The 48,057-nt window shown below is 69.4% G+C and carries 46 protein-coding genes; 23 read left to right on the plus strand and 23 right to left on the minus strand.

Translation table 11 applies throughout. The annotated features are described in order from the left end of the window. Nucleotides 1-246 precede the first annotated feature (246 nt). The 9 genes from BKD26_RS35945 to BKD26_RS35980 form a co-directional block, all read right to left on the minus strand. A complete protein-coding gene (locus BKD26_RS35945) occupies nucleotides 247-519 on the minus strand; it encodes a hypothetical protein (protein ID WP_084906990.1) in 273 nt (90 codons plus the stop codon). 21 nt (nucleotides 520-540) lie between these two features. Beyond that, on the minus strand, nucleotides 541-978 hold the full coding sequence (locus BKD26_RS35950) for a hypothetical protein (RefSeq protein ID WP_084906992.1): 438 nt from the start codon (nucleotides 976-978) through the stop codon (nucleotides 541-543). An 85-nt stretch (nucleotides 979-1,063) separates the two neighbouring features. Next, on the minus strand, nucleotides 1,064-1,465 hold the full coding sequence (locus BKD26_RS35955; RefSeq protein ID WP_084906994.1) for a DUF3846 domain-containing protein: 402 nt from the start codon (nucleotides 1,463-1,465) through the stop codon (nucleotides 1,064-1,066). Between the two features lie 672 nt (nucleotides 1,466-2,137). Beyond that, the gene (locus BKD26_RS35960; protein ID WP_084906996.1) at nucleotides 2,138-3,145 is read right to left on the minus strand and encodes a DUF6292 family protein; all 1,008 of its coding nucleotides are present in this window, start codon (nucleotides 3,143-3,145) and stop codon (nucleotides 2,138-2,140) included. Nucleotides 3,146-3,405: 260 nt separating this feature from the next. Then, nucleotides 3,406-3,999 carry a helix-turn-helix domain-containing protein gene (locus BKD26_RS35965; protein ID WP_143662769.1) on the minus strand — a complete coding sequence of 198 codons (594 nt, stop codon included), beginning with the start codon at nucleotides 3,997-3,999 and terminating at the stop codon, nucleotides 3,406-3,408. Between the two features lie 2 nt (nucleotides 4,000-4,001). Further along, complete coding sequence (locus tag BKD26_RS42160; protein ID WP_084907000.1) at nucleotides 4,002-9,080, minus strand: DUF927 domain-containing protein; 5,079 nt, start codon at nucleotides 9,078-9,080, stop codon at nucleotides 4,002-4,004. 224 nt (nucleotides 9,081-9,304) lie between these two features. Next, nucleotides 9,305-9,646, minus strand: coding sequence for a hypothetical protein (locus BKD26_RS39985; RefSeq protein ID WP_143662770.1), 342 nt, complete (start codon nucleotides 9,644-9,646; stop codon nucleotides 9,305-9,307). 318 nt (nucleotides 9,647-9,964) lie between these two features. Beyond that, entirely contained in the window at nucleotides 9,965-10,672 is a 708-nt protein-coding gene (locus BKD26_RS35975) for a hypothetical protein (protein WP_084907002.1), read from the minus strand. 25 nt (nucleotides 10,673-10,697) lie between these two features. Beyond that, nucleotides 10,698-10,880, minus strand: a complete 183-nt coding sequence (locus tag BKD26_RS35980) for a hypothetical protein (protein WP_084907075.1) — start codon at nucleotides 10,878-10,880, stop codon at nucleotides 10,698-10,700. A 203-nt stretch (nucleotides 10,881-11,083) separates the two neighbouring features. Here BKD26_RS35980 and BKD26_RS35985 point away from each other — a divergent pair, with 203 nt between their 5' ends. Next, complete coding sequence (locus BKD26_RS35985; protein ID WP_084907004.1) at nucleotides 11,084-12,388, plus strand: DUF2637 domain-containing protein; 1,305 nt, start codon at nucleotides 11,084-11,086, stop codon at nucleotides 12,386-12,388. Between the two features lie 133 nt (nucleotides 12,389-12,521). Here BKD26_RS35985 and BKD26_RS35990 read toward each other — a convergent pair whose 3' ends face one another. From BKD26_RS35990 to BKD26_RS36000, 3 genes are all read right to left on the minus strand, one after another. Beyond that, entirely contained in the window at nucleotides 12,522-14,528 is a 2,007-nt protein-coding gene (locus BKD26_RS35990) for an FtsK/SpoIIIE domain-containing protein (RefSeq protein ID WP_084907006.1), read from the minus strand. Between the two features lie 152 nt (nucleotides 14,529-14,680). Then, the gene (locus tag BKD26_RS35995; protein ID WP_084907008.1) at nucleotides 14,681-15,289 is read right to left on the minus strand and encodes a hypothetical protein; all 609 of its coding nucleotides are present in this window, start codon (nucleotides 15,287-15,289) and stop codon (nucleotides 14,681-14,683) included. Nucleotides 15,290-15,441: 152 nt separating this feature from the next. Continuing rightward, nucleotides 15,442-16,230: a ParA family protein gene (locus BKD26_RS36000; protein WP_179166832.1), complete on the minus strand. Its 789-nt coding sequence runs from the start codon at nucleotides 16,228-16,230 to the stop codon at nucleotides 15,442-15,444. Between the two features lie 232 nt (nucleotides 16,231-16,462). Between BKD26_RS36000 and BKD26_RS36005 the strand changes: the two genes are divergently transcribed. The 6 genes from BKD26_RS36005 to BKD26_RS42165 are packed head-to-tail and all read left to right on the plus strand — an operon-like array spanning nucleotide 16,463 to nucleotide 24,104. Then, on the plus strand, nucleotides 16,463-16,870 hold the full coding sequence (locus BKD26_RS36005) for a hypothetical protein (RefSeq protein ID WP_084907012.1): 408 nt from the start codon (nucleotides 16,463-16,465) through the stop codon (nucleotides 16,868-16,870). Between the two features lie 10 nt (nucleotides 16,871-16,880). Beyond that, nucleotides 16,881-17,234: a hypothetical protein gene (locus BKD26_RS36010; protein WP_084907014.1), complete on the plus strand. Its 354-nt coding sequence runs from the start codon at nucleotides 16,881-16,883 to the stop codon at nucleotides 17,232-17,234. Between the two features lie 48 nt (nucleotides 17,235-17,282). Beyond that, on the plus strand, nucleotides 17,283-19,952 hold the full coding sequence (locus BKD26_RS36015) for an ATP-binding protein (protein WP_084907016.1): 2,670 nt from the start codon (nucleotides 17,283-17,285) through the stop codon (nucleotides 19,950-19,952). After that, on the plus strand, nucleotides 19,952-22,522 hold the full coding sequence (locus BKD26_RS36020) for a hypothetical protein (protein ID WP_084907018.1): 2,571 nt from the start codon (nucleotides 19,952-19,954) through the stop codon (nucleotides 22,520-22,522). Before BKD26_RS36015 ends, BKD26_RS36020 begins: the two co-directional genes overlap by 1 nt. Then, nucleotides 22,519-23,070 carry a hypothetical protein gene (locus BKD26_RS36025; protein WP_084907020.1) on the plus strand — a complete coding sequence of 184 codons (552 nt, stop codon included), beginning with the start codon at nucleotides 22,519-22,521 and terminating at the stop codon, nucleotides 23,068-23,070. The genes BKD26_RS36020 and BKD26_RS36025 overlap by 4 nt, the downstream gene beginning before the upstream one ends. Next, nucleotides 23,070-24,104 (plus strand): C40 family peptidase, encoded by a 1,035-nt coding sequence (locus tag BKD26_RS42165; protein WP_084907022.1) that lies wholly within the window; start codon nucleotides 23,070-23,072, stop codon nucleotides 24,102-24,104. Before BKD26_RS36025 ends, BKD26_RS42165 begins: the two co-directional genes overlap by 1 nt. Nucleotides 24,105-24,171: 67 nt before the next feature. Here BKD26_RS42165 and BKD26_RS36035 read toward each other — a convergent pair whose 3' ends face one another. Together BKD26_RS36035 and BKD26_RS36040 are read right to left on the minus strand one after the other, a co-directional pair. After that, nucleotides 24,172-25,080, minus strand: coding sequence for a hypothetical protein (locus tag BKD26_RS36035; RefSeq protein ID WP_084907024.1), 909 nt, complete (start codon nucleotides 25,078-25,080; stop codon nucleotides 24,172-24,174). Then, nucleotides 25,077-25,760 carry a plasmid partition protein gene (locus BKD26_RS36040; RefSeq protein ID WP_107418117.1) on the minus strand — a complete coding sequence of 228 codons (684 nt, stop codon included), beginning with the start codon at nucleotides 25,758-25,760 and terminating at the stop codon, nucleotides 25,077-25,079. The genes BKD26_RS36035 and BKD26_RS36040 overlap by 4 nt, the downstream gene beginning before the upstream one ends. Nucleotides 25,761-25,972: 212 nt before the next feature. Between BKD26_RS36040 and BKD26_RS36045 the strand changes: the two genes are divergently transcribed. The 4 genes from BKD26_RS36045 to BKD26_RS36060 all read left to right on the plus strand — a co-directional run bounded on the left by BKD26_RS36045 (nucleotide 25,973) and on the right by BKD26_RS36060 (nucleotide 28,489). After that, nucleotides 25,973-26,203 (plus strand): hypothetical protein, encoded by a 231-nt coding sequence (locus BKD26_RS36045; protein WP_084907028.1) that lies wholly within the window; start codon nucleotides 25,973-25,975, stop codon nucleotides 26,201-26,203. A gap of 3 nt (nucleotides 26,204-26,206) precedes the next feature. Next, nucleotides 26,207-26,611 carry a hypothetical protein gene (locus tag BKD26_RS36050; RefSeq protein WP_084907030.1) on the plus strand — a complete coding sequence of 135 codons (405 nt, stop codon included), beginning with the start codon at nucleotides 26,207-26,209 and terminating at the stop codon, nucleotides 26,609-26,611. A 120-nt stretch (nucleotides 26,612-26,731) separates the two neighbouring features. Beyond that, nucleotides 26,732-27,379 (plus strand): hypothetical protein, encoded by a 648-nt coding sequence (locus BKD26_RS36055; RefSeq protein WP_084907033.1) that lies wholly within the window; start codon nucleotides 26,732-26,734, stop codon nucleotides 27,377-27,379. Between the two features lie 336 nt (nucleotides 27,380-27,715). Further along, nucleotides 27,716-28,489 (plus strand): Ku protein, encoded by a 774-nt coding sequence (locus tag BKD26_RS36060; RefSeq protein WP_179166833.1) that lies wholly within the window; start codon nucleotides 27,716-27,718, stop codon nucleotides 28,487-28,489. A 14-nt stretch (nucleotides 28,490-28,503) separates the two neighbouring features. Here BKD26_RS36060 and BKD26_RS36065 read toward each other — a convergent pair whose 3' ends face one another. Continuing rightward, nucleotides 28,504-29,763, minus strand: a complete 1,260-nt coding sequence (locus BKD26_RS36065; RefSeq protein ID WP_241519007.1) for a helix-turn-helix domain-containing protein — start codon at nucleotides 29,761-29,763, stop codon at nucleotides 28,504-28,506. Nucleotides 29,764-29,983: 220 nt separating this feature from the next. Here BKD26_RS36065 and BKD26_RS36070 point away from each other — a divergent pair, with 220 nt between their 5' ends. The 3 genes from BKD26_RS36070 to BKD26_RS36080 are packed head-to-tail and all read left to right on the plus strand — an operon-like array spanning nucleotide 29,984 to nucleotide 33,170. Continuing rightward, nucleotides 29,984-31,162: a hypothetical protein gene (locus tag BKD26_RS36070; protein ID WP_084907036.1), complete on the plus strand. Its 1,179-nt coding sequence runs from the start codon at nucleotides 29,984-29,986 to the stop codon at nucleotides 31,160-31,162. After that, a complete protein-coding gene (locus BKD26_RS36075) occupies nucleotides 31,159-32,055 on the plus strand; it encodes a lactate dehydrogenase (protein ID WP_084907079.1) in 897 nt (298 codons plus the stop codon). The genes BKD26_RS36070 and BKD26_RS36075 overlap by 4 nt, the downstream gene beginning before the upstream one ends. Further along, nucleotides 32,052-33,170 carry a hypothetical protein gene (locus BKD26_RS36080; RefSeq protein ID WP_084907038.1) on the plus strand — a complete coding sequence of 373 codons (1,119 nt, stop codon included), beginning with the start codon at nucleotides 32,052-32,054 and terminating at the stop codon, nucleotides 33,168-33,170. Before BKD26_RS36075 ends, BKD26_RS36080 begins: the two co-directional genes overlap by 4 nt. A 130-nt stretch (nucleotides 33,171-33,300) precedes the next feature. On the opposite strand, the gene BKD26_RS36085 is transcribed toward BKD26_RS36080, so the two are convergent. From BKD26_RS36085 to BKD26_RS36095, 3 genes are read right to left on the minus strand one after another with little or no spacing between them, the layout of a single operon-like run. After that, a complete protein-coding gene (locus BKD26_RS36085) occupies nucleotides 33,301-33,507 on the minus strand; it encodes a hypothetical protein (protein WP_084907040.1) in 207 nt (68 codons plus the stop codon). A gap of 47 nt (nucleotides 33,508-33,554) precedes the next feature. Continuing rightward, the gene (locus BKD26_RS36090) at nucleotides 33,555-33,767 is read right to left on the minus strand and encodes a DUF397 domain-containing protein (RefSeq protein ID WP_084907042.1); all 213 of its coding nucleotides are present in this window, start codon (nucleotides 33,765-33,767) and stop codon (nucleotides 33,555-33,557) included. After that, nucleotides 33,764-34,606 carry a helix-turn-helix transcriptional regulator gene (locus tag BKD26_RS36095; protein WP_084907044.1) on the minus strand — a complete coding sequence of 281 codons (843 nt, stop codon included), beginning with the start codon at nucleotides 34,604-34,606 and terminating at the stop codon, nucleotides 33,764-33,766. The genes BKD26_RS36090 and BKD26_RS36095 overlap by 4 nt, the downstream gene beginning before the upstream one ends. Before the next feature lie 497 nt (nucleotides 34,607-35,103). Here BKD26_RS36095 and BKD26_RS36100 point away from each other — a divergent pair, with 497 nt between their 5' ends. From BKD26_RS36100 to BKD26_RS36115, 4 genes are all read left to right on the plus strand, one after another. Beyond that, nucleotides 35,104-35,571 (plus strand): hypothetical protein, encoded by a 468-nt coding sequence (locus BKD26_RS36100; RefSeq protein WP_084907047.1) that lies wholly within the window; start codon nucleotides 35,104-35,106, stop codon nucleotides 35,569-35,571. Then, a complete protein-coding gene (locus BKD26_RS36105; RefSeq protein WP_084907049.1) occupies nucleotides 35,568-36,047 on the plus strand; it encodes a hypothetical protein in 480 nt (159 codons plus the stop codon). Before BKD26_RS36100 ends, BKD26_RS36105 begins: the two co-directional genes overlap by 4 nt. A gap of 279 nt (nucleotides 36,048-36,326) precedes the next feature. Further along, the gene (locus BKD26_RS36110; RefSeq protein ID WP_241519008.1) at nucleotides 36,327-37,124 is read left to right on the plus strand and encodes a hypothetical protein; all 798 of its coding nucleotides are present in this window, start codon (nucleotides 36,327-36,329) and stop codon (nucleotides 37,122-37,124) included. A gap of 150 nt (nucleotides 37,125-37,274) precedes the next feature. Further along, nucleotides 37,275-37,856 (plus strand): Uma2 family endonuclease, encoded by a 582-nt coding sequence (locus BKD26_RS36115; RefSeq protein ID WP_084907053.1) that lies wholly within the window; start codon nucleotides 37,275-37,277, stop codon nucleotides 37,854-37,856. A 55-nt stretch (nucleotides 37,857-37,911) separates the two neighbouring features. On the opposite strand, the gene BKD26_RS36120 is transcribed toward BKD26_RS36115, so the two are convergent. Next, nucleotides 37,912-39,090 carry a TniQ family protein gene (locus tag BKD26_RS36120; protein WP_084907055.1) on the minus strand — a complete coding sequence of 393 codons (1,179 nt, stop codon included), beginning with the start codon at nucleotides 39,088-39,090 and terminating at the stop codon, nucleotides 37,912-37,914. A 176-nt stretch (nucleotides 39,091-39,266) separates the two neighbouring features. Between BKD26_RS36120 and BKD26_RS36125 the strand changes: the two genes are divergently transcribed. Both BKD26_RS36125 and BKD26_RS36130 read left to right on the plus strand, forming a co-directional pair. Further along, the gene (locus tag BKD26_RS36125; protein ID WP_084907057.1) at nucleotides 39,267-39,866 is read left to right on the plus strand and encodes a zinc ribbon domain-containing protein; all 600 of its coding nucleotides are present in this window, start codon (nucleotides 39,267-39,269) and stop codon (nucleotides 39,864-39,866) included. 35 nt (nucleotides 39,867-39,901) lie between these two features. Next, complete coding sequence (locus BKD26_RS36130; protein ID WP_084907059.1) at nucleotides 39,902-40,114, plus strand: hypothetical protein; 213 nt, start codon at nucleotides 39,902-39,904, stop codon at nucleotides 40,112-40,114. 343 nt (nucleotides 40,115-40,457) lie between these two features. On the opposite strand, the gene BKD26_RS36140 is transcribed toward BKD26_RS36130, so the two are convergent. Further along, nucleotides 40,458-40,835, minus strand: coding sequence for a GNAT family N-acetyltransferase (locus BKD26_RS36140; RefSeq protein WP_241519009.1), 378 nt, complete (start codon nucleotides 40,833-40,835; stop codon nucleotides 40,458-40,460). 806 nt (nucleotides 40,836-41,641) lie between these two features. On the opposite strand from BKD26_RS36140, the gene BKD26_RS36145 reads away from it, so the two are divergent. Both BKD26_RS36145 and BKD26_RS36150 read left to right on the plus strand, forming a co-directional pair. Next, entirely contained in the window at nucleotides 41,642-42,547 is a 906-nt protein-coding gene (locus BKD26_RS36145) for a hypothetical protein (RefSeq protein ID WP_084907063.1), read from the plus strand. Between the two features lie 219 nt (nucleotides 42,548-42,766). Then, nucleotides 42,767-43,357 (plus strand): hypothetical protein, encoded by a 591-nt coding sequence (locus BKD26_RS36150; protein ID WP_084907065.1) that lies wholly within the window; start codon nucleotides 42,767-42,769, stop codon nucleotides 43,355-43,357. Between the two features lie 79 nt (nucleotides 43,358-43,436). Here the strand turns inward: BKD26_RS36150 and BKD26_RS36155 are convergent, their stop codons facing one another. From BKD26_RS36155 to BKD26_RS36165, 3 genes are all read right to left on the minus strand, one after another. Next, complete coding sequence (locus tag BKD26_RS36155) at nucleotides 43,437-43,883, minus strand: hypothetical protein (RefSeq protein WP_084907067.1); 447 nt, start codon at nucleotides 43,881-43,883, stop codon at nucleotides 43,437-43,439. Between the two features lie 5 nt (nucleotides 43,884-43,888). Next, on the minus strand, nucleotides 43,889-45,127 hold the full coding sequence (locus BKD26_RS36160; protein ID WP_084907069.1) for a hypothetical protein: 1,239 nt from the start codon (nucleotides 45,125-45,127) through the stop codon (nucleotides 43,889-43,891). Between the two features lie 115 nt (nucleotides 45,128-45,242). Next, complete coding sequence (locus BKD26_RS36165) at nucleotides 45,243-45,893, minus strand: hypothetical protein (RefSeq protein WP_084907071.1); 651 nt, start codon at nucleotides 45,891-45,893, stop codon at nucleotides 45,243-45,245. A 614-nt stretch (nucleotides 45,894-46,507) separates the two neighbouring features. Here BKD26_RS36165 and BKD26_RS36170 point away from each other — a divergent pair. Beyond that, entirely contained in the window at nucleotides 46,508-47,776 is a 1,269-nt protein-coding gene (locus BKD26_RS36170; RefSeq protein WP_084907073.1) for a DNA polymerase III subunit beta, read from the plus strand. Nucleotides 47,777-48,057 lie beyond the last annotated feature (281 nt).

Genomic DNA, 48,057 nt, shown 5'->3' on the forward strand with positions numbered 1-48,057 from the left:
GCTTCGGCCTGGACCCGCGGAGCGGGTTGGGCGGCGCGCTGCGCCGACCCAGCGAGGGCGGGCCGCGCTGCGGCCCGCCCGTGGCTGATCTACGTTGCAAACTAGGAAGCTCCCGGCTGGCTGGGGTTCAAACAGACGCAGCGACGCGGGGAGGGGGTTGTTCGCCCGAGCACGAATTCCGGCTTTCTGAATTCGTTTCAATTCCCTTTGACGGAAATTGAATTCGGCCGGTCGCTCCCTTTGATTTCACGACCGAATGATGTCGTAGCAGTCGCGGTCAACGAGGTCTCCGGAGGTGTCACCGTAGAACTCGGCGACTCGAACGGCCCCCCGGTCCCCGCCCCAGAACGTCTTAACCGACTCGAATTCTGCGACGTCGGGGTAGTAGTCGAGGGCGGCGCGGGCGGCCTTTTCCTCGGCCTTCCGGTAGTCCTCCGCCTCTACGACGATTACAAACCGGTTGTCGATGAGGCTGGTCATGTAGTCGGCCCAGTCACAGACGAATGTGTATTTCTGCACGACGGTTCTCCTGACTCAGTCTCAGAGGTGGATTACGGGGGCGTCCTTGTACTCGACTCCGGGTTCCGGCGGCTGGATTTCGCCGGTTTCCGGGTCGTGGCAGTAGGCGTCGAATACCTCGGCGCGGTTGAGCGGGTGCGGGTCTCCGTCTGCGAACTTCCAGCCGCACACGCGGGACGTGTCTTCCTCGCTCTGGCTGCGCATCACGAGTCCACCGGTGTGCGCACCGGAGACGGCGACGGCGAGCAACTCCAGGAAGTCGAGGGCCTGAACCTCACTGGCGACGAACGTTTCGTCGTGCTGGAGCCAGCGGAAGAGCTGGACCATGGACCCGCCGATAGCGTGGACGGAAAGCAGGAGACGGTGAGCGCCGTTTCCGGCGTGCTCAAGAATCCTTTCAAAGATGTCCATGGCCTTTTCCCCGTCGGCGGGGCTGGGCACGCGGTACAGGACGTCCACGGTTGGTCTCGCTTTCTGTGTATGTGGTCTTGGGCGCGGCGGGGGGTGCCACTCCCCCCGCCGCTGAATTGGGGGTGTGCGGTCGCTAGTTGGTGCGCTGGGCGGGGATGGGGATGTCGAGGGTCATCAGGTGGTGCTCGACGAGTTCGAGGACCTGGTCCCGGGTGAGGCCGAGCGTGTTGCCGTGGCGGTCGGTGCCGCCGGTGATGACGGCGTGGCCGTAGTAGAGCTGGTGCGGGGGCTGGTGCGCGGCGTAGAGGAGGGTGGCGGGCCGGTTGACGACGGAGCCGTTGTACAGGCCTTCGTCGTCGAGCCACATGGTGAGCTTGTCGGTGATGTCGACGGCGGCGACGTTCTGGCAACCGATGGCCTTGTAGAGGGTGTTGAGGTGGACGTGGGTGCCGTTCGGCCAGTCCAGCAGCTCGAAGGTGCCGTCCGTGCGGAGGAGCAGGGCGTAGGACTCCGTCGTGGTGGTGGTCTTGGGCATGCGTGTCTCCCTGAGTAGGGGTTGGTGCCTTGGGTTTGCCGGTGGCTGCCACTGCCGACCGACAAGAAAACTGTACCGCATTTCCCTACTCATCGCGACGCTTTTCGAGGAGTTTTTGCAGGTCAACCCATACGGGGGGTGGCCGGGGCCGGGGCCGTGCCGCCGCTGCCTCTGGCGCGCAGAGCCAGAGGCGTCGTCCGGCAGCGCGCAGCGCTCGGGGCAAGCGCGCAGCGCTTCCCCGCGTGCCGGACGACAGCGGTCGGGGAGCGCAGCGGACCGACCGCCCGGGGGCCGGGGAGCGCAGCGGAGCGGCCCCCGGGAGGGTGTGCGGGCGAGCGCTTGCGCTCGGTCGGGGGAGCGCAGCGGACCCGACGTACCCGCACACCCTCGGGCGTGAGAGCGCTTGCGCTCGGTCGGGGGAGCGCAGCGGACCCGACACGCCCCGGCGGCGGGGCGGTCCCGGCCCCGGCCACCCCCCGGAGAGAGATGGGCGCGCCCCGCGCCGCTGCGCCCTGTGCCGCTCGCTGCGCCCCTGTGGGCCCTTCTGCCGGTACGTCACTGGCTGCGTACCGGAGCGCCCCTTGGGGGCCGCCCCTGGGGCTGCTTTGGGCACGCGGAAGCCCCAGGGACCGTCCGGGTCTCCTGGGGCTTTCTGCGGGCGTGTGGGGGCTGCTACGGGGTGAGTTCGGCGACGAGGGTGTCGGGGTCCGGGGTAGTGCCGGATGCCAGGTAGCGGACGCCGTCTCCGGCCGGGGGCTTGGCTGCGCCCCGTCCAAGGGGGTGACGGCGGCTGGGAGCGGTACGCCATCCGTACCGTTCGTCCCACACGAGCGCGGGGGCCGGCGCCTGTGGTGTGTCGAGAACGAGCGTGGCCACGCAGAGATCGTCCGTGGGGTGCTGGAGCGCGGGGACCGTGTCCGCGGTGGTCCAGCCTGCCTGATGGACGGCCTCTGCGACGTCGGCGAGGTAGGGCGCGATGCGCCGGCCGCGGAGTACGGCCTGGGCGAGCACCAGGGCGCGGCGCACCTGGGAGGCCGGGTAGCCGAGCGCCGTGGCGGCCTGTTCCGGCGTCAGGGTGGAGTCGTCCTGCATGAGGTCGGCGATCCGGCCGGCGCGCAGCTGGGTGAGGGCGTCCTGCGCGGTGTCGCGGTGGACACCGAGCGCGTCGACGACTCCGGCCGCGCTGATCGCCGGGTCTTCGTCCAGCAATGGGGCGGTGCGTGCCAGCAGCTGCTCGCGGGGGACCTGGTCCCCGGAGCGCTTCGGCCGGCCGGTGGTGGCGGCCCTGCCCTGCCTGCTGGCCTTGAACTGGTCGACGACGTGACGAGGCCAGTGCTCCACCCCGCCGACTTCCACCATGTTGGCCGTGAGCTGCTCATCGGCCTTGTAGCTGTCCCAGGTACGCGGGGAGACGCCCAGGACCTCGGCGCACTCGCGGCGGTCGAGGAGGTCCTGGTCGTCGTTCTCGTCGGGGAGCGGGGGGACGGGCGCGCCTGCCAGGTAGGCGTCGACCTGTTCGGCGTCGTATAGCTTGGTGCGGGCGCCCTTCGAGCTGATCGGCGCGGGGAATCCTTCGGCGGCGTGGCGCTTGGCGTTGAGGTAGGTCTGGAGCTGAACGCCTTGCTGTTGGGCCAGGTCTGCGAGGGTGCGCACCAGGTGCTTGCGAGCTGCTCGGATCATGGGGATTCTCCTCAACTGGCCCGTACGGGCGGGCGGTTCCCTCGAAAAAACGGTACCGAACTTTCTTAAGTGTCCGGTAGTGGATACACTCACCCTCACGAGCACGCGGTCCCGTGAGGGGTTGTGTGTCTTGGGTTCGGCCGGCGCCCGTGCCACCCGCTTCGGCGGACTGAGGGCGCCGGCCACTTCTCTTCCCCACCACCTACGCGACGCGGGGAGGAGGGGCGGCCCCGGGGAGGCTTCCGAGGGGCCGCGCGCTATCAGGCGATGTCGACGTCGATGTAGTCCACGTCTTTCATCCGAACTTCGGTGTAGGCGTTGTTTCCTCCGCCTTCCCGGATGTATTCGTTCTGGTAGAACTCCGCGATGACTTCCTTTGCCTTTTCCTCGTCCTCGTCGTGCAGGGCGTCCCACAGGCGTTCCGCGTACTCGGGGGGCATTTCCTTTGCGATGGTCCGCATTTTGCTGTCGGGTGTCTTTCGTCCTGAGCGGGTGTTCGTGTATCCGAGTTCGGCGCGCATCTGGACTCGTACCGGCGACCGTTTCGCTTGCTTGACGATGTTCTTCTGCACCCGTGGCTTATGGACTTTGCGGACCTCGTTGTCGATGCGATCGGCGATCTTCTTGGGCGGGTTCTTCCGCTGTCCTTTGAGGTAGCGGTAGACCGCCTCTGGGGTCACTTCCAGCTTTGCGGCAAGCCGCTTCACCGCCCCGGCTTCCCCGCCGGTCTTCTTTTCGTGCCGCAGCAGCGCTGAGACCTTGCCCTTCACGGTTTTCGGCATGTCCTTCTGCTGGACATCCGACATCTTCCGGTGAACGGCCCCGACGAGGGCGTTAATTACCTTTTTGATCATGGTCACTCACCCTCGTCCACGTACTCGCCTTCGCGGAGCGCGATGTGCGTTGCCGGGTTGTCTCCACCGGTGTGGGTTTCGGTGTACCAGGCCAGGGAGCGGGCGCCTTCGAGCTTTACCCAGCCCGGGGCGACGCCCAGGCGGAACGCCCCTCGGACCGGCTGACCGCTGGCGTCGCGCGGGATGATCTCCAGCGGGGAGCGGGTCTCGGTCGGGTAGACGACGCAGTCGCTGTAGCAGGCCAGCGGGGCGCGGCCGGTGAGCTCGTACGTCTTCACGATCTTCTTGTGCTGGACGATGCGGGCGGTGGCGATCACGGCGTAGCGGATGTCGGGGCGCCACCAGATGCGGTCCAGGTCGGGCCAGGGCTGACCGGGCTGGTAGCCGATGTAGCGGCTGGGGCTTGTGCGCAGCTTCCCGATGCCGTTCTTCACGGTCTGCTTGATGGCCTGCAACACCGCTCGTTCCACGGGGTCGCCTTCGCCCGCTTCCATCCGGGCCATGGCCTCCAGGAATGCCTCCGGGTCCATGCCCTCGGTGACGCCGAGCTTGGCCATGGTCGTCTTGTAGGCGACGGCGAGGCGCTCGTTCCAGGGGTCGAGCCAGCCGGCAGCGAGCGGCTCGCGCAGCCACCCCTCCATCGGTTCGACTGTCACGCCGAGCTTGCGCGCGTGGTCGAGCGTCTGGGTGGTGTACCAGCCGGGGCGGGTGGGCGGCTGGCCGGTGCGGGTGAAGGGCGAGGGGAACAGCTCCGGGTCGAGCGGGTTGACGGCACCGGGGCCCAGGCGGCGCGCGAGCTCGACGTGGGCGCGGGAGAGGTCTGCCCTCCAGGCTCCGGGGATCTTGGGGTTGAAGCTGGGGCGGAGAACATGCTCGGGGTCGGAATCGCCCACCAAGAGGCGGGAGGAGCCGGAGAGGAACGAGGTGTTGGTGTCGATGCCGGTGCAGTGGGCGAAGTGCTCTTCGTCGCTGCGGACGTCGCGGTGCCAGTCCCACGCCTCCTCGTGCATCGCCTCGTCCTCCGGCCGGAACTTGCCGAACACCTCATGCACGACGGGGTGTTCGTCCGGGGCCTCGCACGGGGCCGGCTTGCGCGGCTGGGTCAGCGAGCCTTCCACCGGGCCGGAGGCGTACTTCTCCGTGACCTCTCCCGTGGTCTCGTCCCTCTCCTCCACCTTGACCGGGCGGGTGGCGGGGCGCAGCTGCATCATCAACTCAATGCCGGAAGAAGCCATGGTCCCGCGCGGAGCGATGACCCGCTGGGCGTAGGTGCCCAGCGTGCGCGCGATCCGAGCGGGGTCGGTGTCCTCGTCCATGTACCAGCCGGAGGCCTTGTTGAGCGCGCCCCACGGAATGATGCCGAGCTGGACGGACTGGCGGACTCCGTTCTCGATCGGCTTGTGAATCCGGGCCCAGGGGCCGAAGCCTCGCTTGGTCAGTTTCCAGCCCGCCTTAACCAGGTCCTTGACCACCTTGTGGGTCTCCGGCAGGCGGAGGGTACGGCGGTCCTCCAGTTCGTCGGGCAGGCCGTACCGCTTGGCCGCAGCCGCAGTGAGCACCAGTACCGGGTCGGCGTCGGTGCCCCACTTGTGCAGGCGCTTTTGGCCCAGCCCGGCCTCAAGCGCCCACGGGACCAACGTCTTGAGGCTGCGGGCGGGGACGTCGAGGGTGCAGCCGTCGGCGAGGTGCGCGAGGACCTGGCCGTCGTCGGTGACGTCCAGGACAGCCACCGGGCCGTTGGGGAACTCCGAGTCCGACTCCGCGGCGGGGATCTGGGCGCGGCGGCGCGGCGCGGCCGGACCATCCGCCGTGACAGGACGCGGGGAGGGAGTCGGGGCGCTGGCGGGCTCGGGCGCGGCGGCCGGTGCCGGGACCGGCGCGGTGGGCTGCGGTGCGGCGCTGGGGGCCAGGGCGGGGTCGAGGTAGCCGACGTCGCACCGGAACAGCCCCGGCATCTCCTGGTGCATCGGCTGGCCGTTCTCGAAGTGCGTGGTGGGGTTCCCACACCGCACACAAGGCGCGGTCGGCAGCTGGTTGACGTGGCCGGCCATCTCATCCTCCTGGTCTGTGGCGGGTGCGGTCGTACTGACGTCCTGGGCCTGTGTGGTGGGCTCGTCGGGCTGGGAGGGTTCGGCCTCATGCAGGTCTTCGGCCGAGAGCTCTTCCTGGGCGGGCCCTGGGGGTGGTGTGCCGTCGGTGCCCTCGCTGCCGCCGGGGCCCGAGCCATTGTCGTCACCGGATCCGGAGTCGCCTTCGCCCGTCTGCTTCGTCTGCTCCTCCTCGGGCGGAAGGACGAAGGTGTAGGTGTCGGCAGTCGTGCGGCCGGTGCGGACCTTGTTGCGCAGCTGGTTGTTCGTGACAAGGCGCTCCTCGTCGCGCAGGTCGCGCAGACCCAGCAGCGGGTCCTCGATGCCGGCCGCCTTCGCGATGGGGCCCATGGCATTGGTGAGCACCGCAACTCGGTTGGGGCTGAGGAAAAAACCCTCGATCTCGCGCGGCAGCATCGGCGCGGTCGGGCCGCCGACGAGGTGCGCCTTGTACGTCTCGATGTCGGGGAACGCGCTGGGGCGGGCGGACACGGCCTGGACGACGGCGGCCAGCAGACGGTCAGAGGGGCTGGCCCCCCGCTCCTCCAGCTCCCCGATGAGCCCCTTCAGCCGCTCGCGGGCCGTTTTCAGGGCTGCGTCGCGCAGGCCGGTGACGCCCAGCATCTCTTCAAGGCGGGCGGCGCCGGCGACCCCCACGGCGAGGTTCTCGCCGAGGGTCGAGGCGACGCCGTCGACCCCGGATCCCAGATCGTCGATGGCGGTGTCGACGGCCTGGCAGAAGTCATCGGGTCGCACATCGGCCATCAGCCAGCGCAACGGCCAGCCGTAGGCGCGCCGACTGAGCTGCTCCACCCGCTTGGCGGTTGCGCCGTCCTTGACGATGGGAACGGGAATCTCGATGACGCGGGCTGCGGCGGCTTCGTTGGTGACGCGGCCGACGATGGACTCGTTGCCGGTGGCGAACAACACCGACAGCCACTTGGCCGTGGTGCGAAAGCCACCCCCGCGCAGACCGATAGTGCGCTGGGCGCCGTCGGAGGTGGTGCCGAGAACGACCTGTTCCAGCTTGGCAGCAGACTGTCCAGCGGCGAAGGTACCGAGCTCGTCACGGAACGCGGGCACCACACCCAACGCGGACAGGGACTCGGCGAGGCCGATCTGGCTCGTGGTCCAGCCCGTCACGATGAACTCGGGGTCGCCGAAGATCCCAGCACCCCCCAGCATGCCGGTGGTCTTTCCCTTACGCGCAGCACCCACCAAGAGCACCCAGAACCCCATGCGACGGCCCAGCGGCTTGAGGAGCACCGCGCCTAGGGCCAGGCCCAGGACCAAGGCCAGGCGCTCGTTGCCCTCCTCGGCCGCGATGGTGAGGAGCTTCTTCCAGTTGGTGCGGGCGCGGCCCTCGGTAAGGCGCTCGGTGAAGTACCCGCCGGGCGCGACGTCGGGCGAGGGGACGACGAGCGTGTCCCTGTTGACCCAGCGCGGCGCCTTCTCCTGCTCGGGGGCGTAGGTGACGGCGATCTCGTTGATGGCAGTCTGGACCGCCTTCTGCACCTTGTCGTCGGCCGACAGCGGTACGTTCAGCTTTTGCGCCCAGGCGCCGGTCTTGATCTCGTCCGGGGTGCACAGCGCGATCTCCGCACCCGGATCGAGGGACATGGTCAGGCGCAGATCGTGGCGGGCACGGCGGTCGGCCCCGTCGCGGACAACGAGCTGCTCCAGCACGTACGGCAGGACGACGCAGAACTGCCAGACCTCCATGGGCTCACCGGTCTTCGGGTCGCGGATGGTGGTGAGCCGGTAGACGCCTCGCTCGAACTCGTCGGACCCGTCACCCAGGGAGTAGCGCCACTGGCCGGTCGACATCGCGATCGGGTAGAGGGGTTCTTTGTCGGCCGGCTTGGGCCTCCGCCGCTTCGGGCCGCTCTTACCCTTCGGGGCGGCCTCCTTCTCCTCGGGAGCTGGGGGCTCCTCGGGGGCGGTCAGCGGCTGCTGAGCCTCGGGGGTGGCTGGCTCCGTCAGCGCGCCTTCGAGCACGAGCGGATCGACGTCCTCGAAGTCGTCGAGCCCGTACCCGGCGTTCAGGTGGTCGGTGGCATCAGCGCCCTCAGCGTCGACGGGCGTACGAACCACGCGCACGGAGGCGGCGACGCCTTCCAGTTCCTCCGCTACGTGCGCGGCGTGCCGGTAGCCGACGAGGTCGTTGTCCGCCACAAGTACGACGTGCGCGCCGCGCAGCTGCTCGGTGTGCTGGCTGCTCCAAGAGCCCGCGCCGTTCGAGTGCGACGTCCCGACGCCTCCGGCCGCGGTGATGGCCTCGGCGTCACCCTCGCCCTCCGTGACGTGGATCGTGCGACCCTCCGGGATGGCGCGGACGACGAGCGGCAGCTGGTAGAGGCCCAGCCAGTCGCCCAGCTTGCGCCCCGGATACGGGTTCTCCCCGTCCGGGTAGCTGGTGGCGAACTTGCGGCCCTTCTTCTTGTCCGGGCAGGCCGGATCCGTGCACTTGTGCCGGTGCACGCGCGCCAGGACGACACCCTGAGCGTCGGTGTAGGTGTGGGTGGTCTCGGCGTACGCGTGCTTATGCCCGGCCATCTGCTTCTTCAGCTTGGCCTGGGCCGCCTCACGCGCCTTGGCGACGTCCTTGGCACGGCCACCGTTCTGCGCGGAGCGCGGTGCCGGTGAGGTGTCGGATGCCGTACGGCGACGCGGGAGGGAGATGGCGCGGCCAGCGGCCTTCGCCTGGGCCTCGGGCGACATCCCGTCGTACAGGTCCGCCCAGGTCAGTCCCAAGGCGTCGATGACCGCCTGGCGGTCACAGCCGCCCTTGCAGTCGAAGACGACGCGTCCGGCCTTGTCGTGGGTGGGCGGCTTCCAGTCGGCGGAGAGCGACGGACTGTTCACGTCGTGGACCGGACACAGCGCGTCAAGGCCGTCACGGCGCGGGCGCGGGTTGCAGTCGGCAGCTTCGAGGGCGCGGGTGAAGCGCTCCAAGCTGGACCGGTCGATGCGGGTCTGCGGCTGGATCGTCACCGGGCCTCACCACCCGTTGGAGGAGCGGCGAGGGTGACATTCAGGACATAAGAAGCCTGGACGTAGTGGATGGCCGAAGCCATGGGTATCCTCACAAGTGGACTGCGGCCCGCTCCCTGCTCCGCACCGGTTGATGAGGCCGGCGTTCGAGGCTGATTACCTCGTTCGGGTAAAGGGGGCGGGCGCTTTTATTTCTGGGGTGAGCTAGCCCCAGTGGTCAGTACTCATGCAGCCGTTATTGCAGCAGCGGCTTCCTGATCTTGGATGATCTCCTCCACCAGGTCGTGCAGCTCGTGCATGGCAGCGAGGAACGACTTGGGGTCATTCGCGATAGCCCGCGCAGAGACCGCGTTCAGCAGACCGACGGACAGCGCCATGGCCATCCGACGGCCATTGGCGGGAGAGATTCCGCGCCGGACACCGTTACCAGGCACCCCGGCAGTGATGGCGAGGGCCTGAGCGGTTGGCCTCGACACGGCGCCCGACATGCGCGCGATCTCTGCGGCTGTCACACCCTGCCGCTGATCAGGCCCGCGACCTTGGGTGGTTCGCTCCTTCGAGCGCATCGAACTCTCCTCATCGAATCTGAGAAAGCTGATCAGCGAACAACATACACCCACAACACCCCGTTGTGGATCAAGAATCAACACGTTTTTCAACTCGCGTGTCGTGGCGTCACTCCAGCGCCCTGGTCTCGAAGTTGGAACGACGCGGGAGGGGAGGGCGTGGCGGGCGGCTTGAAGGTGTCTCGGCGGGAAACCTGCCCGTTGGTACGCTTTCGGGCGTTGGGCAGACCGCCACCCTTGGGCGGGGGTCAGCTTGCGCGGGGCCTTCTGGGTGGTGCCAGGGGCCCCGCGCTTCATTTGGTCCTCCATCTCGCCGCCTCAGCTGGCGATGTCGCCCAGGCGCAGCTCGTCGACTCGCTGCACCACGTGCGTACGCGCTGATGTCGCCCGTGGGCCGCCGAGTTCGAGGACTTCCTTGAGCTGCTCACCCAGCCACACCATCCGGGCCGGTTGCTCGGTGGCGTGGTGCCACAGGGCGTACGCGCGGCGGACCGCGGCCCAGTAGGCGGGGCTGTGCAGTTCGGCCCATCCGCGCGCGGCTTCCAGGTAGAGCTCGCAGCCGGTTCCCGGCAGACCGCAGACCACGGCGGCGTGTGCGCGCAGCTCTCGGACGCGCCACACGTAGGGGTGGTCGCCGCCGTGGCGGCCTACAACCTCCCCCTCCAGCTTCAGCGCCAGCCCCATCCCGGCGTGCTCGCGTCCGCTGTCGAGCGCGGCGCAGACGGCGGCGACTTGCACGGCGTATGCGGCGGGGACGTCTTCGGCGTCTGGGTCCTGTGTCAGGTGGGTGGCCTGGTGCGGCTCCAGGACGTCGCCGTCGGTGGTGACCACGAATGCCCAACGGCGTCCGTCCGGCTCGGTGGCGGTGACCTTGACGGCGCGGCGGCGCTGCCGGGCGATCCTGACCACGTGGGCGAGGGTTGCGGCGTGCGCGTCCTCGAGTGTGCCGTTCGTGCCGCGTACTTCGTGTCCGTCGACCCAGCCTCGCCCGTCCGCGGCGATCGTGATCGTGACTTCGCTGGTCATTCCTGCACCCCCTTGCGCCACAGGTTCATGCGCCCTGGCGCGTCAGATACTCGTCGAGCGCCTTGTCCATGACGTCCTGGACGTTCACGTCGTGGTTGGCGGCGTAGACCTTCAGTCGCCTGCGCACCGATGCCCGGACCCGGCCACTGATCAGGACCCGGTCGTCGGCCTGGGCGTCGCTCTCCTGGCTCGCCTTTTTCCTGGGCATGAACACCTCTCTCCGTACGGTCTTCGACGCATCAGACGCTACAACAACACATCTTGCCTACAACACATCTCAATGACAAGTTATTTTGTTGACAAGTTAGGCGCGGCGTGATGGACTGACATGGCTTCATAAGTCACGTGGGTCTCTTGCGACATGCTGGCTAGCATGATCGGCCCCAGGGACGGCACAGCGGAAGGAGAGAGATGGACGAGGCACCCGAGCGCGCGCCAGCTCCAGAGCACAACGACGCCGACCACCGCAGCCGCCGCGAGGACGCGCCGGCAACCGCCAGGAGGCGCGGCTGGTGGCCGGACGAGGACAAACGCAAGGAGCTGCTGAACCAGACGCTTGCGGCAGTCACCACGCTCGGCACCTACGGCTTGATCGGGCTCGGCTTCTCCACCTCGTACGAGTCGATCCGGCAGATCGCCCAGGTAAAGGGCAAGTTCGGCCCGACGATGTCGCACGTCGTGCCGCTCAGCTTCGAGGGCGGCATCATCATCCTGTCCCTGTATGTCATCCGGGCGGCCCGGCAGGGACAGCGGGCGCTGATGCTCGAAACCCTGGTGATGGTCGGCTCGCTCGCGACGCTGTTCGTGAACTGGCATGCGCCGGTGGACGGCATCGAGGGGCGCATCACTCACGTGGTGCCCGTCGCCATGTTCTTGATCTGCTTCAAGTACCTGGTGCACTCCAGCCGCAAGAAGGCTCTCCAGGATCGGGGTGTCCTGCCTCCCCCGCTCCCGCGTCTGCGCGGGGTGGAGTGGCTGCTCGCGCCGTTCGACGCCTACGCGCAGTGGCGTCTGATGGCGCTCAACGGCGTGCCGACGCAGGAACAGGCAATGTGGGTGCACCACGCAATGCAGCTGCGCCGTGTGCAGCTGCTCAGGAAGCACAAGGTGAAGCGGTGGTGGAGGGTGCCGCTGCACGAGCGCTTGCAGGCAGCGGCGGAAGTCCTCGCCGAGGGTGAGCGCCTCTACGGCACGGACGGCGGGGGCGGGCGCTACGCCGTGCTCGCCGAGCGTCTCAGCGAGCCGGAGAAGGTGCCGGAGCCGACATCGGCCCCGGTGCTTCCCGCGATCCCCCAGCAGGCGTCCGCCAGGCCGGAACTGGAGCCGCTGGAGGAGTCAAGCGCCCTGCCGCCCAGCACGTCGGCCTACAGCGAGCCGCTCCCCCAGGCCGAGCGCCCCTACACCAGCGAGACCACCGATGAGGTCCCGGCGGCTGCCGTCGTCGAGTCCAGCAGCGAGCGAGCGGACCGCGAGGAGCGAGAGGCCACGAATCGCGCGCAGCAACGTCGTGACACCTACCAGAAAGCGTTGGAGGTCGTCATGGAGCTGATCGAGCTGGGCGAGCCGATCACCGGCGCCCGCGTCGCCCAGCATCCGGACTTCCCTGCTGGTGAGCGGACCGCTCAGCGCAGCATCAACCGCATGCGCGAGGACCCTGAGCTGGCCGCCGATCCGCGGCTTCGCAAGTACCTGTTCCCCGAGGACAGCAACGCCTGATCTTGCCGCCACATGAGGGCGCCCGGAGTCATAGCAGCTGACTCCGGGCGCCCTTTCACTGTATCTGCGCGGCGCATCCAGCGGCTCCCCCGGGCCGGCGGGCCCGGCCTGGTCCACCACCGCCGTCGCCTGGTCAGGCTGTCGCGGGGAGCTTTCGGGTGAGCACGTCATCGACTTCCAGGCGCTTGACGCCGGTCGTACCGTCGTCGTCCTCGTACTCCAGCTCCACGTACTCCTCTCCCTCCTCGTCCTCATCGAAGTGGAGGTCCAGCACCTTCACGGCGACGTCCTGCCCGTCCAGGTCCAGCTCGACCTGGTCGCCCACCTCCAGCTCGTACACGCCGACGTGCTCCAGTCCCTGAGCCTCAAGCTCTGGGTCGTGCTGCGCGGAGGGTGGCGTGTAGTCGGAGACCTCCAGCGCCGGCGTGGCCGACTGTTCCACGCTGAAGCGTGCGCGCACGGAGCGGCCGAGGTCGCCGAGGAACCACAGCGGATCCGAGCCGGTCTCGTTGGCGTACCTCTCCGCGGCCTCGTGCATGCGGCTGACGAGCTCGTCCCAGATCACCTTGTCTCCGGCGTCGAACGCGTCGTCGTCGGAGGGTGTGAGGAGGCGGAAGACCTGGACGTGCTCGGGACCGCGTTCGGTCGTCGCGATGGCGCGGCCCTGGACGCTGGGCAGGTCGGTGCCCACGCGGCGGCTGCCCCACATCATCTGTGCGGTCTCCGGGGTGGCTTTCTCCAGGCTGACGCGGTGGCGGAAACTGTCCCTGGCCAGGCCGGTGAGGAACTCCGCGTCGGGGCGCTGGATGCCGATGAGGAGGTGGATCATGGCGCTCCTGGCGAGGACTGCCATGCGCTTCCACAGGGCCAGGCAGGGGTGCTCACGGCCCTTCAGTTGCTGGTTCTCGGCTTTCATTTCCGCCCAGATCGCGGCGAGCGCCTCCTTGAAGATGTAGAACTCGTCGAGGATGAACAGAATGCGGCTGAAGTCTCCCCTTTTAGCGTTTCCGTATTCGATTTCCTTGTAGCGACGTTCCATCTCGGAGTGAACGAGAACGATGGCTTGGGCGATGTCGCGCGGATCGGTGAGGACCACGACGCCTGGCACGTCGCGGAAATCCATGTACTCGATGCGCTTGGGGTCGCACAGGACGACCGGGACGCCGAGGACTTGGGCGCCGACGACGAGGTTTCGGATGTAGACGGTTTTTCCGCTGCCCGTCGGGCCGACGACGAGGCAGTGGGGGTTCTTGCTGCCGAGTTTCCATGCTTCGATCTGGTTCGCTTCGGTGACCGCGTAAGGCAGCGAGTAGCGACTCGGCTTGAAGTCGAGGGGATAGGGGACGTTTGTGGGGAACGGGGGGCGGAGTTCGAACCGGACTTTGTTTTTCTCGAAGTCCCAGATATCGCGCCATTCTCCGGGGACCTTGGCGTTCACCTGCTGGGCGACACGGTCACGGAAGCTGGGGCTGAGGTCGCGTGTCGTCGTGTCGTATGTCGCCTCGATCGCCGTCGGGATGTCGCTGTCGTCGTCGAAGGCGACATCGACCTTGGCGCCCGCGCCGAGGATCGCCTGGACGACACTGGTCGACCGGGCGCGGTGGGCGACACGTTCTTCGGTGTCGCCGACAGACGCCAGGGCCGTCGCGGTGTCGGTGTCGACGATGTCGGTGTCGCCGCCCGGGACGATGTCGGCGACAAGTCGCCGCTGGGGCGGCTGCCATGTCGCCGTCACCGTTCCGCCGACACGCTTGGCGATGATGTCGCGGATGTCGGCGCGCGCCTTGTCGTCCCGCTCATCGAATGTCGGCGGATAGGTGAGCACAATCTGTGACGGCACGCCGCCGCGTCGCTTCGCGATCTTCAGGTGCTGCGGCTCGAACGAGGAGCCGAACTTGGGCGCGAGTGCTGAGTAGAGCTCGTGCGCGGGGCGGCGCCGGCGGTGGAGGGCCGCGGAGCCGAACGCGGCCACGATCGTCGCTACGGCAATCACCGGCAGGCCGGCCTGGAGGAGGACGTCCTGTCCCGTGAAGCGAGCCAGGGCAACGACGATGAAGGCCGCTCCGACCCCGTACATCACGGCGCCGATGACCGGTGACTTCCCCGCTTCTGTGCCGTCAGAGCTGCTGGTGGCTGCCATGGCGCTTCCCTCCCGTGGGGTGACTTTCCGTCACTTGCGTGTCTCCTCTTTGGGCTTGACAGCGGTGATAGGCTGAGGACTGAACCGCAAGAATGAGGATCTGAGGACTCAGCCTCCCTCCGCCGCCCCGCCCTCCGAGGCGGGGTTTTGCGTTACGCCCCGTCTGCGCCTGGCTCCTTGGCATCCTGGCCCCCTCCCCCCTTCTTCCGTCGGTTGTGGGCCCTGAGCTGCGCGCCGCGAACGGCACCCTGGGGACTGGGGCCGCTACGCAGACGCTCGACGCGGGGGAAGGGCTGGCCGCGGTTGTAGCGGTCCTCCAGGCGCTCGACTTCCGCCAGCAGCACGGTGCGCACGAGTTCGCTGACGTTGTGGTGGCCGTCCGGCTGGAGCTGCGTGTGCCACTGCGCGGCGCGCATTCGTTCGATCAGTGAGGGCGGCAGGCTGAAGGACGCTGACCTCATCGACTCGGCAGGCAGCGGTGACGCAACGTCACGAGTGGGTGGTGGAGCGGATGTCGGCGACATGGAGTCCTCCGTCATGTCGGTCGGTTTGTCGGCACCTGTGTCGGTGTCGTTCGTCGTGGTGTCGCCGACAGATGTCGGTGTCGGCGGACGGGCGGTCGTGTCGGTGTCGGCCGTCATGACGGCAGGGGCCGACATGACGGCAGGGGCCGACATGTCGGCTTGTCGGTGTCGGGGGATGTCGGGTGTCGTGTCGGCGACAACCGCCCTGTCGGTGTCGGGCGTCATGTCGGCCGACATGACGGTGTCGGTGTCGGGGCGACGGGCTGTCGGTCGGGTGTCGGCGACACCGGCGAGGGCGACATCGACCGGGTCGGGTTCGCTGCGCTGTCGGATGGTCGCCGGCGCCCGCCGGGGCCCCTTGGCCGCCGATCGGTTTTCCTCTGCTGGATTCACTGCGTGCCCTCTGTCTGGGTCAGGGTGCGGTCGTAAATGCCTTGGTAGACGTCGGCGACCGATTCCAGGTCTGCACCCCCGTATTCACGGCATGGAAGGTGATAACTCTCCAGCGCCTCACACACGCGCGAACATCGCGGCACCACTGGTTCTAAAAGGAGGGTGCCGAAATGCTCGCGCATGTTCTGTAGCACGCGGCTTGCGTCCGCCCCTTCTTCGTATGCCGCAACAATGAAACCCGCTATGCGCAATTCGGGGTTGCCTTTCTCGGCGATCTTCTGGGCGGTGTATCTCATTTCCTCCGCACCTTGCGCACCCCACATGGTTGCTTGTGCGGTAATGAAAAGGTGCTCGATGCCGAGCAGGCCGGTTGCGGCGAGTTTCCCGATGTGCCTGGGCAGGTCGATGACGACATCATCGACGAGGTCGTCCAGCTCGCCGGAGATACGCGCTCGGCGTAGGGCGGTCATTCCCGTGGCCGTGATATCCACTTCGCGGTTCGCCAGAAAGCGGTCGGCCGGTGATACCAGGATGTTGGCCCAGGCCGTGGGCACGAGGGTGTCCCGCAGCCTCACCGGCCTGCCGCTGCCGTCGGCAGGGGCGAGGACATCCTTGATCCCGGCTGCGCGCGTGGCTGGCTCCAGTACATCGGTGGCGTTGCCCTGCGGGTCGAGGTCTAGGACACCGACCCTTCGCGGACGTCCGCCCCGTGTGCGCCGGCTCGCCGCGTAGGCCAGCTCCAGAGCGGCCGTGGTGCACCCCGCGCCGCCCTTCCCCTTGCCCACGCCGAGCCACATTCCCTACCCATCTCTCTCCTCGAAGCGGTGACGTAACCACCCCCGTTGAAGTTACGAGAGACACGATAGGGCTCAACACTTCACCTGCGGAGATGAGTTGCGGACATACCCAAATGGCCTGCACAACAGGCCTTCGAGCGCCTATCGTGGACCGTGCATGTCATAACCCGCTAGTCCCTTAAGACTTGACGGGCCCTCACCCCAGAGAGAGGCGAACCTCATGCCATCCACCAACCCCTCCAAGAGCAGCCGGCGCGCCCGGCTCACCCGCCTCGGCCGGCTCGCCGTACCGGCCGCGCTCACCGTCGCCGCACTGGCGATCGGCCCCCAGGCCGGCATGGCGTACGCCGCCACGGCCGCCGAACTCGCCGCTCCCGCGCCGGTCACCCCCAGCTCTGCGGGGCTGAGTGACTGGATCGAGAACAACCTCCTGAACATCGCTTTCCTGGTCGTCGGCCTGGTCGTGATTTTCCGGGCAAAAGGAAAAGATTGGAACGGCGCGCTGGTCACGGGCGGTATCGCGATCTTCGGTATCGCCATCGCAGCCATCGGCACCGGCAACACCGCCCTCGGCCTCGGCCAGTGGCTCGTAGGCCTGGTGACTGCGGGGAACGCCGGGGGGGCCTGACGCCGTGCGCATGCACACCGACGACGAGGTCTACAACGTCGACGCCGTCTTCCTCGGCCCGCCGGGAACCCGCCTGCCGTGGCGCGCCCGCTACCAGGCGTACGGCGTCGGCGCGCTGCTGACCGTCCTCATGCTCATCGCCCTCGGCAAGACCGGGCTCATGGGCTTTTGGCCCATCGTCTACGGCATGCTCGCGGTCATCTGGCTGACCCGGAAGATCATGCCTCACGTCACCCATGACCACAGCGTGAAAGCACTGGTCAGGACGTTCTTCAACGAGGTCCGCGCACCACGGTCCAAGCGGCACCAGGCCGTCGTCGCCGTCATGTCCGCCTCGGGCATCCGGCGTCGCAGCTGCCGCTGACCGCGGACCCCCACACCACTTTCTGCCCAACAACCCCAGGGACTTGACTTGAAGCGCACCGCACGCGGCGCCCGTTCGGCCACAGGCAAGGCTCCAGCACCCGCCGGCCGCCGCACCGGCCTGTTCACCGCCAGGGACGCGGGAGAGAAGGTCTCCACCCTCGCGACCGGCCTTCAGCTGACCGACATCATCGGCAACTTGACCATCACCAAGAACGGCCACGTCACCGCCTGGTACGTCGCCGCACCCGTCCGCTGGTCATTCCGTACGGCCGCCGACTGCAACTCGCTCATCGCCGCGCACGCCCAGCGCCTGGCCGAACTCACCGGCCGCCGACTGCACATCCGGGTCACCCACCGCCCCTACCCTGTCGCCCGCTGGGCCGCCGAGCTGCACCGCAGCGTCGTCGACCCGCTGCCCGGATGGAAGCAGTACCTGGCCGACGAGCAGGCCAAGGTGGCGCGCTTGCCGCTGGATGACAAGGTCGTCTATTACGGGGTGCGGATCGGCCGTATCACCGGCGCCGGCCGCGCCGTGCAAAAGCTCATGCGCAGCGCCATCGACAAGCAGCTGGCCGCCCTCCAGAGCGACATCGGTGACGTCGACCGGATCATGGCCGGGCCGGGCATGAACGCCAGCCCCGCCCACGCCTCGGACATGGACTGGCTGATGACCCGCTCGCTCGGGCTGTGCCTGCCCGCACCGCTCAGCGCGCGCCCGCAGCCGACCGACGTGTGGAACGAGAGCGACCTGCACGAGTGGACCGACGGCATCGAGTGGGTCTCTCCCGCTCCGTACGCGCCCTCCATCACCGTCTCCGGTGACCGCAACGGCCGACGCGTGGAGCGTCACGTCAGCGTGCTGACCTTCGGCCGGATGGACCTGCCCGACATCCCTGAATCGGGGTGGGGGCCCTGGCTCCAGCGCCTGGACCAACTCCCCTTCCCCTACGAGCTGGCGGCCACCATCGACATCCGCGAGTCGACGGAGGCCGGCAACGAGATCCTCAGCCAGCTCGACGCGGTCCGCCACCAGGTCCGCCACCACCGCGAGCACGGCGTGGAGGTACCGCTGTCCCTCGCCCGCCAGGCCGGGACCGGGCGGGAGATCGAGGACGACATCCGCTCCGGCCCTGTGGGTCTGTCCAGCCGCACCCGCGGCTGGTTCCGCATCGCCGTCGCCGCGCCGGACGAGGAGAAGCTGCGCGAGCGGATCAAGAAGGTCAAGGAGAAGTACGGGACGTTCGCACTGATCGAGCACCCGCGCGGCCAGTGGGCCCTCGCCCGGGAGTTCATCCCCGGTGAGCCGCTCGCCAACGACGCCTACGCCCGGCGCATGCCGGTGCGCACCCTCGGCGGCAGCCTGCCGGCCGTCAGCGCGTTCGTCGGCGACCGCCGCGGCTTCAACCTGGGCTACACCTCCGGCACCGCGCGGCGCCCCGTGATGTGGCACCCCTGGCACAGCCAGGAGGTGCGCGAGTCCTCCGGCCTGACCCCGATCCTCGGCACCCTCGGCTCCGGCAAGACCGCTCTTGGCGGCAGCATCGTGTACCACACGGTGCAGATGGGTGTCCCCTGGGTCGTGCTCGACCCCTCCGGGCCCGTCCGCCGCCTGTGCGACCTGCCCGAGCTGCGCCCCTACTCCAAAGCCATCGACCTGATGGCCGCCGACCCGGGCACCCTCAACCCCTACCGGATCGTGCCCGACCCCGACCCCGCCCACTACACGACGGATGTCTACCGCGACGAGGACGACCCCGCCCGCGCCGCAGAGCAGGCGTACCGGCTGGAGATGCAGCGCGCGGCCGGACACCGCCGCACGCTGGCCACCGACGTCCTGATGGGCATGCTGCCACCGCAGATCGCCAAGACGGCGCAGACCAACCTCGTACTGATGAAGGCCGCACAGCAGGCCGACACCTCCGTGCACGGCTCGCCCCGCGGAATCATCAAGGAGCTCCGCTCGCTGGGCGGCAGCCACCAGGAGCACGCCAACGACGTCGCCGACCTCCTGGAAGCCGCAGCCGAGCTGCCCCAGGGCCAGCTCATCTTCCCTGCCGTCGACGGCGACGACACCTACCAGACCCGGCACTGGCGCCTGGTGGTGCTCAACCTTCGCGGGCTCGTCCTGCCCAACTCCGAAACCGCGCGCGAGGACTGGTCTGTCGAGGAGCGGTATGCGATGCCGCTGCTGTATCTGGCCGGCTGGTACGCCCAGCGCAGCATCTACGCCCGCGACCTGCACGACCGCAAGGGCGTGTGGATGGATGAGGCCCACGTGATGCAGCGCGTCTCCTCCGGCCGCGAGCTGCTGCGCAAGTCCGGCCGCGACTCCCGCAAGCACAACGGCCGCGTGGTGCTGTCCACCCAGGACGCCCAGGACATCCTCGAAGCCGGGGTGGAGAACTGGATCGACAGCGTCTTCGTCGGCCGCACCGTCGGCAGCGCAGCTCAGCGCGCCGCCCTGCGCCTGCTGGGCGTGGAGCCGGGCAACGGCTACGAACAGGTCCTGGAGGGCCTGTCCGCCCATGCCCACGACGCCCAGCAGCGACGCGGGGACCGGGAGTTCATCTTCAACGACGGAGCCGGTGGCATCGAGCGGATCACCGTGCCGCTGCGTCACCGTCCCACGCTGCTCAACGCCCTGGACTCCACCGCCAACCCGCACCGCGACCGCAACCCCTGGGCGAGCGTGAACCTGGCGAAGGAGGCCCAGTGATGACAACCGTGTGGCAGCGCGCCCGCCTGCGCACCGCCGGGCGGATCGCTCCCGTCCTGGGCATCCTGCTGATGCTCTTCGCCCCGCTGGCGGGCACGGCTCAGGCCGCCCCCGCCCAGTACGTGGCCAAGGCACCGGCCGCCCCCAGCCCGAACCCGAGCGAAGACCCGTGCGAGCTGCTGAAGGACACCCCCGGGTACGAGATCTGCAAGAAGGAGGACAAGCCGAAGGACGAGACCAAGTGCGAGGACATCGACGGCCCCGCCGGTGAGTTCTGCAAGGACGGCAGCAGCCCGGGCGGCAACGGCCCCTCCGACCCCTTGGACTCCATCACCGGTGACTGCAAGGCGGCGCCGGAGCTCGACTCGCCCGGCGACGGCGTAGCCGGTTGGTTCGACGAGGGACCGGCCAAGGCACCAGCACCGCGCGCCCCGACGGCGGCCAACGCCGACGCCTACCTGTATGAGCAGTACGGGTACGCCGGTCTGAGCTGGCACACCTACGACCTGGGGTGCGGTGGCAGCCTGCGCGCTCCGGAGGCGGCCACCGACAACTGGCTGGCCAACATGGTCTTCGGGTTCTCCAAGGGCTGGACGGCACTGACTGTCGTGCTTCGTCAGCAGGCGACCGGCGACAACGACTTCATGGACGACCTGGACCCGGTCATCGAGACCGCGACCCGCGCCGTGCGCGACGCGGTCTACTCGCCCTGGATCGGCACCTCGCTGCTGATCCTGGGCACCGTGATCATCTTCCAGGCACGCAAGAAGGACACCGCCAGCGTGCTTTCACAGGCCGGCTGGGCGCTGATCGTCATGACGCTCGCCACCGGCGTCGCCAGCTACCCGGTGCAGGCCTCGAAGTTCGCCGACGATTCCATGAACACCGTGATCTCCGCCATTGACCAGAGCTTCGCCAACGTCGACCTGGCGAAGCCGAAGGAGGAGCCCAAGGCCGCCCCCGAGGGCGGTGTGACGACGATGCAGCTGGCTGCGGCGCCCGCCGCCGACCAGACGACGGCCCACGGCAACATGCTCGTCAAGTCGGTGCTCTACCAGCAGTGGCTGCGCGGCATGCTGGGCGACACCGACAGCGAGGTGGCCAAGAAGTACGGGCCGCAGCTGCTGGACGCCCAGGCCCTCACCTGGCACGAGGACCGGCTGCCCCCGGCCGAGCGGCAGAAGGTCGTGGCGAGCAAGCAGCAGAAGTTCCAGGAGCTCGCGGAGAAGATCAAGACCGAAGACCCCAGCGCCTACAGCCACTTGACCGGCAAGGCCGGGAGCCGGCTGGGCGCGGCAGGCCTCTCGCTGCCCGCCGCGGCTGCGGCCAACACGTTCTCCATGGCCTCCGACATCGTCATCATCGGCGCGAAGCTGACGATCAGGTTCGTCGTCGTGCTCTTCCCGGCCATCGCCGTCATCGGGCTGCACCGCCGCCTGGACGGCACCGTGAAGACCGGTCTGAACTCCGTCATGGCCGCCTGCATCAACGTGCCGCTCTTCGCGACCGCCGGGGCCGTCGACGTGCTGGCCGTTGAGACCCTGATGGTCAACAGCACGCTGCCGAAGTGGGTGGCCATCCTGCTGCTGTTGCTGATCACCTGGATTCTCTGGCGGATCGCCAAGCCGTTCCGCCGCATGAGCGCCATGGTCAACCCCAACCGCAACTGGGTGGAGGACGCCGGCAGCGTCGCGACGACCCCCGCCAAGCTGGCCAAGGCGTACGGCAAGCACTACCTCGTCACCCGCTACATGCGAAAGCTCATGGGCAAGAACACCCAGGCCATCGAGGACGTGGGTGACGCCGTCCGCGAGCAGCAGGACGACGACTTCACCCTGCGCGAGGACCGCTCCAGCGGCTCCGGGTACGACGCCGACCACGGCTCCTGGGACGGCTGGATGAACCCCGACGACCCCAACTCGCCCAACAGTGGACCGACGCGGGGAAGGGGTCAGGGCGGCGCCGACGACACCCCGACCCTGTACACGGACTACGAGGCGGACTCCGGATTGGAGCCGCACTCCTTCCCGGCCGGTCATGACCCCCGCTACCGGCCTGCCGGCGCGATCCCCGGCAGCAGCTCCTCCGCAGCGGACACGGACGACTACATCGACGCCGACGCCTGGTACGTCGAGGACCTGGACCCGGCCGCCCGCGACTCCTACAAGGCGCTGCCCACCGGATCGGGCACATCGACCGGCGGACACGTGGGAGACGCGGGCTCGCTGTCGGCACCCAGCACGCCGGACGCTCCCGGCCCCCTGCCGGGCGGTTCGGGCGGAGGCGCCACCGCGAGCGTCCCGCCGCCGCGCAGCCGTCCCCAGGCACCGCCCGCCGACACCGCGCAGCCGCCGCTGCCCGCAGCCGACGACACCACAACCGGCGCCCCGGCTACGGCACCCGCAGCGGACCGGCCGTACGTGCAGCCCGAGGCCGGACCCGCGGTGGTGCCGCCGACGATCGACGAGGACGGCAACCACGTCTACGTGATCTTCGACCCCAGCCGGGAGGACTTCACCATCCGCGACGACCTCCACGGCGCGGACGCCCCGGAGGAGGGGGAGCGATGAACGAGACGCTGCACCAGCTCTGGCGCTGGCCGCTGCACAGCCCGCGGCGGCTGCTCGCCACCGTCCTCGTTGCCGTGGCGGTGCTCGTCGGCGTCACGGCGCTCACCACCATCACGTCGGGGCGGCCCCAGGCTGCCCCGGCCCCGGCCGCCAGCACTCCCGCTGGCGGCCCGCCGGCCCCCTCCCCCACGCCATCGGTGCTGCCCTCGCCCAGCCAGACGACGAAGGACTACGGCCAGGCGCTCAACGTCGCCAAGGCCTTCGTCACCTCCTGGGCCAGCCACGAGAAGGACTGGCAGACCTGGTACGCCCACACCGCGGTCCACGCCACGGACGACTTCGCCCGGCGTCTGGGCACCGTCCTGCCCGACAACATCGAGGCCACCAAAATCACCGGGAATCTGCGGCTGACCGACACCAGCGGCATCGGCCGCACGGAGGTCGCGGTGCCCACCGACGCGGGCCTGGTGTCCGTGACCCTGGTCCAGGACCGGGACGGCAGCTGGCGCGTGTCGGACCTCCAGCCCGGCGCCCAGGCGGTGCAGTAGTGGTCTACATCAGCACGCTCAACCGGGCCCGCCGGGCACGCCGCATAGGACTCCTCGTGGGAACCGCGGTGGCCGGCGCCTCGCTCGTCCCAATCATCCTCATCCGCAGCGTGGTCTCCCCCGTCGCCTCCCTCGACATGGCTGGCGTCAGCTGCGCCCTGCCCGGCCTGAGCCTGGCCTCCGCCAAGAGCGCCAACCTGAACCTGACCCCGGAGCAGATCCGCAACAGCGAGACGATCGTCAACACCGGCGCGCGCATGGGCATCCCGGTCAAAGGCCAGGTGATCGCCATCGCCACCGCCATGCAGGAGTCCGGCCTGCGCAACATCCCCTACGGAGACCGCGACTCGATCGGCCTGTTCCAGCAGCGCCCGAGCCAGGGCTGGGGCACACGCGAACAGATCATGAACCCGGTCTACAGCTCCTGGAAGTTCTACAAGGGACTCCAGCAGGTGAAGGGCTGGCAGAACATGGCCGTCACCGACGCCGCCCAGGCCGTCCAGCGCAGCGGCTTCCCGTACGCCTACGCCAAGCACGAGCCGAAGGCGGTCAACATCGTCGCCGCCATGGGCGGCCAGGGCGGTATCCAACAGATCAACAACAACACCGGCTGCACTCCGGTCGGTGTCCCGGCCAGCGACAACACGGCCGGATACGTCAAGGTCGCGCTCCAGCAGGTCGGCAAGCCCTACGTGTGGGGCGGCACCGGCCCGGACGGCTTCGACTGCTCCGGCCTGATCGTCTACGGCTGGCGACAGATGGGCTACCAGTTGCGCGTGCGCACCAGCCAGCAGATGCACGAAGTAGCCGTCCCCGTCGCCCAGGGCCAGGAGAAGAGCGGCGACCTGATCTTCACCAGGTTCGAGGCCGGCGGCCCCGCCCACGTGATGATCGTCGTCAAACCCGGTGTCGCCGTCGAGGCGCCCCGTACGGGACTCGACGTCCGGGTACGGAAGTACGACCCGGCCACCGAGAACATGCGGTTCGGGCGCCTGCCGAGCAACCAGATGGACCGGATCACCGCCCAGGCGTAGGACCTGGGGAGCATGGGGAAGGGGCGGCACCTGTGGGTGCCGCCCCTTCCCCATGCGTCCGTCTGCGCTAGCCGTCGACGCGTTCCAACACCTTCCGCGCCCACGCGCGCGCCTCCCCCAAAAGCCGCTCCACATCCTCCGGCGCCGCCTCCCGGGCCTGCGCGACCCTCGTCGGTTCCAACGCCGTGTGGGCATCCACCAAGGCGGCCACAGCAGCGCGCAGCCCCGCGAGCACGGGCACCTGATCGTCGTCCTGTTCCTGGCTCTCGCTCTGGCCGGTGTCGAGGCCCGCCGGTGCGGAGTCGCCCCCTTCCGCCATTCCAAAATTTTGGAATGGCGCGCCCGGAGCATCATCTGAGCCAGTGCTTTCCGGGGCCGCATCCGTACCCGCCGGGGCGGGGGGCTTCTCCGTCCTCGGCGGGGGTAGCTGCGGGGGCGCGAACAGGGCGTCGATCTCCCGGCCCGTCTCCCCGGAGGTTAGGTACGCGGCCAAGTTCTGGACGACTTTCTCGGTGACGCGCTTCCCGTTGGCCTTCCCGTGCTGGCGCAGTTCGGCGTACCAGCGGGCGACCTCCTCGCAGCCTTTCTCCTCCGCGACCGATACCAGGGCACGGACATGGGAGTCGGGGGCCGGCTGCTCGTACGTTTCGTGGATCTGGGCCGCCAGCCTCCACTCTTTGATCTCCAGGTATGCGGCGGACTCGCTGATGCCGTCCCACTCGTCGTCAAGGTACTGCTGACGGGTCCGCTGCCCGTCCTCGCCCCGGTAGAGGCGTCGCTTGAAGGCCGCTTCCAGCGACTTGCCGCGCATCCACTTGGCGGCCTGGTGGTGGTCCCGGGCCGCGTGGATGCGCTCCAGGTCCCGCTGTTCGCGGGCGTCGAGGGGGCCGGTCCGGTCGAGTTCCACCGGCTCCGGGATCAGTTCAGGGACGAAGGCCCGAGCGCGGTCCTTGCGTCCCACCGTGCCGGACGTCATGCGGTCCCTCCGACTGCCGGCAGGTGTCCGAGCTTGGTCAACTCGGTGACCAGCGCGTCGTACGGAGCTTTCCTCTCGGGCACGTCGCACGGAGCGCCCACCGCATCCGCGATCTTCTCCCGGCGCGGGATTCGGGTGGACAGGACTGTCCACTTGGGGTCCTTACCGCTCTTGCCTCCGTCCCGCAGCAGGCCCGCGTACTTCTTCGGGTTGCCCGAGTTCGCCTGACAGCGGTTCAGCAGGACGTAGGTTGTGGGCGGGAGCCCGCTGGGGCGCAGAGCGCCGGAACGGCGAATCACCTTGGCCAGCGTGGTCCCTCGTTCGGGCTTGGTCAGCCTCTCGTAATCCGGTTTCGTGGGTGAGACCGTCACGATGACGAGGTCCGCGACTTCGAGAATGCTGTCCACGATGTCCGGATGATTCTCCGCGTGGCCAGCGTCCACCAGGTTGATGCCGCTGTGGTCCATGTCCGGATAGATGGTCTCGGCAAAGGCGGGAGTGTCAGCCACGTGTACCTGGCACGGGAAGTCGGTTACGTCCCTCTGCCATGCCGCGAGTTGGAGCGACTCGTCTGCGTCGTAGCAGGTGACCTTGTGGCCAGCCCGCGCCAGTGCATAGGCCAGGAGCCCCGTGTTGGTGGTGCCGCCCATCGTCCTGGGCTTGAGGCTGGCAATCAGCATGCGCGCCACCCTACCGGCGATGCTGCTGGCCTCCCCCCGGTCTCGCGCGGCACGCGTCACCGACGACCGCCAGCCGCTCAGGTGATTGACAAGTGTTCAGACCCTGAACACTATTGGGAGGCGGGAACAACCCGCTCCAACACGGCAAGAGGCGCGGCCTGCCGCTTCCCAACGACGCCGCGCCTCTGTCTCCGATCAAGCGGAGGTATCCATTGTCCATCACCATCGCCCCCATTGAGACCCAGGAAGCCATGGACGCGTCCAGCATCCTCGCGGAGCTCGCCGTCTCCCCCGACGAGCCCTCCGTCCTGCGCGCGGCAGCCGACGTGCTGCCGCGCCTGGGCGACAAGGTTCGTCGCCTGACGGCCCCGGCCGGCACGGAGGACGACGACCTGCTGGCCCTGGCGCGCAGCGTGGGCGTAGTCATCGAGAGGACCCGCTGACGCATGAACCGCACCCCAAGCAGCTACCACGTGCAGGCCCTCCTGACCCCAGGCGGTCTGTGGCGCGCGAGCGTCAAGGAACTGCCTGGGGTGCAGGAGCAGCACCGTTCCCTGGCTCAGATGGAAAGGCGTGTCCGCCGCGCCATCGCCAGCACCACGGAGGGGCTCCAGCCGGAGGACGTGCGGCTCGACATCGAGTACAGCACCGGTGACAGCGGCTTCGACCACGAGTTGGCGACCGCTCGTGCCAAACGCGAGCTTGCCGACGAACTGGCCCAGCAGGCACGCAAAGCCGCGGTGCCACTGGCCCAACGACTCGTGCGAGCGGGCGTCTCCCACCGAGACGCCGGCACTCTCCTCGGCACGAGCGGGGGGCTCGTCACCGCCATGATCAAGCCGAAGTCCTAGCCCAGCGCAACGGGGCCGTCGACCACCACCTGGCCGACGGCCCCGTTGCCCGTTTCCCCTTCGGCTCGTTCCGTGTGCCTGCCCTCGGCGGCTGCTCCCCTGTCCGGGATACTTCGGGCCATGGACGACTTGCCGAAGCTGGAGATCGAGGGGGGAGAGTGGTATCTCGCCGTGCCTCCGCCCGCCATGCCGGTTCCGGCCGCACACCTGCCTCCGGAGCTTCACGGCAAGCCGGCTATGGCGTCGATTCCTGGCGTTGGCGTGCTGCACGACATGAGGGTGGTCGGTGACGCCCACCGCGATTCGGCCGGCACGTGGCTGCACCTGGTGCCTGAACTCGATTTCTGGCGCAGTCAGTACGAGTCAGGCCAGCAGATGGCCCCGCGACGCTTGCCCATCGACTGGGTCTACATCGAGCACCGGCTGCCGTACGAGCCACCATCCCCCGGTGACCCGCCTCCGCCCCCACCCCCGCTGGCAGGCGATCCGAGAGCTTTGCTGCGCCGTCTCTCGCCGCGGCCCGACCTGCCGGGGGGCCGGATGCCCGTACCCGCCCGCACGGTCGGACACCTCCACGGCCGCCGCATCATCCAGGTCACGCCCCTCGGGTTCGCCTGGGACCTGCGAGCCGTGAGTGAACCGTACGAGGACGCCAACCATGACGTCGTGGTCCGCCTCACCAGCGTGCCCGAGTACTACCGCTGGGTGCTGACCGGCGCCGACCCCGACCCCGCCCCCGTCAACCTGTACCTGCTCTGGACCGAATGACGCGGGGGAGAAGTTCGCCGACCACGTCGGCAAAGTGCAGGTCGGGATGCCTGCACGGCAGGGGCGCTGGGCGAACCGGCCCCGCCTAGAATCGTACGTATGACCGATTCGACGGATGCGGTGGAACTCCGACCTTGGCGGCGTGAGGACGGGCCGGAGCCACGTGTCTGGACGTGGCCAGCGGCCGACCCGCCCGGCATGCGCGTACGGCTGGGAGGCGTGTGGCGCCGGGGCGTAGTGGAGTCCCGGATGGAGTGGCCCGATGGATCGCCCTCGCCCCACCGGGTGCCCCGGCCCAGGGATGCGCACCAACGGCTGTCGGCCGAAGCTGGAACCATGAGGGCCTCCTGGTCCGGGACCATCCAGTTCGGGCTGGTCGCGCTGCCCATCCGGCTCTACGCGGCCACCCGGGAGCACGCCGTGCGCCTCCACGAGATCCACATCCCGGACGGCAGCCGTGTCGAGCATCGCCGCTTCTGCCAGGCAGAAAACAAGGAGATCTCGTACGAGGAGACCGGCAGAGGCTTTGCCATGCCGGACGGGCGCATGGTGCCCCTGACGGAGGAGGACCTGTCACACCTACCGCTGCCCACGCGCAAAACGGTGGACGTACTCGGGTTCGTCCCCGGCCAGGACATCGACCCCATCAGCTACGGCAAGCCCTACTACGCGGGTCCCAACGGACCAGGAGCTGAGCGCCCGTACGCGCTGCTGGTCGAAGCGCTCGCCCGCACCGGCTACGTCGCCGTGGCCAAGGTCGCCCTCCGCAGCCGCGAGCGCCTCGCACTGCTGCGCCCCCGCCACGGCCTGCTCGTGCTCCAGACCCTGCTGTGGGCAGACGAACTGCGCGACCCCGGAGACCTCGCGCCGTCCGCGCCGGTCACCGACCGGGAACTTCAGCTAGCCGAAGTGCTCATCCGGGAGCTGACCGGCATCGACGTCGAAGCAGTGCATGACGAGTACGCCCACGCCCTGGAGCAACTCGTCACGGCAAAGGTCAGCGGCGGCGAACTCGCCGCCGAGCCAGCGGAGTCCGCCCCGGTGGTTGACCTGATGGCAGCGCTGGAAGAGAGCGTGCGGGCCGCCGCGCGCACCCGTGAGAACCGCTGAACACCGTATGCGGCCTACTCGTGGAGGGCGTCTGTGAGGCGGGCACGGTGGCGGGCGGGGAGTTGCTGCGAGAGTTCCTCGGCGCGGGATCGGATCAGGCCAGTGCGGTAGCTGTGGGGCAGGCCGTCGAATGTGGCGGCTGCCATGTCGGTCGCGGTGCGGTAGTCGCCGTCGCGGCCTAGGCAGGCGGCGGTGTCCATCCGGAGCAGGGCGCGGGTCATGACGGACGTGGGGCTGGTGAGGGCCTGGGCGGTTTCCTGGGTATCGTAGGCGGCCGTGGTGTCGCCGAGCAGGGTGTACGCCTGGGACAGGTGGACGGCGTGTTTCTGGGCGGGGTAGCCGCTCCAGGTGTCGGCGCTCTCGGGCCCGTTGAGCCGTTCGGCCAGAGTACGCATGTCGGCGACGGCCCGTGCGGCTCCAGCCTTGTCGCCGATCGCGGCGAGGGAGCGGGCCGTGACGGCTGCCGCCAGGGCGGCGGCTGCGGTGGGCGCGGTGCCGGCTTCGCGGCGGGCCTTGGCGGCAAGAAGGGCCGCTGCCCGGGGCGCGCCGTAGTTGAGCGGGACCATGGCGTGGCGGGCGAGGACCCAGGCCGTCATACGGCGGTCGCCTGATTCGCGGGCGGCCTTTTCGGCGGTGGAGAACCAGCGGGCGGCGTCGGGCTGGTCTCCTCGGTCGTGCTGGATGATCGCGACGATTCCAGCGAGTCCTGCCGTGGTGCGGGCGAGGTCCGCCCGGACCTGGACGGGGTGGGGGCGGGCCAGGACCTCGTGCAGCAGATCGAGGTCGGTCTGCATGTCGGTGAGGAGGTCGACGGGGGAGCGGCCCCGGTAGCCGCCGTTGTGCCGTTCGAGGGCGGCGTGCAGGTAGGCGACGTCGCCGTCGCTGGTTCCTGTGGCGGCGAGTGCGCTGTCGATGCCCTGGCGGGCGTGTGCGATGCCGGGCAGGGCGCCGGCGCCTACTGCGGCGGCTGCTGCTCCTATGAACTGTCGTCGGTCCACGTCCTGGTCCTCCTTGCCCTTGGTGCGCCGGTGCTGCCGTGAGGCGGCGACAGCGCGGCGCACCTCCCCGACCGTCAGCCCGTATGCGCGTGCGATGGCGTGGTGCCATACCGGGGTCGGTAACCGCTTCTCGTTCTCCCACCGCTTCAAGTTGTCCGGGTCGAACCAGCGGCCGTCCTGAGCGTCCTCGATCAGCAGCGCCTGTTCCTGACGGGTCCGTCCAGCACGTTCGCGGGTGCTTCGCAGCAGAACTCCGATCCCGTCCGGACTCATCATGGGATGCCCCTCCGATTCCGCATGGTCGGATTCCCATGGTGGCCCCCTGGTGTGGCCCCCCGCCCTGGAAACGCACCCATTCCTGGCCCCTCTTTGGTGGGTATGCCCGGCCGTTGAATGAGCGACGCCGGCCCCCGGGTGCTGCCTTCCGCTGCTTTCCGGGGCTGGCTCTCCATTCTTCGCGGACGCTGGTGTCCGCATGGCCGAAGGAGGACCCCTCATGGCCCAACCAACCGTCGAGCGGGGCGTGCTGATGCCGCCCCCGGCGGAGGCGGTGTTGGAGTACGCGGCCGGGCAGACGGTCAAGGCCGCGGAAGCCCTGTGGCCCGGTGCTGAGGTGGTGCCGGGTCCGGTCGCGCCGAGCGTCACGAGCTACGTGCAGCGCCTCGTCGTCGATGGCCGGCCGCTCTACGCGAAGCTGCCGATCCTGGGTGTGTCGCTGGTGTCGGTGCTGCGCGGGGTGTGCGGGGACTGGGAGACGGTCAGGGCGGCACAGGCCGCGTACGCCGTGTCGCCCGGCTCGCTGGTGCGGCGTGAGCTCGACCAGTTGAGGACCCTCGCCGCAGCGGGGCTGCGGGTCCCGATGGTCGCCGGCGCTGAGGGCGGGGTGCTGTTCACCGAGGAGGTGACCGGCTCGTGCCTGGGCGAGCTGATCGGCCGCGAGCCGAACCGTACGACGAACCTGCTGGGCCGCGTCATCGCCGAGCTGGAGACAGGGCTGCGGCGGGCGGGTGTGACCGCCCGGGTGGACCGCGCGCCGATCGGCGAGCGGTCGATCACCGCTACGTTCCTGCGGAAGTTCAACGGCATCAGCGGCAGCGCCTACCTCCAGCACACCGGACACGAGGAGCTGCTGAGCACGGTGGTCGCCCGGCTGCGCGAGGCACCGCTGAAGCCGATGGTGCCCTCCCAGCGGGTCATCTTCGGCGACCTGAAGCCCGAGCACGCAGTCTTCCCCGACGGCGCGGACGGCCCGCTGGTGTTCCTCGACCCCGGTCTACAGCGCGGCCGTCCCTGCGCCGACGCGGCAAAGCTGGCCTCCCGTACGATCCTCGGCCTGGTGGCGTGCCCGCCCCCGGCTGACCAAGCACGGGCGGTGCTGTCCGGTCTCGCCGCGTTCGTGGCAGGCCAGACCTCCGGTATGGACAGGGCCGACCAGGACGCGTGGCTGCGCCAGTTCGTCCAGCTGTGGCTAATGGACACGACCAACATCCTGACGACGTACCTGTCCGCCCCGGCAGGGCTGCCGCTGTCACCCCAGGCCAGTGCCGTCGTCGCACGGGCCGAAGCGGTGGGCCAGATGCTGGAGCACGCCACCGCCTCCATGGGCAGCCGCGCGCCGGCACGGTCCTGGTGGCGGGTGTGCATCGAGGACGCGATGTGGGCGGTGTCCGCATGACGGAGGTCGGTGTCATCGGCGCCGGGGCCGTCGGCCAGGCCCTCGCAGGGCTGCTGCTCACCACCCGGTGGTGCGAGAGCGTCGTCGTCACCTCCGGCAGCGGCCGTACGGCGGCCGGTCTCGTCGCCGATCTGGAGGACATGCGAGAGGTCACCGGCTCACCCGTACGGGTCATGCACGCCGACCTGGAACGGATGCGATCCTGCGGGGCGGTCGTGGTGTGCCCACGCGCCCAGTTCACCAACCGCTCTCGCACCGACATAAGGATGGCGGGGCTCACCGTCAACGGGCCCCTGATCGCCGGGCTCGCCCGCCGCTTCGCCGGCTATCAGGGCGTCGTGGTGATGGTGACGAATCCGGTCGACGTGATGAGTCGCCTGTTTGCCGAGATCTCCGGGTGCCCAGTGCTGGGGGTCGGCTGCAACACCGACACGGCCCGGTACCGGCTCGTCCTGTCACGGCTGCTAGCCGTGTCCCCCGCCGCGGTGGCCGGGCACGTGATCGGCGAACACGGCGACCACGCGGTCATCTGCGCCTCCTCGACCACGGTCAACGGCCGTGCCGTCCCGGTGCCGTTGCAGCGGGTCCGTGACGAGCTGACCGGCCGCCCCGGACGGATCAGCGCGGGAATCGGTCGCACACGCTGCGGCCCGGCCGGCGCCACGCTCGCCGCGCTGGAACACGCCCTCGGCCACACCAACGGGGTGATCGAATTGTCCGCCTCATGGCGCAGCGGGTGGATCGGAATTCCGTTGCGCTTCACCTCCGGCCGTCCCACCGTGTGCCTGCCCCCTCTCGACCCCGACGAGGCCCGGCAACTGGACGCCGCCGAAGCAAAGATCCTCTTCGCCTACGACCAGCTCCACCAGACGATCAAGGAGACCACCGCATGACCGACAGCCACGCCACCCGCATCACTCCGGCCGACGGATACGCGGTCACCATCGTGAGCCGCTCCGAACCCGTCACAGACTGGGCGGTTCGGTATTTCGGCGCCTGGTGGAGCGCCTCGCGTGTGGACGCTGCCGACGTGCCGGGGCCGGTGGTCGTCGCCGACGTCGACCCGGATGTGGTGACCTCGCTGACCGACCGGGTCACCAGCGGGCAGCACACAGAGGCGGTGTACGCGAATGACCGGATGCTCTGCGCGGCCGACACAGACGGCACAGTGGAGGCGGTCCAGCCCGATGCGGGCCTCGCCTACCGGTGGGAGCCGTCCCAACGCCGATTGACGATCGCAGGCACGGACACCACCGCCGTGGCGACGGCCGCGGCCCGGCTCGGCCGGGAGGTCCTGCGCGGTCAGCTCCTAGGCGACGGCTGGCAGATCCTCCACGCCTCGGCCGTGACCGACCCGGACGGGCGGGCCGTACTCACCCTCGGCGACAAGGGCGCGGGGAAGACCACCGTGGGCTTCCTCCTTGCCCGGGCGGGGTGGCACCTGCTGGCCAACGACCGGGTGTTCGTCCGCGTCGAGGACGGCGCGGTCCGGGTGCTGCCGTGGCCGGCGGCGGCTGCGATCGGCTTCGGGCTGCTGGACGCCATGGGACTGTACGACGTCGTACGCGACCGGCTGCTGGCCGGTGAGCAGATGCACCCGACCCAGCACCAGCGCGTCACGGACGCGCTGCTGGCCAACGACAGGGAACCGCTGTGGAAGCCCAGCGGGAAGGAGCTGAAGCCGCAGTTTTTCCCCGACCAGCTCGACACGTGGCTGGGGATGAAGCTCGCCACCGAGGGCCGGGCCGGTGCTCTGCTCTTCCCCCGCATCACGCCCGGCGCGGCCCCGGTGCTGAGTGACGACCGGCGAGGCGTTCAAGAAGGCGACTTCTTCAGCGCCACCACAGAGGACCGTTACCCGGACGTCTTCCGGCTGCTGCCGGTGGGTGGCCCCTCGCAGCGCCTGGCCGACTCGCTCGCCGCACTCCCGCACCAGTCGCTCATTCTCGGGCACGACACGGCCTCGAACACGGCCCTGCTGAAGGAGGTCACGGCCAGCTTGCTGTGACCCGCCCACGGGGTTGGGCTGTAGGCCAGTAGCTCTGCGCCGAGACGCTGGTCATGAAAGGGGCGGGCACCCGAACCGGGTGCCCGCCCCTTTCGTACGCTCAGCCCTTACAACGCGCCGGTGCCGTGGTTCAGCGGCGCTGCGTCACACCGGTGCTGTTCACCCGATACCAGCCGAGCAGCCCCACGGCGAACGTACCAACCGCAACGAGGTAGACGTCCAACGCGGACGAAACCAGTGACTGGTCTCTGACCGCCCCAGCGGCAAACACCGCAGCCCCACTCAACACCACGACCGCGAGCAGCGCGGTGACCACCATCAACATCATCAGCTTCAAGATTGTCTCCAGTCCTGTTCGGCCACCGCGCTGGCGTTGACGAGGGGCTACATCTCCCCGTTTCGCACCGCGTCCGTGAGCGTGGCGAACGCCGAGCGCGTCACTGAGAGGACCGGGCCGCCATCGCGCTTCGAGTCCCGTACGCACGCCCAGGAGCGGACGCGCGCGACCTCGACGCATTCGTTTTGCGCGCCGCTGAACGACGACTTGCGGAACGTGGCCCTCGCCAGCTCGTCGGCGGAGGGCTTGCTGTTGGTCATTTGTCGTACTCCTTGCGCTCAGCGGCCAAGATGTTCATGGACTCGGTGGTGTCAACGGCCTGGCTGCGAAGGTAGTCCATGGCCACTGTGTACCGCCTCACGTCCTCCTTGGCATCGATGTAGAGCCCGCCGCCGAGCATTTCGACGTAAACGGCATCCGTGGAGTCGCCCGCGCCCAGGGTGATGAAATGCCCGAAGCCAGCGGCGTGTGCGCCGGCCTTGAACGGCAGGACCTGAATGTCGATGTTCGGGCGCTTGGCCTGTTCCATCAGGTGGTCGAGCTGCGCGGCCATCACGGTCCGGTCCCCGACCTCCCGGCGGAGCACCGCTTGGTCGAGCACGACCCACAGGTGCAGGGGGATGTCTCGGTCGAGGACGGCCTGGCGCTGCATGCGGGCGGCCACCAGCGCCTCCACCACGTCGAGCGGCTGACGGACCATTTCCGCGAGGTGGATGGCCCTGGCGTACTCCGCTGTTTGCAGCAGGCCGGGTACGACGGACGGGGCGAAGGCGCCTTCCTGCATCGCCTCGTTTTCCAGGCTCACCAGTGGATGCAGCCACTCCGGCACACCAGCACCGACCCACCAGCCCTCGGGCATGTCCTCGGCGAGCCGCACCAGGGCAGCGATCTCCGCGTCGGTGCCGCCGGCCGCCTCCGCGATCAGGCGCACGGCGCGCGGCTTGGGCATGGTCTTGCTGGTCCAGTCCTCGTAGCGCCCCACGGTTGTCTTGCCGTACCCGGCGCGCTTGGCCACCTCTTCGAGCGTGAGATCTGAGCGTTGGCGGAGTTTCTTCAGGCCGGAGGCAATCTGCAACCGCCGTGGTCCCGTTGACGTCATTTCCGGTCCTTCTTCCGAGTAGGCGCCAGTGTGGTCACCCCTGGCGATCACGGCAAGGCCGGTGCTCAGAGCCCCAGTTCGCATGTGTTCTCTCCCAGCCGGCCCACGACTCTTTCGAGGGAATCCCGTAGTGGACTTCCCATTATGGGATTCCCGGTGCCACACTGGCCATAGGCCGCTACGGACAGCTAGTAGTCCGTCACTTGGCGCGATCTTGCCGTGCGGTCATCACCAGCGCAGACGAGGGGAAGGGCTATGCCCGCATCGACCCCGGTCACGGCCAGCGCGGATGTGCGGGCCACGGTCCTGAACCTGCGGACCGCGACGCCGGAGCAGAAAGCGCGCTTACGCGGCGACAAGTGCGCCCGCTGCGGTGCGCAGGGCGGGCTGAGGCCCGCCGGATACGCCTACACCCATTCCGAAGGCGCCGGCCGCCTCGGGTGGGCGGTAAGGGTCTGTGGGTCGTGCCCGTCCAACTGGCTCAATAGGAGGCCGTAATGGGAGAACTGGCCCGCCGCGAGGCGGCGAACGACGGGGCGCAGTGGGTGGCCGCCGCCCACACCGACCCCGAGCAGGTCTGGCGAGAGTGGAATCAGCCGCTGGCGGTGGCCTTGGTGCCGGCCGGGCGGGAATGGGACGCGGTGGCAATGCCGTACGCGCGGTGGCAGGCCGTGGAGTGGGACATGGGCTCCGGGGCGTGGATCAACACGCCGGTGCTCGCCGACGAGACCACCGGCCAGGTGTACCTGTTCGTCCCGGTCGGCACGGCGAAGAACTGGAGCGAGCCGGGCACCACGGCGCTTGGCGAGGGCTCGTGGCTAGTGGTGTCAAAGCCGGGCGGTCGCTTCCGGCGGGCGGTGGGCGCATGGATCCAGCCGCCGGGGCTGATGACGCGGCTGACCGACCCGGACCAACTGCGCGCGTCCCTGCGCCATACCGCCGACTGCCAGGAGGACTCGCAGTGAGCGAGCCGACAACCCTTCCCCTGATCACCGGTACAGCCGCCGACCGGCCGCGGCTGTACTGCGTACCGCCCGAGGGGCTGACCTTGAGCGAGCGGGCGGAGCAGCGCCGGGAGAACTGCGGGGTCCGCTCGACATGGGCCTACCGGGGGTACGACGAGGAAACGCCCGACCGGTGCGCGTTCTCCGTCGGAATCGCCTACGGCGTGTGGGGTGTTGACCCGAAGGTGGCCGACCGTATGGCGAGCCTCGCGTACCACCTGATCTCCCACACCATGGAGGTGGTCCACACCCACCGGTACATCGTGACCGCGGCTCTCGTCGACGAGCAGGCCACCGTCAGCGTCCTCGCGCTCGACGGGCGCATCGTCGCCGAGACCGACCCGGCATCCCACCCCGAGATCGGCCGTGCCGCGACGTTATGGGGGACGCTCCGCCTGGAGGCCGGCCCCTGCCTGTACGCCGGAGCCAGCGTGTAACCCCTTCGACCCCCAGGCGCCCTCACCCCCCGCCAGGGCGCCTGGGTGAGCGGCAGTGGTACCCGCTCTGCCCAACAGCCACTGCCGCTCTGTCAGCCGCCCCGGATGCCCGCCCCCGTCGGGTGTCCGGGGCGGTTGTGTCTTCAGCGGCACCTCGCCGCCCTGTAGCTGTCCACCGCGCCGAACGGCCCGCCCTGAATCGGACACAGGGGCACACAATCAAGCCGACGACTGTAAAGCCACTTGCCATGTAAAGCAGTTTTACAGGACCGTCGTTGTGTGAGTACGAGACGAGATGAAGCGATGGCCGCGCTGCGGGAGTGGTCGAAGCCTGGGCGCCGGGCCGACTTGCTCGCCGCCGCGTGGCAGGCGGGCGAGACCAACGTGTCCGCCCTCGCTGAGGCCGCGCGCATCAGCCGGCCGACCGTGTACGCGGATCTGCGATCGAGGGGCATCGACCCCGACCACCGACCGAAGGGCAACACAGTGATCATCAACCTGGCACCGCTCGACATCGAGGGCTTCACCGGCGTCGGCGAGCGGCTCGACGCCGAGTTCGACGCCGCGCTGCGCCGCTGGGCGGCCGAACACCCCACCGCCACCCACGAAGAGGGCAAGATCGAGGGGATGCGCCTGGCGGCCCTGATGGACACGACGTACCGCTACGCCAACGTCCGCGACCTGCTGGCCCACGAGCAGGTCGCCCGCGCCGAGCGCGACCGCCTCCTGCACCAAGTCGAGCTGCGCTGGGAGGCGCTGAGCACCGCCACCGCGTGGCTGGCCGCCCACCACGCCTATGTCCTCGCGGTCGACGAAGCCCGCATCGCCATCGACATGTGGCGCGAGCGCGCCGAAGCCGCCCTGAAGCGGCCCTTCTTCTGCTCCTCACCGAGGGACGAGGCCGCCTACCACCAGATCCAGGAGGCTGGACACCCCGCCCTGGAACCGGCGATGGCCGACCTCGACCAGACGCCAGCACGTACCGCCGAGCATCTGCGAGCCGACCTCGACCAGGCCCACGAGCGCCGCATGGGGCTGGCCGCCCAGACGCTGCGCGTCGCCCAGCCCGCCCAGTGACCGCACCCGCTGATCCTCACCGGACGGAGGAGTCCACCGTGACCGCGACCACCCAGCAGCAGACCGCCCGCGACCGCCTACGGTTGGCCGAAGAGACATACGCCCTCTGAGCAGGCCACACTGGTGGTTCCGCATGAGGAGGTGAGGGAAGTGAGCGTTGCCAGCATCGCCCAGCACCACGGCCCCTGGACCGTCGACCAGGTCCTGGCCCTGCCCGAGGACCGCACCAACCGCTACGAGCTGCTGGGGGAGTCCCTGGTGATGTCCCCCGCCCCCGGCCTGCGCCACCAGCGGGCCAGCTTCCGCCTCCACGTCGCGCTGGACGCCGCAGCCCGCGCCTCCGGCGCGCCCGTCGAGATCCTCGAAGCCGTTAACGTGATACTGCCCTCCGGCCTCGTCGTGCCGGACATCGTCGTCGCCGACGCCGGCGCGACCGCCGACGACGGCGTCAGCATCGACGCCGACGCCGTCCAGCTCGTCATCGAGCTCGTCTCCCCCGGCAACCGGACCATGGACCGCAAGATCAAGCCCATGCTGTACGCGGAGGCTGCGATCCCGTACCTGTGGCGTCTGGAGTTCGACCCGGCCCCCCGGCTCATCGTCTCCGAGCTGGACAACGGCCGGTACACCGAAACGACGACCGCGCTCCCGGGTACGGTCACGCGCATCAAGGAGCCATTCCCGTTCGAGATCGACCCCGCCCACCTCACACAGCGCCACTCGGCAGGCTAAGCGGGTTCACGGTGCGCAGCCGGCAGGCTCCGCAGCGACTCCAGGACACGGCCGCTCACCCGGACGCCTCCAGCAACGACGCGGGGGAGGGGCGCTCGGGGCAGTCGACGGCCGGCACCCAGCGGCAGCTCAGCGCGCGGCCACGGCAGTACGGGCACGTCTCGGTGGTGGAGGTCAGGGGAAGCCCGTAGACCCAGCGCAGACAGGAGCCAGCCCGGAAAGGGCCGCGGTCGACCGGGCGGTGATGAAGCCGGGGCAGCAGCTCCCACCGGCGATCGGCGCCCGTCGCGCGCCGGGCGGCGCCGCCCTTCGGGCGCGGAGGCAGAGGGCCGTGCAGCTCCAGCCAGTACCGCAGCGGCTCAGCTTCCCTACCCTCGGCGATGCCGGGCGCCTGAAGGTGCTCGGCGACCTCGGCCAGCCACTCACGCGGCGATGCCCCAGCCTCGGCGCGGCGCGTCTCCCAGCCGTTCATCACCTCGGCCAAGCGCACCGCTTCGGGATAGACGACGGCAGGTGCGGCCTGGCGGCGACGGAGCTTCGGCCCGACCCCCAGCGTGTCCTCGCGCTGCCGCCACAGGTCGCGAGCGACCTGCTTGGAAGCCCACCACCACAGGGCCACCTGATGGGCATCGGCCACGAGCGCGTCTCCGGCCGCGCCCAGGCGGTGGTCAAAGGCACGGTGCCGCTGGAGGGCCCTGGCGATGTCGGGGACCGGCGTGGTGTCGATGACGTATCCACCATCGTCCCCGCACTGCCACCGGCGCCCGCACGCGCACGGCCGCCACCGGTGGCCTGCCCCGGCCAGCCACGCCCCGTCCTCCAGACACAGCGGACACGCCCGGAGCGGCCCGGCCCCGGGATCCTCCGGCCACCGCATGATGCGCACCGCAGCGTCGGCCATCTGCACCAGGCGCTCCGGATGCAGCCCGGGAAGCGCGCGGTGCAACTGCGCCTGGTCCCGCTCGACGAGCGCGGCGAGGCGGGTGACCGCCCCGCCGCTGAGATAGACCTCGTGCGTATTCGGCCGGAGGCCCCGCACTGCGCTGGGCAGGCCACCGTGGTGGAGGGCCTTCAAGAGCCGCTGTACTTCAAGGCCGTTGGCGTCCGCCGTACGGGCGAGGAACGAGCCTGTGGTCTCTCCATGGATGAGCGGAACACGGATCGGGAGGTCGGCCGGCGTCAGCGCCTTCGCTGCGCGGGTCCGCCCGGGGGCCTTGGTGGCGCTGTGGGTCATGGAAAGACCGTGGCACACCCCCGTGTCACGGGATCACGGAAATGCAAGAAGGGTGTCGGGCGAGCCCAAAGGGTCGCCGTGGGATGATCTTGGACAGGGAACGGTGCCCTTCGCCTCCCAGGGAGTTGAAGGAACGTGCCGTCCCGAGCCCTGGCCCAGCTCGAAGGAAGCACAACGTGAACGACTCGCCGCAGCAATGGGACGACATACTCGCCGACACCCTCGTCGAATGCGGCCACTGCCACGGCCCCATGTCCCCACTCCCGCCCGAAGCCCCCCAGCCGCGCTACGAATGCCTGCGACAGATGGACAGCGCATGCACGGCCGTGGCGATGCCCGCCCCTGAGCTTGAGAGGTACGTCGCCACCCAGATGGTGGCGGAGATGGTCAAGCCCGCCGTTGCCGACCTTTTGAGGGAGGCCGTGCACCAGGTGGTGGAGACCGAACTGCCACAGCACGAGCGGGAACTGGCCGAACTGGAAGCCCGCGGCAACGTTCCGGCCAGCGAGGTCGAGGCCAAACGGGATTCCCTGGGTGAGAAGCGCCGCGCCTACCAGCAGCTCATGGACCCGGAGGCCTTCAGCCCCAGATGGCAGGTTGACTGGTGGAACCGTCGGGCTGACACCTCCAGCAAGCGAGGGTTGTGCCCCCTGTTCTTCACCAAGATCGAAGTTCGTTCGGGCGCGGCTCCGGTGCCCGGAGCGTACGAAGACGAGCGGATCACGCTTCACTGGCGCGTCTGGGGATCAGTCCCCGAGGACAAGGATCTGCTGTGACTGCCGATCGCCGTGCCCTCGGGCCAGGTCCTCGCGTGCAGGAAGCCACCGCCGCCACGCGGGCGCCCAGCCGGAAGCGTGCCGCCGAAGCTGACCTCGACACGGCCCTGCCCTCCACCCAGCTCCCCAACCTGGACCACCTGCGCGACCGCGGCGTGCTCGGAAAGCCCCAGCACCAGAGCCTCACGCCGGCCGACACCCAGCGGCGCTCCCTGCGCCCTACGCCCCCGCCAGCGCAGCACCCGTGACGCCGGTCCCCGCAGCAGGGCTGTCCGCCGCGTAGTCCCTCGGTTCCTCCCCGCCCGCGCCAGCCGCCTCCTGGGCGCGTTCGTCGGTGTCTTCGGCGCTATCCGCCCCGTACGGCCCGAACGGGCCGCTCTGCCCGGACTGGCTCGCTCCGAGAACGACGTGTGCCTTCATGCGGTGCGGCGTGGGGATCATCCGCAGTCCTTTCCATCCGTACGCGAAGTACCGCCGGCGATGAGGCCAGCGATGAAGGTTGTACCGGTCGCCGTACGAGGTGCGGGGCAGATACGCGGAAAGCGCCCCAAGCGCCGTACCCAGACGTCAGTGTCGGTTGTCACGAGAACGTCAGTGGGCTTTCTGACCACGGCATGCGGGGTCACGTGGCGCGCGGATCATGCTCTCCCTGGAAGAGCCGATCTCGCCGCGGCTGGCATTGGTGATGAAGCCGAAGCGTCGGTAGAACGCGTGCAGCCGATCCGGGTCCCCGCCGAAAGTGCCGCTCGGGCTGAGCGCCACCGGCACACCGTGCAGGTCGGCCTCGGCAGTAATGCGCTCCATGACGCGCGTGCCGATCCCCTTGCCTCGCTCGCCCTCCGGAAGGAAGATCCAGAACAGCACGAGATACGGACCGGGATCGAGTCCGAGTTCAAGCCGCACGCCCGGGTAGCTGGTCCGTATCTCCTCGGCCAGGGCATCGGCCCATGACATCGGTGCTTGATCCACGAACGCTCCTTGTGCAAGGCGGGCGGCTGCCCCCGCAGCGGCCGGGGCAGCGGTGTACCCGTCGGGCCGGACGTGACGGAGGGCGAGCGCGAGTCTGACATCGCCCGGCGCGTCCTGCCTACCTCAACCCTGAGCCGCACACCGCTGCACGCGTTTTTGCGCAGACCGTGGGAACAGCCGAGCCCCGGCCTCTCCATAGAGATCCGGGGCTCCACGTTTCTGGGGGCCGTAGTGGAACGGTTCGCTCGGTGTCGCTCTGCGCCTGTTGGCGAATCCTACCGGCCATGTCAAGTGTTCCCACCCCCACAGCAAAAACGCGCCCGTGAGGGGGAACACGAAGGAAGTCCCGATCTTCGGGGGGATCGCTGGAGCGTCGCTCCGCGCCTGCAAGGGCGATCATACCGAGCGTGTCAAGTGTTCCCACCCCTGTGCATTTTCTCGGCGGGGAATCCGGCCCCCGATGACCGCTCAATGCCCCGGTTTCTGTTGTTTTCTTCCTGTAACGCGGTCGGGCGTGTCATGACAACGCGGTCGGGCGTGTCGCGGTTTTTCGGGCTCGTTTTTGCGTGTTCCGCACCCTCGGGGAACACTTTTCACGGCAAATTCGATGCATAACCGCAGGTCAGATGAGGTGTTCCGAGTGTTCCTCGTGTTCCCACCCACCTGAACCCCAGTTACGCGTACGCGCGCGAGGCGGGGGCGGAACGCCCGTGGGGGTGACGGCGCCCCTGGGTGGGGGTTGACTGGGGTCCATGGCGTTTTACAGCGCTAGCTCCGTAAAACGGTCGCGCCGCACGAAAGCTCAGGTGGAGGCGCTGCGCGCCGCGCTGTACGCGATCGTGGAGGCGGCAAGGCCGTGCAGCGTCCGGCACGTGTACTACCTGGGCATCGGGCGGCTGTGGGCGAAGGACACCGGTGGCTCGCGCCGGAACTACTCGACAGTCGTCCGCGAACTCGGCTACATGCGCGAGCACGGGATCCTTCCCTGGGAGTGGATCACAGACGGCACCCGTATGGTCCGCCAGGAGCTCCAGTACGACTCCCTCAACGACGCCCTGGAACGCACGGCAGAGGCATACCGGCGCAATCTGTGGGCCTCCCAGAGCCGACGGGTCGAGGTCTGGTGCGAAAGCGACTCCGTCGGCGGCGTGCTGCTGCCCGTCACCACCGCCTGGGGGGTGGGCCTGTACTCCTGCCGCGGCCAGTCATCCAAGACCTACGTCTACGAAGCGGTCCAGGAATACGCCCGCCTGGGCAAGGCGGTGAGCATCGTCTTCGCCGGCGACTTCGACCCGACCGGCCGCGCCGTACCCCGCTCCGTGGTTGAGCGCATCACCCGCTACGGCAACGGGCACCGGCTCGACGTGCAGTTCGAGCAGATCGCCGTCACCGCAGACGACGTCCGCTCCGGCCAGTTCACCACCCACGACGTCAACACCCGCGACGTCAACTACAAGCGCTACCGCGAGGAGTGCCTACGCGAAGGCCTCGACCCGCACAACGCAGTCGAGGTCGAGGCCATCCCTCCCGGCCTGCTGCGCGGCCGGCTCGATACCGCGATCGAGGCCCTGGTCGACGACGCCCGCCAGTGGAACATCGCCGCCCGGATCGAACAGGCCGAACGCGAACTGCTGCGCACGCTGCCGGAGACGGTGAACGGGCTCATGCGGCGCGCCGGGGTCGAGCTGGACGGCCAGGACGGCGACGAGTAGCCGACAGGGCCGACGAGAGGCCAACGGCTCGGCCCGCGTAGGTACTTCACCAGCCCGTCCACACCGGCTGCGCCGCTCGGCCCGCTCCTGCGACGCATCAGACGCGGGGGAGGGGTAGCCCGCACCCTCGGCGCAAGTTCGTCAGGAATCCCTGACAACTCAACTGCCGTCAGGGTACCCTGACGGCAGTTCCGATCCGTTCTGGCAGGAGGCACAGGCATGGGCTGGGTACACCCGGACGACACGATCGGCCACGAAGGGGACATCGTGGCGGTCCTCGAAAGCGGAGAAGACGCCCCCAAGGACACCTTCGACCAAGCCGTACAGGCCATGCAGGACTCACGCTGGGGGTGGGAGAGGTACGACGGCCACGAGGACGCACCCCTCGCCGCCGGCATCCGGGCCATCTGCACATGCGGCTGGAAGGGCCCCCGGCGGCGAGCCGACTTCACCGACCCCGACGAGGCGTCCCTGGCCTGCTACCAGGACTGGAATCACCACACCGAGGTCCAACTGGCCACCAGCCTGCCCGAAGACGTCACCCGGCACCTGGACGACCTGGACGACGTCCTGAGCGGCCTGTGCCACGGCCCTCGGCTTGAGGAAATCACCCAAGAACCGGGACACGTCCGCCCCCTGGCAACCATTCACGCCGCCAAGCGCCTACGCGAGCTGGCAGACCAGTTGGAGGCCCAGGCCGTACCGCGCGCCAGGGCCTCGTACTCCTGGGAAGACATCGCCCGCGCCCTGGAAGTCAGCCGACAGTCCGCCCACGAACGCCTCCGTCACCTGGACGCCCCAAAGGGCTGACCACTCCAGGCACGGCAACGGCTACGCCCTTGGTCCCCACGAAAGGGACCAGGGCGTAGCCGTACGGGTAACGGCGGGCTCAGGGCAGAAACCTGTCGTACCCGTACGGGTCCGCCGCCAGCTCGTCGAGCGCGGCCTGCGCCGCCTCGGCGCCGCTCCAGCGACGCAAGGACGCGGGGGAGGGGATCGCCTCGGCCCCGTGCGCCAGCAGGTGCCGCACCACCAGGGCGACGTCATCGGGGTCGGCCCACCCATCCAGCGGCAGCGCCTCGTACCGCTCGGGCCACCCGTCGTACGGCGCCCCGGTGAACACCCAGCCCTCCGGGAACCGGGCCAGGGCCAGGCCGATCGGCCAAGCGTGCGTGCCAGCCGGGTTGTTGTCGCTCCACTCCATGATCCCGACGTGCTGACGCTCGCCGCCGCGGTGGCGAGCGACGCAGTGCCAGCGGTCGGTCCACACACCGTCCCTTTCCAAGGCCCGCGCGACGGCGTGCAGGTAGGCGCACAGCGGCGATTCCATCGGCATGGCGCTCAGCCCTCCCGTACGACATCGCCATCGGCGGGCGCGGGCACCAGGACCTCACCGCGGCCCGCCATGTACGTCACCACCGCGCCCGGCACCTCCCGGGAGGGCACCGGCCCCACCACGGAGGCCGGCAGCACCGCCTCCTGCGCCGCCAGGAGCTCCGCCAGACGCTCCCCGGCACCGGCCGGGCCCGTCACAGCCACCCGCACGTCGTACGCGCCCACAGGGCCGCCGTACGGCCGTTCCCCAGCCTCCTTGCGCCGCCGCTCGCTGTCCCCCGGACGCCCAGCGTCGGGCGTCTCCGCCATGCGCTTCAAGCACAGCCACAGCCGGTCCGCCGTCCCCGGCGGCCACGGCGTACGAAGCTCACCGGTGGCCGGGTCCAGCTCGCCACGCCACTGCGCGTACCGCGACGCCACATCGTTCGGCCACCGTGACCTGAGGTACCGCGCGGCCGACGCTCCGGGCGCGGGCGCGGCTACCTCCACCGGGTGCCCGAGCTCAGCCAGGCGCTCCCGGACCGTACGCAGCGGCCCCCACACCACCCGCCGCCGCCCGGCGAACGCCTTCGTCAGCTTCGCCGCGCCGGCCTCCGGTGCCACCGCCTCGGCGGGCGCGCCCTTGGTACGGGGGCCGGCCAGCCGTACGAGCACATCGGCGACCCGCTTGCCGTTCTCGTCGACGACGTGCACCCGGGCCGCGAGCGGCGGGCGCTTGCGCCCCGACGACGTCGGCTCGGCGGCCACCAGCTCCACCCACGTCACCGCCAACGGCGCGGCCTCGAACAGACCGCGGGCCCAGGCGGCGTTCTCGGCGCGCCGCTCCCGCAGCTCGATCTGCGTGTCCACCACCATCGCGATCCGCCAGCACATCGCACACAGGTACCGGCCCTGCCGCTCCTGAAGCGGCAGCTGGCACTGCGCCGCGCAATCCGTGCACACCCGCACCGACGCCGACCGGCGCGCCTCCGCAGACGCCAGCTGCACGCCGGTTGCCTTCGTCGGCCGCGACTCCGCGACGTCGTACAGCGCAACCTCCATCTCCTTGTCGCGGTAGTCGCGGCCCGCCACGTACCCGCGCACCGGACCGGCCGGCTCCCGGGGAAGATCCGCCCGCGCCATCTGCGACTTCGACGCCAGGCGCCACGGCACCTCGCTCCACCGGCTGTACCACCGGGGTGCGGGCTCCGGCGCGGTCGCCGGCACTGACTCCTCGGGCTGTTCCACCACCTGCTGCTCCGTCACGTTGCGTCGCCTCCCAGGAAATTGGGCGACGCCTCGACAACGCCGCCTTGTAGGGGGACGGTAGACCCTCCCGCCCCCCGAACGCAACTAAGTCAGGGCTCTGACCAGAGACTTTCTAGTTTGCAACCTGTGACCGCAACGCGGCACCGGCTTCAATTCCGCGCCACAAGCCGCCCCGCCACACATCACCCACCGTGGTCACCTGCCAGGCCAGCTCCACGTACTCCCGCAGCGGCCCCGCCAACTCCCTCGTCGTCCAGTCCTCCGTGACCAGCCAGCGCGGCGGCACGATCCCCGGGTTCTGGTCCCGCCAGTCCCTCAGCGCCGCGATCGATTTCGCCGACGTGTGCCAGCACGCCGCATACACCTTCCGCGCCAGCGGCTGGGGCAGCCGCAGCGGCACGCCCTTGGGGTACCCGCCGTCCCGCGACCCGGGCCACCGCCCCGGGTCCATCGCCTCGTCCGGGACCGCCGGCCAGCGCCGGTCCCACCAACCGCGGGCTCTCAACTCCAGCTCGATACCGTGTATGGCGAGCACGTCGATCGTGTCGAGCAGCTCGCCGGCCTGCCGCAGCCGCGCCAGCTCCCGACGCCACGCCGCCCGCACCTGCGCCGCCTCCCGACGGCTCAGCCCCGCCACGCTCCACCGCTCATCGCCCGCGAGTACCACCCGACGCTCCTTCTGCGCCGCGATCTCCTCGGTCAGCCGCTCACGTGTAAGCAGCGACACCTTGGCGGTCACAGGTTGCTTCCCCAACTTGTCCATGCGGCCATCATTCCATTTCTAGTTTGCAAACATCATCACCTCCGTGGCGGAAAGCGACGCGGGGGAGGGGTGCACCCGGATCCGCGCGCCCCTCCCCCGACCCAGGCCGGAGACAGGCGCAGCGGCGCGGCAGTGCAGGGCGCAGCGCCAGTTCTTCCGGGGTGGCCGGGGCCGGGGCCGGTCCCGCCCCCCCGCCGCCGGGGGCGTGTCGGGTCCGCTGCGCTACCCCGACCGAGCGCTACGCGCTCTCACGCCCGAGGGTGTGCCGGTACGTCGGGTCCGCTGCGCTACCCCGACCGAGCGCAAGCGCTCGCCCGCACACCCTCCCGGGGGTCGCTCCGCTGCGCTCCCCGACCCCCGTCGTCCGGCACACGGGGAAGCGCTGCGCGCTTGCCCCGAGCGCTGCGCGCTGCCGGACGACGCCTCTGGCTCTGCGCGCCAGAGGCAGAGGCGGCACGGCCCCGGCCCCGGCCACCCCCCGTATGGGTTGACCTGCGAAAACTCCTCGAAAAGCATCGCATTGAGTAGGGAAATGCGGTACAGTTTTCTTGTCGGGAGGTAGTGGCAACCACCCGACAACCCAAGACAACTGACCCCTATTCAGGGAGGCACGCATGCCCACGACCGACCTCAAGACGACCGAGCGCGAGTCCGCGAAGCCGACCGCTCATTTCGCGGCAACGAACGCCCAGCTCACCGAAGCCTTGAACATCGCGGAATTCGGAGTCTGGCCGAACGCGCAGCCCCACGCGCAGCGCGGAGTGCTTATCGAAACGAGCCGGAACCGCGCCACTTTCAGCACCTTCGATTTTCAGACCGCCGTATCGGTCACGGTGCCCGTGGGAACCCCGGTCGCAAAGGGATATTCGCTTCTCGATTTCGTGGAGCTGAAGAAGGCGCTCGCCGCCATGGTGGCAGGAGAGACCAAGACGGTGGCCGCCCGCACGTCCGTCTCCCTCACGGGGGATCTGCTGGCCACCGAGCACATCACCGTGCCGATCGCGACGCTCGACATTCACGAGTTCACGCACCCGCCGGAGGCGGTACCCGCCATGGCCACCATGGACGCACAGACGTTCCTCAAGCAGATGAACCGCGTGCTGCCGACGGCCGGCCGGGACGAGACCCTGCCGACCCTCACCGGTGTCCAGATGACTCTGGAGGGCGAAACGCTCACGATGGCGGCCACCGACCGCTACCGCTTCACGGTGGCGGAAGTCCCCAGCAGCGCCACGGTGCAGCCGCTGGACAAGCCCCTCACCACCCTCATCCCCGCCGGCATCCTCGCCCCTCTGGCCAAGCGCCTGAAGACGTACGACGGCCCCGTGGGCATCGGCATCCTCGAGAACGGCAAGGACGTCACCGCCCGCGCCACCCTGTCGATCGGCGACACCACCATCACGATGCGCCCGCTGGAAGGCAGCCTGCCCAAGCACGACAGCCTGTTCCCCACCGAGTGCGACACGTCCGTCCGCATCGACCGCGCCACCGTCGTACGGGCCGCGAAGAAGTGCCAGGCCCTCATCAAAGCCAAGGGCGAGAACGGCATGCCCGTCAGCTTCGCGTGGAACGACGACGGCACCCTCACCCTCGCCCCGCGCATCGGCACCGCCGACGACCAGGCCCGCACCAAGGGCATGACCATCCCGTCCACCATCACGTACGGAAGCGCCGACACCCTGCGCGGAAACCTCCTCGCCCTCAACCCCGCCTTCCTGCTGGACGCGCTCGGCACGTTCACCAGCGACACCATCACCCTCCACATCCGAGAAATGAAGGACGGACTCACCACCAAGCCGGTGCTGCTCACGGAAGGCACCGACATGGCCGGCGAGGGCTACCGGCACCTGCTGATGCCCATCCGGCTCGACCTGGCGAAGTAGCAACCCCGCGGGGCGGGAAACCATCCCGCCCCGCCACGGGGTGGTTGTGCGCGACCATCATGGTTTTTCTAGTTTGCAAACTTCATCTAGGGGAAGGGTGCGCGCCGCTCCCAGACCCAGCCCGCCCCGACGGCGCGGAGCGCCAGCGGACCCGCTTCGAGGCAACCCGCCCCCCGAGCCCCCGAGTTGATGACGCATCACACGCGGGAGGGAGGCGCGGAGCGCCGACCCAGCGGTGCGGGGCGCGGCGCGCCCCGATACCCGCTCCGCGGGTGTCCGGG

The organism is Streptomyces sp. CB03238, assembly GCF_002099185.1.
Classification (GTDB): Bacteria; Actinomycetota; Actinomycetes; order Streptomycetales; family Streptomycetaceae; genus Streptomyces.

Coding starts and splice junctions, on each gene's coding strand:
- BKD26_RS35955 (WP_084906994.1), bottom strand. CDS start 1,465: ATGCCCAAGACCACCACCACGACGGAGTCCTACGCCCTGCTCCTCCGC.
- BKD26_RS35960 (WP_084906996.1), bottom strand. CDS start 3,145: ATGATCCGAGCAGCTCGCAAGCACCTGGTGCGCACCCTCGCAGACCTG.
- BKD26_RS35965 (WP_143662769.1), bottom strand. CDS start 3,999: ATGATCAAAAAGGTAATTAACGCCCTCGTCGGGGCCGTTCACCGGAAG.
- BKD26_RS39985 (WP_143662770.1), bottom strand. CDS start 9,646: ATGCGCTCGAAGGAGCGAACCACCCAAGGTCGCGGGCCTGATCAGCGG.
- BKD26_RS35975 (WP_084907002.1), bottom strand. CDS start 10,672: ATGACCAGCGAAGTCACGATCACGATCGCCGCGGACGGGCGAGGCTGG.
- BKD26_RS35980 (WP_084907075.1), bottom strand. CDS start 10,880: ATGCCCAGGAAAAAGGCGAGCCAGGAGAGCGACGCCCAGGCCGACGAC.
- BKD26_RS35985 (WP_084907004.1), top strand. CDS start 11,084: ATGGACGAGGCACCCGAGCGCGCGCCAGCTCCAGAGCACAACGACGCC.
- BKD26_RS35990 (WP_084907006.1), bottom strand. CDS start 14,528: ATGGCAGCCACCAGCAGCTCTGACGGCACAGAAGCGGGGAAGTCACCG.
- BKD26_RS35995 (WP_084907008.1), bottom strand. CDS start 15,289: ATGTCGGCCGACATGACGCCCGACACCGACAGGGCGGTTGTCGCCGAC.
- BKD26_RS36005 (WP_084907012.1), top strand. CDS start 16,463: ATGCCATCCACCAACCCCTCCAAGAGCAGCCGGCGCGCCCGGCTCACC.
- BKD26_RS36010 (WP_084907014.1), top strand. CDS start 16,881: ATGCACACCGACGACGAGGTCTACAACGTCGACGCCGTCTTCCTCGGC.
- BKD26_RS36020 (WP_084907018.1), top strand. CDS start 19,952: ATGACAACCGTGTGGCAGCGCGCCCGCCTGCGCACCGCCGGGCGGATC.
- BKD26_RS36025 (WP_084907020.1), top strand. CDS start 22,519: ATGAACGAGACGCTGCACCAGCTCTGGCGCTGGCCGCTGCACAGCCCG.
- BKD26_RS36035 (WP_084907024.1), bottom strand. CDS start 25,080: ATGACGTCCGGCACGGTGGGACGCAAGGACCGCGCTCGGGCCTTCGTC.
- BKD26_RS36040 (WP_107418117.1), bottom strand. CDS start 25,760: ATGCTGATTGCCAGCCTCAAGCCCAGGACGATGGGCGGCACCACCAAC.
- BKD26_RS36050 (WP_084907030.1), top strand. CDS start 26,207: ATGAACCGCACCCCAAGCAGCTACCACGTGCAGGCCCTCCTGACCCCA.
- BKD26_RS36055 (WP_084907033.1), top strand. CDS start 26,732: ATGGACGACTTGCCGAAGCTGGAGATCGAGGGGGGAGAGTGGTATCTC.
- BKD26_RS36060 (WP_179166833.1), top strand. CDS start 27,716: ATGAGGGCCTCCTGGTCCGGGACCATCCAGTTCGGGCTGGTCGCGCTG.
- BKD26_RS36065 (WP_241519007.1), bottom strand. CDS start 29,763: ATGATGAGTCCGGACGGGATCGGAGTTCTGCTGCGAAGCACCCGCGAA.
- BKD26_RS36070 (WP_084907036.1), top strand. CDS start 29,984: ATGGCCCAACCAACCGTCGAGCGGGGCGTGCTGATGCCGCCCCCGGCG.
- BKD26_RS36075 (WP_084907079.1), top strand. CDS start 31,159: ATGACGGAGGTCGGTGTCATCGGCGCCGGGGCCGTCGGCCAGGCCCTC.
- BKD26_RS36080 (WP_084907038.1), top strand. CDS start 32,052: ATGACCGACAGCCACGCCACCCGCATCACTCCGGCCGACGGATACGCG.
- BKD26_RS36090 (WP_084907042.1), bottom strand. CDS start 33,767: ATGACCAACAGCAAGCCCTCCGCCGACGAGCTGGCGAGGGCCACGTTC.
- BKD26_RS36095 (WP_084907044.1), bottom strand. CDS start 34,606: ATGACGTCAACGGGACCACGGCGGTTGCAGATTGCCTCCGGCCTGAAG.
- BKD26_RS36100 (WP_084907047.1), top strand. CDS start 35,104: ATGGGAGAACTGGCCCGCCGCGAGGCGGCGAACGACGGGGCGCAGTGG.
- BKD26_RS36120 (WP_084907055.1), bottom strand. CDS start 39,090: ATGACCCACAGCGCCACCAAGGCCCCCGGGCGGACCCGCGCAGCGAAG.
- BKD26_RS36150 (WP_084907065.1), top strand. CDS start 42,767: ATGGGCTGGGTACACCCGGACGACACGATCGGCCACGAAGGGGACATC.
- BKD26_RS36155 (WP_084907067.1), bottom strand. CDS start 43,883: ATGCCGATGGAATCGCCGCTGTGCGCCTACCTGCACGCCGTCGCGCGG.
- BKD26_RS36165 (WP_084907071.1), bottom strand. CDS start 45,893: ATGGACAAGTTGGGGAAGCAACCTGTGACCGCCAAGGTGTCGCTGCTT.
- BKD26_RS36170 (WP_084907073.1), top strand. CDS start 46,508: ATGCCCACGACCGACCTCAAGACGACCGAGCGCGAGTCCGCGAAGCCG.